The 57,671-nt window shown below is 47.3% G+C and carries 54 protein-coding genes, 3 pseudogenes and 1 riboswitch (1 of these 58 running past the window's edge); of the genes and pseudogenes, 47 read left to right on the forward strand and 10 right to left on the reverse strand.

Translation table 11 applies throughout. From position 1 onward, the window contains the following. Nucleotides 1-260 precede the first annotated feature (260 nt). From WMO62_RS11470 to WMO62_RS11490, 5 genes are read left to right on the forward strand one after another with little or no spacing between them, the layout of a single operon-like run. Nucleotides 261-971, forward strand: a complete 711-nt coding sequence (locus WMO62_RS11470) for a lantibiotic protection ABC transporter ATP-binding protein (RefSeq protein WP_337402693.1) — start codon at nucleotides 261-263, stop codon at nucleotides 969-971. Between the two features lie 50 nt (nucleotides 972-1,021). After that, nucleotides 1,022-1,753, forward strand: a complete 732-nt coding sequence (locus WMO62_RS11475) for a lantibiotic immunity ABC transporter MutE/EpiE family permease subunit (protein WP_349144730.1) — start codon at nucleotides 1,022-1,024, stop codon at nucleotides 1,751-1,753. Nucleotides 1,754-1,755: 2 nt separating this feature from the next. Next, nucleotides 1,756-2,499, forward strand: coding sequence for a lantibiotic immunity ABC transporter MutG family permease subunit (locus WMO62_RS11480; protein WP_262575042.1), 744 nt, complete (start codon nucleotides 1,756-1,758; stop codon nucleotides 2,497-2,499). Between the two features lie 40 nt (nucleotides 2,500-2,539). After that, nucleotides 2,540-3,202 carry a response regulator transcription factor gene (locus tag WMO62_RS11485; protein ID WP_262575041.1) on the forward strand — a complete coding sequence of 221 codons (663 nt, stop codon included), beginning with the start codon at nucleotides 2,540-2,542 and terminating at the stop codon, nucleotides 3,200-3,202. Next, nucleotides 3,190-4,590: a sensor histidine kinase gene (locus WMO62_RS11490; protein WP_349144731.1), complete on the forward strand. Its 1,401-nt coding sequence runs from the start codon at nucleotides 3,190-3,192 to the stop codon at nucleotides 4,588-4,590. The genes WMO62_RS11485 and WMO62_RS11490 overlap by 13 nt, the downstream gene beginning before the upstream one ends. A 716-nt stretch (nucleotides 4,591-5,306) precedes the next feature. Here the strand turns inward: WMO62_RS11490 and WMO62_RS11495 are convergent. The 3 genes from WMO62_RS11495 to WMO62_RS11505 all read right to left on the reverse strand — a co-directional run bounded on the left by WMO62_RS11495 (nucleotide 5,307) and on the right by WMO62_RS11505 (nucleotide 8,086). Beyond that, nucleotides 5,307-5,978, reverse strand: coding sequence for a HesA/MoeB/ThiF family protein (locus tag WMO62_RS11495; protein ID WP_349144732.1), 672 nt, complete (start codon nucleotides 5,976-5,978; stop codon nucleotides 5,307-5,309). Nucleotides 5,979-5,981: 3 nt separating this feature from the next. Beyond that, nucleotides 5,982-6,203 carry a MoaD/ThiS family protein gene (locus WMO62_RS11500; RefSeq protein ID WP_118586105.1) on the reverse strand — a complete coding sequence of 74 codons (222 nt, stop codon included), beginning with the start codon at nucleotides 6,201-6,203 and terminating at the stop codon, nucleotides 5,982-5,984. Between the two features lie 65 nt (nucleotides 6,204-6,268). Next, a complete protein-coding gene (locus tag WMO62_RS11505) occupies nucleotides 6,269-8,086 on the reverse strand; it encodes an aldehyde ferredoxin oxidoreductase family protein (RefSeq protein WP_349144733.1) in 1,818 nt (605 codons plus the stop codon). 274 nt (nucleotides 8,087-8,360) lie between these two features. On the opposite strand from WMO62_RS11505, the gene WMO62_RS11510 reads away from it, so the two are divergent. The 8 genes from WMO62_RS11510 to WMO62_RS11545 are packed head-to-tail and all read left to right on the forward strand — an operon-like array spanning nucleotide 8,361 to nucleotide 16,528. Next, nucleotides 8,361-9,296, forward strand: a complete 936-nt coding sequence (locus tag WMO62_RS11510; protein ID WP_349144734.1) for a helix-turn-helix transcriptional regulator — start codon at nucleotides 8,361-8,363, stop codon at nucleotides 9,294-9,296. Beyond that, entirely contained in the window at nucleotides 9,256-10,518 is a 1,263-nt protein-coding gene (locus WMO62_RS11515) for a molybdopterin molybdotransferase MoeA (RefSeq protein ID WP_349144735.1), read from the forward strand. Before WMO62_RS11510 ends, WMO62_RS11515 begins: the two co-directional genes overlap by 41 nt. A 4-nt stretch (nucleotides 10,519-10,522) precedes the next feature. Beyond that, nucleotides 10,523-12,433: a molybdopterin biosynthesis protein gene (locus WMO62_RS11520; protein WP_349144736.1), complete on the forward strand. Its 1,911-nt coding sequence runs from the start codon at nucleotides 10,523-10,525 to the stop codon at nucleotides 12,431-12,433. Beyond that, nucleotides 12,430-13,758 carry an NAD(P)/FAD-dependent oxidoreductase gene (locus tag WMO62_RS11525; RefSeq protein WP_349144737.1) on the forward strand — a complete coding sequence of 443 codons (1,329 nt, stop codon included), beginning with the start codon at nucleotides 12,430-12,432 and terminating at the stop codon, nucleotides 13,756-13,758. The genes WMO62_RS11520 and WMO62_RS11525 overlap by 4 nt, the downstream gene beginning before the upstream one ends. Continuing rightward, nucleotides 13,745-14,599, forward strand: coding sequence for an NAD(P)/FAD-dependent oxidoreductase (locus tag WMO62_RS11530; protein WP_349144738.1), 855 nt, complete (start codon nucleotides 13,745-13,747; stop codon nucleotides 14,597-14,599). The genes WMO62_RS11525 and WMO62_RS11530 overlap by 14 nt, the downstream gene beginning before the upstream one ends. Then, nucleotides 14,596-15,549, forward strand: a complete 954-nt coding sequence (gene moaA / locus WMO62_RS11535; RefSeq protein ID WP_349144739.1) for a GTP 3',8-cyclase MoaA — start codon at nucleotides 14,596-14,598, stop codon at nucleotides 15,547-15,549. Before WMO62_RS11530 ends, moaA begins: the two co-directional genes overlap by 4 nt. Nucleotides 15,550-15,551: 2 nt before the next feature. Beyond that, nucleotides 15,552-16,055 (forward strand): cyclic pyranopterin monophosphate synthase MoaC, encoded by a 504-nt coding sequence (gene moaC, locus WMO62_RS11540; RefSeq protein WP_349144740.1) that lies wholly within the window; start codon nucleotides 15,552-15,554, stop codon nucleotides 16,053-16,055. After that, the gene (locus WMO62_RS11545; RefSeq protein ID WP_158439157.1) at nucleotides 16,034-16,528 is read left to right on the forward strand and encodes a MogA/MoaB family molybdenum cofactor biosynthesis protein; all 495 of its coding nucleotides are present in this window, start codon (nucleotides 16,034-16,036) and stop codon (nucleotides 16,526-16,528) included. Before moaC ends, WMO62_RS11545 begins: the two co-directional genes overlap by 22 nt. 90 nt (nucleotides 16,529-16,618) lie before the next feature. Here the strand turns inward: WMO62_RS11545 and WMO62_RS11550 are convergent, their stop codons facing one another. Then, entirely contained in the window at nucleotides 16,619-17,014 is a 396-nt protein-coding gene (locus WMO62_RS11550; RefSeq protein ID WP_349144741.1) for a molybdenum cofactor biosynthesis protein MoaE, read from the reverse strand. A 19-nt stretch (nucleotides 17,015-17,033) separates the two neighbouring features. Further along, nucleotides 17,034-17,285, reverse strand: a complete 252-nt coding sequence (locus WMO62_RS11555) for a hypothetical protein (protein WP_349144742.1) — start codon at nucleotides 17,283-17,285, stop codon at nucleotides 17,034-17,036. A 312-nt stretch (nucleotides 17,286-17,597) separates the two neighbouring features. Here WMO62_RS11555 and WMO62_RS11560 point away from each other — a divergent pair, with 312 nt between their 5' ends. The 6 genes from WMO62_RS11560 to WMO62_RS11585 all read left to right on the forward strand — a co-directional run bounded on the left by WMO62_RS11560 (nucleotide 17,598) and on the right by WMO62_RS11585 (nucleotide 23,867). Beyond that, nucleotides 17,598-18,653, forward strand: coding sequence for an ABC transporter substrate-binding protein (locus WMO62_RS11560; RefSeq protein WP_349144743.1), 1,056 nt, complete (start codon nucleotides 17,598-17,600; stop codon nucleotides 18,651-18,653). Nucleotides 18,654-18,792: 139 nt separating this feature from the next. Beyond that, a complete protein-coding gene (locus tag WMO62_RS11565) occupies nucleotides 18,793-19,479 on the forward strand; it encodes an ABC transporter permease (RefSeq protein WP_349144744.1) in 687 nt (228 codons plus the stop codon). Beyond that, nucleotides 19,476-20,123 carry an ATP-binding cassette domain-containing protein gene (locus tag WMO62_RS11570; RefSeq protein WP_118771658.1) on the forward strand — a complete coding sequence of 216 codons (648 nt, stop codon included), beginning with the start codon at nucleotides 19,476-19,478 and terminating at the stop codon, nucleotides 20,121-20,123. Before WMO62_RS11565 ends, WMO62_RS11570 begins: the two co-directional genes overlap by 4 nt. An 85-nt stretch (nucleotides 20,124-20,208) precedes the next feature. After that, nucleotides 20,209-20,421, forward strand: a complete 213-nt coding sequence (locus tag WMO62_RS11575) for a recombinase zinc ribbon domain-containing protein (protein ID WP_349144746.1) — start codon at nucleotides 20,209-20,211, stop codon at nucleotides 20,419-20,421. 250 nt (nucleotides 20,422-20,671) lie between these two features. After that, a riboswitch (cyclic di-GMP riboswitch) is annotated at nucleotides 20,672-20,747 on the forward strand. An 89-nt stretch (nucleotides 20,748-20,836) separates the two neighbouring features. Next, a complete protein-coding gene (locus WMO62_RS11580; protein WP_349144747.1) occupies nucleotides 20,837-21,670 on the forward strand; it encodes a substrate-binding periplasmic protein in 834 nt (277 codons plus the stop codon). Next, nucleotides 21,660-23,867: an ATP-binding response regulator gene (locus tag WMO62_RS11585; RefSeq protein ID WP_349144748.1), complete on the forward strand. Its 2,208-nt coding sequence runs from the start codon at nucleotides 21,660-21,662 to the stop codon at nucleotides 23,865-23,867. The genes WMO62_RS11580 and WMO62_RS11585 overlap by 11 nt, the downstream gene beginning before the upstream one ends. Nucleotides 23,868-23,879: 12 nt before the next feature. On the opposite strand, the gene WMO62_RS11590 is transcribed toward WMO62_RS11585, so the two are convergent. Further along, entirely contained in the window at nucleotides 23,880-24,743 is an 864-nt protein-coding gene (locus WMO62_RS11590) for a deoxyribonuclease IV (protein ID WP_147601602.1), read from the reverse strand. Between the two features lie 152 nt (nucleotides 24,744-24,895). Between WMO62_RS11590 and WMO62_RS11595 the strand changes: the two genes are divergently transcribed. From WMO62_RS11595 to htpG, 8 genes are all read left to right on the forward strand, one after another. Next, nucleotides 24,896-25,531 (forward strand): trimeric intracellular cation channel family protein, encoded by a 636-nt coding sequence (locus WMO62_RS11595; protein WP_117499755.1) that lies wholly within the window; start codon nucleotides 24,896-24,898, stop codon nucleotides 25,529-25,531. A 22-nt stretch (nucleotides 25,532-25,553) separates the two neighbouring features. Beyond that, complete coding sequence (gene argS / locus WMO62_RS11600; RefSeq protein WP_349144749.1) at nucleotides 25,554-27,320, forward strand: arginine--tRNA ligase; 1,767 nt, start codon at nucleotides 25,554-25,556, stop codon at nucleotides 27,318-27,320. A gap of 1 nt (nucleotide 27,321) precedes the next feature. Further along, entirely contained in the window at nucleotides 27,322-27,999 is a 678-nt protein-coding gene (locus tag WMO62_RS11605) for a CPBP family intramembrane glutamic endopeptidase (protein ID WP_349144751.1), read from the forward strand. A gap of 322 nt (nucleotides 28,000-28,321) precedes the next feature. Beyond that, nucleotides 28,322-32,875, forward strand: a complete 4,554-nt coding sequence (gltB, locus tag WMO62_RS11610; protein ID WP_117499758.1) for a glutamate synthase large subunit — start codon at nucleotides 28,322-28,324, stop codon at nucleotides 32,873-32,875. A gap of 13 nt (nucleotides 32,876-32,888) precedes the next feature. Further along, nucleotides 32,889-34,373, forward strand: coding sequence for a glutamate synthase subunit beta (locus WMO62_RS11615; RefSeq protein WP_349144752.1), 1,485 nt, complete (start codon nucleotides 32,889-32,891; stop codon nucleotides 34,371-34,373). Nucleotides 34,374-34,505: 132 nt separating this feature from the next. Continuing rightward, nucleotides 34,506-35,735, forward strand: coding sequence for an AI-2E family transporter (locus WMO62_RS11620; protein ID WP_349144753.1), 1,230 nt, complete (start codon nucleotides 34,506-34,508; stop codon nucleotides 35,733-35,735). 53 nt (nucleotides 35,736-35,788) lie between these two features. Next, nucleotides 35,789-36,682 (forward strand): serine O-acetyltransferase EpsC, encoded by an 894-nt coding sequence (gene epsC / locus WMO62_RS11625; RefSeq protein ID WP_117499761.1) that lies wholly within the window; start codon nucleotides 35,789-35,791, stop codon nucleotides 36,680-36,682. Nucleotides 36,683-36,841: 159 nt separating this feature from the next. Next, nucleotides 36,842-38,917 carry a molecular chaperone HtpG gene (gene htpG / locus WMO62_RS11630; RefSeq protein WP_349144754.1) on the forward strand — a complete coding sequence of 692 codons (2,076 nt, stop codon included), beginning with the start codon at nucleotides 36,842-36,844 and terminating at the stop codon, nucleotides 38,915-38,917. Between the two features lie 218 nt (nucleotides 38,918-39,135). Here htpG and WMO62_RS11635 read toward each other — a convergent pair whose 3' ends face one another. After that, entirely contained in the window at nucleotides 39,136-39,633 is a 498-nt protein-coding gene (locus WMO62_RS11635; protein ID WP_349144755.1) for a DUF5721 family protein, read from the reverse strand. Nucleotides 39,634-39,815: 182 nt separating this feature from the next. On the opposite strand from WMO62_RS11635, the gene WMO62_RS11640 reads away from it, so the two are divergent. Genes WMO62_RS11640 through WMO62_RS11655 form a run of 4 tightly spaced genes read left to right on the forward strand, consistent with a single transcriptional unit; the run spans nucleotide 39,816 to nucleotide 43,522 of the window. Then, entirely contained in the window at nucleotides 39,816-40,844 is a 1,029-nt protein-coding gene (locus WMO62_RS11640) for a molybdopterin-binding protein (protein ID WP_349144756.1), read from the forward strand. A gap of 15 nt (nucleotides 40,845-40,859) precedes the next feature. Further along, nucleotides 40,860-41,699 (forward strand): molybdate ABC transporter substrate-binding protein, encoded by an 840-nt coding sequence (gene modA, locus WMO62_RS11645; RefSeq protein WP_349144757.1) that lies wholly within the window; start codon nucleotides 40,860-40,862, stop codon nucleotides 41,697-41,699. A gap of 18 nt (nucleotides 41,700-41,717) precedes the next feature. Continuing rightward, nucleotides 41,718-42,401: a molybdate ABC transporter permease subunit gene (modB, locus tag WMO62_RS11650; RefSeq protein ID WP_118627147.1), complete on the forward strand. Its 684-nt coding sequence runs from the start codon at nucleotides 41,718-41,720 to the stop codon at nucleotides 42,399-42,401. A 5-nt stretch (nucleotides 42,402-42,406) separates the two neighbouring features. Beyond that, nucleotides 42,407-43,522: a sulfate/molybdate ABC transporter ATP-binding protein gene (locus WMO62_RS11655; RefSeq protein WP_349144758.1), complete on the forward strand. Its 1,116-nt coding sequence runs from the start codon at nucleotides 42,407-42,409 to the stop codon at nucleotides 43,520-43,522. Between the two features lie 150 nt (nucleotides 43,523-43,672). Here WMO62_RS11655 and WMO62_RS11660 read toward each other — a convergent pair. Both WMO62_RS11660 and WMO62_RS11665 read right to left on the reverse strand, forming a co-directional pair. Beyond that, nucleotides 43,673-43,768: pseudogene (locus WMO62_RS11660) on the reverse strand (GTP 3',8-cyclase MoaA); the annotation flags it as partial. After that, a complete protein-coding gene (locus WMO62_RS11665) occupies nucleotides 43,749-43,940 on the reverse strand; it encodes a cyclic pyranopterin monophosphate synthase MoaC (protein WP_349144759.1) in 192 nt (63 codons plus the stop codon). The gene WMO62_RS11665 and the pseudogene WMO62_RS11660, both read right to left, overlap by 20 nt. A gap of 137 nt (nucleotides 43,941-44,077) precedes the next feature. Here WMO62_RS11665 and WMO62_RS15920 point away from each other — a divergent pair. The 8 genes and pseudogenes from WMO62_RS15920 to WMO62_RS11700 all read left to right on the forward strand — a co-directional run. Continuing rightward, nucleotides 44,078-44,343 (forward strand): annotated as a pseudogene (locus WMO62_RS15920) (MOSC domain-containing protein); the annotation flags it as partial. Next, nucleotides 44,331-44,501: pseudogene (locus WMO62_RS15925) on the forward strand (MogA/MoaB family molybdenum cofactor biosynthesis protein); the annotation flags it as partial. The pseudogenes WMO62_RS15920 and WMO62_RS15925, both read left to right, overlap by 13 nt. A gap of 195 nt (nucleotides 44,502-44,696) precedes the next feature. Then, the gene (locus WMO62_RS11675; RefSeq protein ID WP_147601615.1) at nucleotides 44,697-45,671 is read left to right on the forward strand and encodes a helix-turn-helix domain-containing protein; all 975 of its coding nucleotides are present in this window, start codon (nucleotides 44,697-44,699) and stop codon (nucleotides 45,669-45,671) included. A gap of 153 nt (nucleotides 45,672-45,824) precedes the next feature. Then, on the forward strand, nucleotides 45,825-47,171 hold the full coding sequence (gene mgtE / locus WMO62_RS11680) for a magnesium transporter (protein ID WP_118440772.1): 1,347 nt from the start codon (nucleotides 45,825-45,827) through the stop codon (nucleotides 47,169-47,171). 46 nt (nucleotides 47,172-47,217) lie between these two features. After that, nucleotides 47,218-48,222: a tryptophan--tRNA ligase gene (trpS, locus tag WMO62_RS11685; protein ID WP_349144760.1), complete on the forward strand. Its 1,005-nt coding sequence runs from the start codon at nucleotides 47,218-47,220 to the stop codon at nucleotides 48,220-48,222. A 22-nt stretch (nucleotides 48,223-48,244) separates the two neighbouring features. After that, a complete protein-coding gene (locus WMO62_RS11690) occupies nucleotides 48,245-48,745 on the forward strand; it encodes a flavin reductase family protein (protein ID WP_349144761.1) in 501 nt (166 codons plus the stop codon). Beyond that, the gene (locus WMO62_RS11695; RefSeq protein ID WP_349144762.1) at nucleotides 48,745-49,614 is read left to right on the forward strand and encodes an RluA family pseudouridine synthase; all 870 of its coding nucleotides are present in this window, start codon (nucleotides 48,745-48,747) and stop codon (nucleotides 49,612-49,614) included. The genes WMO62_RS11690 and WMO62_RS11695 overlap by 1 nt, the downstream gene beginning before the upstream one ends. 67 nt (nucleotides 49,615-49,681) lie before the next feature. Continuing rightward, a complete protein-coding gene (locus WMO62_RS11700; protein WP_349144763.1) occupies nucleotides 49,682-50,050 on the forward strand; it encodes a VOC family protein in 369 nt (122 codons plus the stop codon). A gap of 16 nt (nucleotides 50,051-50,066) precedes the next feature. Here the strand turns inward: WMO62_RS11700 and WMO62_RS11705 are convergent, their stop codons facing one another. After that, nucleotides 50,067-50,705 carry an epoxyqueuosine reductase QueH gene (locus WMO62_RS11705; protein WP_349144764.1) on the reverse strand — a complete coding sequence of 213 codons (639 nt, stop codon included), beginning with the start codon at nucleotides 50,703-50,705 and terminating at the stop codon, nucleotides 50,067-50,069. Between the two features lie 203 nt (nucleotides 50,706-50,908). Between WMO62_RS11705 and WMO62_RS11710 the strand changes: the two genes are divergently transcribed. The 8 genes in view from WMO62_RS11710 to WMO62_RS11745 are tightly spaced (at most 14 nt apart) and all read left to right on the forward strand, a layout consistent with a single transcriptional unit that may run on beyond the window. Then, nucleotides 50,909-52,354 (forward strand): uracil-xanthine permease family protein, encoded by a 1,446-nt coding sequence (locus WMO62_RS11710; protein ID WP_349144765.1) that lies wholly within the window; start codon nucleotides 50,909-50,911, stop codon nucleotides 52,352-52,354. Further along, nucleotides 52,344-52,958 carry a selenium cofactor biosynthesis protein YqeC gene (gene yqeC / locus WMO62_RS11715; RefSeq protein ID WP_349144766.1) on the forward strand — a complete coding sequence of 205 codons (615 nt, stop codon included), beginning with the start codon at nucleotides 52,344-52,346 and terminating at the stop codon, nucleotides 52,956-52,958. Before WMO62_RS11710 ends, yqeC begins: the two co-directional genes overlap by 11 nt. A 10-nt stretch (nucleotides 52,959-52,968) precedes the next feature. Beyond that, the gene (gene yqeB, locus WMO62_RS11720) at nucleotides 52,969-53,811 is read left to right on the forward strand and encodes a selenium-dependent molybdenum cofactor biosynthesis protein YqeB (protein WP_349144767.1); all 843 of its coding nucleotides are present in this window, start codon (nucleotides 52,969-52,971) and stop codon (nucleotides 53,809-53,811) included. Beyond that, nucleotides 53,804-54,844 carry an XdhC family protein gene (locus WMO62_RS11725; protein ID WP_349144768.1) on the forward strand — a complete coding sequence of 347 codons (1,041 nt, stop codon included), beginning with the start codon at nucleotides 53,804-53,806 and terminating at the stop codon, nucleotides 54,842-54,844. The genes yqeB and WMO62_RS11725 overlap by 8 nt, the downstream gene beginning before the upstream one ends. Nucleotides 54,845-54,858: 14 nt before the next feature. After that, nucleotides 54,859-56,007, forward strand: a complete 1,149-nt coding sequence (locus tag WMO62_RS11730) for an aminotransferase class V-fold PLP-dependent enzyme (RefSeq protein ID WP_349144769.1) — start codon at nucleotides 54,859-54,861, stop codon at nucleotides 56,005-56,007. A gap of 9 nt (nucleotides 56,008-56,016) precedes the next feature. Then, nucleotides 56,017-57,045, forward strand: a complete 1,029-nt coding sequence (gene selD, locus WMO62_RS11735; protein WP_349144770.1) for a selenide, water dikinase SelD — start codon at nucleotides 56,017-56,019, stop codon at nucleotides 57,043-57,045. 11 nt (nucleotides 57,046-57,056) lie between these two features. Beyond that, the gene (gene yedF / locus WMO62_RS11740; RefSeq protein ID WP_349144771.1) at nucleotides 57,057-57,668 is read left to right on the forward strand and encodes a sulfurtransferase-like selenium metabolism protein YedF; all 612 of its coding nucleotides are present in this window, start codon (nucleotides 57,057-57,059) and stop codon (nucleotides 57,666-57,668) included. A 1-nt stretch (nucleotide 57,669) separates the two neighbouring features. Further along, nucleotides 57,670-57,671 carry a 2-nt sliver of a putative Se/S carrier protein gene (locus tag WMO62_RS11745; protein ID WP_349144772.1) on the forward strand. The gene runs 238 nt beyond the window's last position, so only 2 of the gene's 240 nt are visible here; its start codon straddles the right edge of the window (only 2 of its three bases are visible, at nucleotides 57,670-57,671); its stop codon lies beyond the right edge, outside the window.

The following is a 57,671-nucleotide window of genomic DNA, read 5'->3' on the forward strand; positions in this document are numbered from 1 at the left end:
TGACATCATTATATCAGAAAAGCGGTTCTAACAATAGCAAAACCCCGCAAAAGCGGGGCTTTGTCTACAGTCTGAGAGGCATTCTTTTATAGAGTGCCTCTAATTTTTTGCGACAAATTATTTATGGATATATGAAAGCTTTTCTAATAATCTTCATCAAATCTTTATTTTTTCTTTGTAATCTGTTTTCAGATTGAAAAATATCTATGGCAACAAAATAAAAAACAAATTTATATATAGGTAAAGGAAAGGGAAAAATAATGGAAATGATGCTTAAAACTAACGAACTTTGTAAGACATTTAAAGATCAGAAGGCGGTAAATAAAGTATCGCTGAATATACCAAAGGGTTGTGTATATGGCCTCCTTGGACCAAACGGAGCAGGAAAGTCGACAACACTAAAGATGATAACCGGAATCATGAAGCCTACAGATGGTGAGATAATCTATGACGGAAAGCCATGGAGCAGAGCAATTCTTGAAGAGATTGGAGCACTCATCGAAAATCCTCCAATCTATGAAAATCTTACAGCAAGAGAGAATCTTGAAGTAAGAGCTATTCTTCTTGGGGTGGCAAAGAGCCGAATCGATGAAGTTTTAAAAACAGTTTCACTTACAAATACAGGAAAAAAGAAGGCTGGTCAGTTTTCGCTGGGAATGAAGCAAAGACTTGGAATCGCACTTGCACTTCTTGCAAATCCCAAGCTCCTTATTCTGGATGAGCCTACAAACGGACTTGACCCAATCGGAATTGAAGAGCTTAGAGAACTTATAAAAACCTTCCCTGAGCAGGGAATTACCGTGATTTTGTCAAGCCATATTCTCTCAGAGGTTCAGATGTGTGCTGATTATATCGGAATAATCTCAGACGGAGTACTTGGATATGAAGGTAAGCTTCTTCCGGGACAGAATCTTGAAGAGCTCTTTATGGATGTTGTTAAGAAAAATCGTAAGCTTCAGAATATCGAATAAAGAACGTAAATTACTAACTATCTGACAGATTAGATGAAAGGACTAAAGCAATGACTAATATAATAAGAGCGGAATTTTTAAAATCAAAGAGAACTATGAGTAGTAAACTCATAGTTGTATTTCCAATAATTACATTTGTAATGGCATTTGTGCTTACGTTAGGAATGACCAATGCCTACGCAGAGAGCGCATGGAACTGGTGGTATGTACTTCTTCTTCCTGGTATGATTGCTATCGTAAGCTACCTTTCTGTAATTAGAGAAAAGAAAAACGGATACTACAACATCAAGACTCTTCCAATGGAAAAAAGAAAACTGATGTTTGGGAAAATTGCTTATCTTGGAATCCTTGTTCTTGTATCAAATGTAGTACTTTTTGCAGGAGCTACCGTGGGGGGAGCTATTTTAACAACAAGTATTCCTGTAATTGGAGCAGCTATAACGGTTGTCGTTCTAACTATCACAGAGCTTTGGCAGATACCACTGTTCTTATTCTTAGGTGAAAAATTTGGAATGGTAGTAGAACTTATGGTTTGTCTGTTTATAAATGTGCTTGGAATTATCGTAGCACCTTCAGAAAAATGGTTTATACTGGTCTCTGCGATATCCATGAGAGTTGTTACGCCGCTTTTGCATGTACTTCCAAATGGATTGAGAGCGCAGGCAGGGGAACCACTTCTTAGTTCCTTCGTAATTCTTCCTGGAATTCTCATTGCACTCGCCCATTTTATGCTTTTAACTTATCTATACCTTAACTGGTTTGAAAAAAGAGAGGTGAAATAATAATGTTTACCAGATGTCTTCGCGCAGATTTTTATAAGATGAAAAGAAGTTCCGTAATAATTGCTCATATTATAATCCCGATTGTGGTAAGTGCAGTGTTTCTTGCTTATTATGCGATTTCCGGATGGAATGAAACAGATAAGATAACTGCTTTTTATGAGACTCTTGGATCTGCATTTCCTGTATTGATTGGAATATTCATTGCTAGTACAATGGAGCAGGAGCAAAATGCCGGGGCATTCCAAAATCTTCTTACTTTAAGAAGTAGGACAGCAGCGCTCTTTTCTAAGGTAGTGACATTACTTGTGTTTGGTCTCTTTGCCTTGTTGTTTACGGCGGTTATATTCGGATTTGGCTTTAACATGATACATGGACATAGTATCGCTTCAATGGGGCTTTTTGTTAGAGCAGTCCTTGTGATGTGGCTTTCCGCAATCCCACTTTATCTGATATTTGAGATTTTTGCATTTGTTTTTGGAAAAGCTTTTGCAATAGGTGCAGGTTTGATTTCGGGACTTATCAGTGCACTTTTCCTTACTGATATTGGAATGTATGTCTGGAAGATTGTACCACTTTCATGGACAGCCAGAATTCCTGAAACATTCCTTGCATACGAGCTTGCGGATAGGGGAGCACTTTCTGAAATAAAGTCGCATGCACCGATTTACCTGGTAGTTGTTGCTGTATGCTTTGCAGGATATTTTGCTTTTGCTACAAACTATGAGGGTAGTAAAATATCTGAATAATCAGCTTCAAATATAATGAAATAGAGGATGAAAAAAGAATATGGCAAACATACTTGCGGTTGACGACGAAAAAGCCATTTTAAACATGATTGAGAGTATTCTTGTTAAAGACTCTCACACCGTTACAAAAATTGATGAACCTACGAAAATTGAGATGGATAAGCTCTCACACTTCGACCTAATATTACTGGACGTGATGATGCCTGGAATTGACGGTTTTGAGCTTTGCTCGAAGATAAGAAATGTGGTTGATTGTCCGATTTTATTTATCACTGCAAAGACGGATGAGGGAAGTCTTGTAAATGGACTTGCCCTTGGTGCAGATGATTATATCTGTAAGCCCTTCGGAGTAATGGAGCTTCGTGCAAGGATTGGAGCACACCTTCGAAGAGAAAAACGTGAGCATGTGGCAAGACTTGCTCTTGGCAGAATATGCTTTATGCTTGAAGCACGAAAGATGATGATTGATGAAAAGGAAATAAGTCTTACAAAGGCAGAGTATGACATATGCGAGTTTTTGGCAAAGAACCGCGGACAGATTTTTTCAAAGGAACAGATATTGGAAAAGGTGTTAGGTTACGACAGTGAGAGTAGCGATAGCACAATCATTACACATATCAAAAATATTAGAACAAAGCTTTCAAGCTTCGAGTATATGCCAATTAAGACAGTTTGGGGGATTGGATATAAATGGGAAGAGTAAAGAGTAAGAATAAAAAAAACAAGAGAGGTACGCTGGGTCTTGGAAGTATGTTTGAGGCCTATATTTTTTTAATGGGATTTGCACTCGTTATATGGGTTATCATTTCTTATTTTGCTTTTAACGTGCTTATCAATATTGGTGCTATATACCCGGCTAACTACGCGGAATATAGAATAAATGAAGTCTTTGAACAGATTGAAACAGCAAACGAAGTGACAGAGGATATAATTCCTGATATATGTCATTATGTTGTTTTTTCAGAGGATGGGGAAGTAATCTCTGGCAATCTTGGCGAAAAGGATGTGGAAACAGCACGGAAGGTATTAGCAAATAAGAATTATAGCGATGGCAAATATTATAAAGTTATTCCCAGGACGGATGAATATGTTGTCTTGCAGTATAGACTTAAGCCTCAGTATAAATCTTTGTGGATGAATGAACATATGCCAAACCCGGAAATACTTTTGATGTTGTTCGTTCTTTTCTGCTGTATCGGAATTATGCAGATTTTTGCAAAGAGATTCGGATATAGAATCAGAAAGAAGATGGCTCCCATGAGGGGGGCTTTAGTGCAGATTGGCGACAGAAATTTGGATTTTGAAATCAATTATTCAGGTGTTCGTGAGATTGATGAATGTTTGGTGGCGCTTGATGATATGCGATATGCGCTTAAGACTTCACTTCAGAAGCAGTGGGAGACCGAGCAGGAAAAGAACAGGCAGATGTCAGCGCTTGCCCATGACATCAAGACGCCTCTTACGGTGGTACGTGGCAATTCCGAGCTTTTATTAGAGACAGAGCTTACGGATGAACAGAAGAATTATGCGGACTATATTTCAGGAAGCGTACTTCAGATTCAGAATTATGTGCAGACTCTCATAGAAGTTACGAAGTCTCAGGAGGGGATTTCGCAGGCACCTGTTAACGTGAATGTCTATGATGTTCTGGCTGATATCAAAAAGCAGACCTTGGGACTATCGGAAGTTTATCAGCATCAGATTAACTGGAAGGAAGAATTGGAAAGTGAAAATAGCGACTCTGTTATAAGCGTCGTGTACGATCATGTTGTCAGGGCTGTCATGAATGTTGTGAGAAATGCTGCTGAGCACACGCCCAAGGGCAGTGTGATAAATATTACAGTTACTTACAGCGACGGAGAACTTGCCTTTACCGTTGAGGATTCCGGAAGTGGCTTTACGCCTGAAGGGCTTGCCCATGGCACAGAGCAATTTTTCATGGATGATTCTAGCAGAACCGGCGGCTCTCATTATGGCATAGGATTGTTCTTTGCGAAAAAAGTAGCTGAGGAGCACGGAGGAAAGATTGTTCTTGCTAATTCCAATGAGACTAGTGGAGCCAAGGTTGAGATAAGCTTTACTAGTCAATAGTGTTGATAGCATTACTTTTTCTTCTTGCCACGTCCATTTCCCTTAACTGGTTTGCAGAGGTCTGAGTAGCGTTGCAAAATGTCTGTAAAGGTCTTGAACTCGTATGGATCCATTTTGGTAAAATTGATTTTGAAAAGTTTGCTGTACATAGGGAGTATCCTAAAGTTTGTGTAAACCTCCAAACGAAAGCAAAGCACGATAGAATGTACGCGGTATGCTTCTGTGCGTAGGATTTTGCGGAACAGTACATTTTCACGCTAAGCAGCAAAATGCGAAAGAGCTATCTGCAAACAGCACATTGCTTCACCCGCTGAAAATCGCTGTAATCAGAAAAAGCCCAGCACCACTTTGATATGTACCCTTCTTACTGTTGTCCAGTAAAGAGGGTACATATCAAAGTGGTGCTGGGCTTCTTTATTGTCATGTTTCGGTGCTTTTTTTGAGGATAAAACCGCCTGTGTGCTGTTTGCTTTTCTTTGCTATAATGATACGCTGCCCTCTGCTCATCACGGCAACTGTACGTTTTCGGGATAGAAAATGGACACTTTTCTTTGTATAGGGAGAAAACCGGAGAGGAAAAAAGGGTGAGGTGGGTTTCATAACACTCTGTCGTTCTATTTTCCAATCAGTACGTTACAGAGATATCTGTATGCAGAAGTGTTAGATGAACGCTGCAACCAACCATAGAATCCTGGAAGCAGTGTTCTGTCTGGCGCTTATGTCATGGGGATGACCTCGAATTCCTGATTCAGTAAGTCAAAAAAATACAGTGTTCCGGTTCTGACGGGGCGGTCGGTGAGAAACTTTACGCACAGGGAAACCTGCATAGAGGCGCACAGGGCGGGAGTGAAGCTCAGAACGCTCTTATTTTTGAGTGCAGCCCCGTCGGGGTACAGTAAGTCTATCAAATGATCGCCGGGGCAGGAGATTGCGGCCTGGGCGACCCAGCCGTTGACGGCACCGTAGATCAGGGGAATTCCAGCACGTTCACAGGCATTCGCGAGGATTTGCCGTGACTGGATATTGTCCAGACCGTCCAGAACCGCATCACAGTCTGTAAGAAGGGCGGCTGCGTTTTCTTCCGTAAGAAATTCCCCCACGGCATGAACCGCAACATTGGGATTCACACGCCGGACTCTTTCCGCGGCGGTCTGTGCTTTCCCAACGCCCAGCAAGGAAACTTCGGACAACAGCTGACGGTTCAGATTGGAGGGCTCAAATGCATCACCGTCCACTACCCGCAGAGAGCCTATGCCAATGCGGGCAAGCATATCGATGAGATGCCCGCCCAGACCGCCGCAGCCAACCACCAGAACACGTTTGCGCTGAAGCAGCTCGCATTCCGCTTCGCTCAGGGCGGGGACATTGCGCGCATATCTGGGATCCATCGTTCAGCCACCTCCCACCGGGGGAAACAGAGCCACGATGTCCCCGTCCTTCACTTCCGATTCCGGCTTGTGATGAAAACCGTTAATGAGCAGAATAGACACTTCTTCTTGGGGAATGTTCATCCGGTCAAGGATATCTCCGGCACAGGCGATACCCTCCGGCGATAGCAGCGTGACTTTATCCCTGCCTTGGCGCAAGGTTGCAAAAACGCGAACTTCAATCATGAAAATTCTCCTTTGCAAAAGAAATCGGGGAGGGGACTTGCCCCCTCCCCATTAATTATATTGTATCATTTGCCAACACACTCGTCCAGCCCCAGTTTCTTCAGGGTTTCATCGGTGGGGAATGCGTTGACCCAGCCACGAGCTTCGTAGTATTCGGGCAGAGTCAGAGGCAGCTTGGAGGTCATACCGGTGGATGGGCCGTTTACAACGGGCTCTTCCAGCAGCCGCTTGGGCAGACGATCGTCCTCAGGCTTCATACCGGCAGCCTTGTTGAACATTCTCTCGATGTTGTAGATACGGTCACCAATCTCCAGAACCTGTTCGATGGTCCAGTTGGTGCCGGTGGCGGCGTTCAACAGGTCGGTGTACTCCTTGGCGCCCATGGCGAAGGAGGTAAACAGACAGTGACCCATGGAGTCGATGACAGCTGTCAGATCCTGGAAGGTCTTGGCCCAAGCTGCCTTTTCGTTGGTAACGGTACGATCCAGCTGCTGGGGCAGACCCAGAACTTCGGGAGAGATCATGTAGCCACGGACATGGCAGCCGCCACGGTTAGAGGTGGCGTAGGTAATGCCGATGCCCTGAATGGCACGGGCGTCGTAAGCAGGCATTTCCTGCTTCTTAACGCTCATGGAGTATTCGGGATGGCCATAGTGCTCACACAGGCGGGCGGAGCCGGAGCTCATCAGCCAGTCAAGCTCGGTTTCAGGATTGCCCATACGCTTGGTCCACTCCACCAATGCCCTGGTGGAACCCCATTCCAGAGGTACACCGGCGCACTCTTCCTCCTTGATGTAGCCTCTCTGGTACAGCTCCATGGCAGCGGCGATGGTGCAGGGGACGGAAATAGCATCCAGACCATACTCATTGCAGAGCATATTGCACTCATCGATGACGTTCAGATCATTGTTGCCGCAGTTGCCGCCATAAGCCCACAGGGGCTCGTATTCAGGACCGCCGACGACCTTGCCATTGACATTGACCACGCGGCCGCAGGCGATGGGGCAGCGATGGCAGGCACTGGGCTTGACCAGGTATTTCTCAGCCAGAGTTTCGCCGGAGATATCGTCACCCTTGTCGTAATAGCTTTCCTGCCAGTTCTTGGTGGGGAAAGCACCGATGTTGTTGACAATGTTCACGAGAACAGCGGTACCCAGTTGCCGCAGGCCGGAACCGGTAACGGGGTTGGCCTTCAGAACATCCATAGCGTTTTTGGCTGCCACCTTCAGGGCATCCAGGTCTGCAATGTTGTCCAGTTTTTTGCGGGTTGCCTTGACCACGATGGCTTTCAGCTTCTTGCTGCCCATGACAGCACCGACACCGGAACGACCGGCGGCACGGTCCTTATCGTTCATAATGGCAGCAAGCAGCACCTTCTTCTCACCGGCGGGGCCGATGTTCAGAACGGAAACGTCAGCACCGTGCTTTGCCTTGAGCTGCTCGTCAATGGCTTCGCTCATGACACCTACATATTCCCGGGCATCCAGCAGCTCAATCTTATCGTCGTCAATGTTGATGTAGGTCCAGTCGGGAGCTTCACCTTCCACAATGATGGCATCCCAACCGGCGTACTTCAGCTTGGCACCCCAGATACCGCCGGAGTTGGAGCAGGCAATCATGCCGGTAAGGGGTGACTTTGTGCAGACCATGTAGCGGCCTGTGGAAGGGGCGGCAGCGCCGGTCATAGGACCGGTGATGTAGATCAGCTTGTTTTCCGGGGACAGGGGATCGACAGTGGCAATGCCCTCGTCATAGAGCATCTTGGTGCCAAGACCACGGCCGCCAATGAACTTGTGGGCAAGTTCCAGATCCAGAGGTTCCACTTTAATCTTGCCGGTGGTCAGATTGATGCGGGCAATTTTTTCGTAGTATGCGTCAGCCATATGCAATACCTCCATAAAAATTTGAAATTGAGCTTACAATTTGTATATGTTTATTATAGTGGAAATAACAGGGGTATCAAGAGCGGATGTGCATTTTTGTGTGAAATCGCATGAAACTGTATCATTTTATGCGAAAATATTTTAGTACTTCGAAGAGATGACGTACAAAATGGCGTGGAATCGCACAAAATACTTGAAATATTGCACCAAGCAATTGTGCAATTTGGAAAGATGAAGTATAATCAATAGAAAACGATTGCAAGGAGGCGGCAGTATGGCGCAGAATCAGTCCCTGTCTACCCAGGAGGTTGCAGACATTCTCCATGTCAGCAAGTCCACCATTTATGACCTGATTCGCAAGGGAGAAATCCATTCCTATAAAATCGGGCGAAAGGTTCGTTTTACGCAGGAGGATGTGGATGCCTATATTGCCCGCTCCCGGCATGAGCATTCCACTGCCTCGGTGCAGCGCATCGATACCCACTCCACGTTGCTGACACCTGCTGAGAAAAAGGCACCGGAGATGATCATCTCCGGGCAGGATGTTGTGCTGGACATTTTGGCAAATTATCTTCATCAGGAGGATATCAACGCCGGTCGTACATATCTGTCTAGCTTTGAAGGTCTGCTGGCACTGTATCAGGGAAAGGTGGACGCTGCGGCCTGCCATCTGTATGATGGAAAAGAGTGTAATGCCTCCTTTGTGCGAAGCCTGATGCCCGGGGTGTCCGCAGTGCTGGTGAACCTGTCCTACCGCACCCAGGGCTTTTATGTTCGCAAAAGCAATCCCAAGCACATAACTGGGTGGGAGGATCTGCGCCGGGCTGACATCTCCATCCTCAACCGCCGGGTTGGTTCCTCATCCAGGATCCTGCTGGATACCCAGCTAAAAAAACTGGGAATCCCCTCCGGACAGCTAAAGGGCTACGACAAGATTATGAGTTCTCACCTTACGATGGCATCTGCCATTGCCGCAGGGGATGCGGATCTTGCCATTGGCACGGAGCGGATAACGCATCAGCTGGAGGGGCTTGACTTCATCCCACTGCTGGAGGAACGGTTCGATCTTGTTTTGCAGAAGGAATCGCTGGAAAATCCGGCTGTAGTCAAAATGCTTGCAATCCTGTCCTCACCTGTGTTCCGCAGGGAGGTGACCCACTTCTCCGGCAATGACTACCGGGACCTGGGTAAGATCATTATGGAGGTCTAGTATGCTGTATGTAAAAACACCGGAAGAAGTTCTTGCGCTGATAGAATCGGAGTTTTCCCCGCTTGAACAGGCAGAATTTGTAACTCTGTCTGAGGCTGTGGGCAGAGTTCTGGCGGAGGATATTGTGGCGCGGGAATATGTGCCGGATTTTGACCGCTCCACAGTGGATGGCTTTGCGGTTCGCGCCAGTGACACCTTTGGCTGCAGCGATGCCATCCCGGCGATCCTGCCCCTGCAGGCCACGGTGCTGATGGGCGAAGGCGCCGACTATCTGCTGAATGAGGGGGAATGTGTAGCCGTTCCCACCGGCGGCGCAGTGCCCAGGGGTACTGACGGTGTGGTGATGGTGGAATACACGGAGGACTACGGCGACGGCACCATCGGTGTTGCCAAACCTGCGGCGCCGGGCATGAATCTGATTTTCCGGGGGGATGATGTGTATCCCGGAAAGGTGATTCTGCACAAAGGCCGCTCCCTGTCTTCTGCCGACATTGGTGCGCTGGCTGCCATTGGCCGGGTGCAGGTGCCGGTGGTGAAAAAAGTGACCGTGGGCGTCATTTCTACCGGTGACGAGCTGGTTCCTCCGGAGGCGCAGCCCGGCCCCGGACAGGTGCGGGACGTGAACAGTCCCATGCTGGAGGCAATGCTCTCCACATTTGGGTGCCATGTTGTCAACTATGGGATTGTGGTGGATGATGAGGCACTGCTTTCTCAAAAGGTCAATCAGGCCATTGCGGAATGTGATGCCGTGCTGCTGTCCGGAGGCAGCAGTGTCGGAGTGAAGGATGCCGCCTGCCGCATCATTGAATCCGCGGGCCAGCTTCTGCTTCACGGCATTGCCATTAAGCCCGGAAAACCAACCATTCTGGGAAAAGCCGGGAAAAAGCCCATTGTGGGTCTGCCCGGGCATCCGGTGGCTGCCTACTTTATCACAAAACTTTTTGTACAGCCCCTGCTGGGACGGCTGATGGATCGGGACATGACTGCCTATACCGTTACTGCCAGGGTTACAGAGAGCATCAGTGCCAACCATGGCAGAGCCCAGTATCACTGCTGCCGGCTGACAGGAACAGGCGGCGAGCTTTATGCCCAACCCATTCGGGGAAAATCCGGCCTTATCACCACTCTGGCAGGGACCGACGGCTATTTCTGCATCAGTCGGGATTGTGAAGGCTTACCCCAGGGAGCGGAAATTCAGGTAACGATTACTTCAGGAGTGTAATTTTATGGGATTTGAATATTTGACCAATGTGCCGCTTGCGCAGGCACGGAAGGAATATCTGGAGCGGCTGGTAAGCGGCGGTTTTGGGTCAAAGACAGAAACCATTCCTGTCTTTGAAAGCTGCGGTAGGGTGACGGCAAAGGCAGTCTATGCCCACATCTGCGCCCCGCACTATGCCGCCAGTGCCATGGATGGTGTGGCGGTTTCCGCAAAAGAAACCTTCGGCGCGACGGAAACGACCCCTGTTACTCTAAAGCCGGACCAGTTTCTTGTGCTGGACACCGGCGACCCGATTCCGGAGGACAAAGATGCAGTCATCATGGTGGAGGACATTGTGAAGAATGGAGATGGTTCCATCACCATTCACGCAGCCGCAGCCCCGTGGCAGCATATCCGCCAGATCGGCGAGGATGTATGCGCCGGGGAAATGATTTTGCCCAGCCATATGACCGTTTCCCCGGCTGCCATTGGTGCGATGATTGCCGGCGGTGTGCTGGAAATTGAAGTGATTCGCAAACCTGTGGTGGGCATCATCCCCACAGGGGACGAGATTATCCCGCCCTGTACAGACCCGAAGCCCGGGGATATTCTGGAATTCAATGGCTCCATTTTTTCCGCAATGGTGCGTTCCTGGGGCGCAGAGGCGGTGGTCTATCCCATTGTTCCGGATAAATTTGACCAGATCAAAGAAATGGTTGCCAAAGCGGCAGACGAGTGTGATATGGTAATTCTCAATGCCGGTTCTTCTGCCGGACGGGAGGATTTCTCGGCTCGGGTCATCCGGGAACTGGGTGAGGTGCTGTACCATGGCATCGCCATCAAGCCCGGCAAGCCTGCCATTCTGGGCTGCCGGGGAGAGAAGGTCATTCTTGGAGTGCCCGGTTATCCGGTGTCCGGCATCATCGTCATTGAGCAGCTGCTGAAGCCCCTGATTGACCACTGGCTGAAAGCACCGGCAGCCACTGACACATATGTGAACGCAACCCTTACCCGACCTGTTGTCAGCGGTCTGAAATATCAGGAGTTTGTCCGTGTTCGCATGGGCTGCGTAGGCGGCAGGCTGATGGCCAGCCCCCTGAGCCGGGGCAGCGGCGTGGTTTCTTCTTTTATGAAGGCCGATGGCATTCTGGAAGTCCCCCAGGGACTGGAGGGCTACGAGGCGGGAGAGGAAGTGAGTGTACGCCTGCTGAGCCCCTTAGAAAAGCTGCACAATACGCTGGTGGTTATTATCGGCAGCCATGATCCGCTGCTAGACGAGCTGGCAGATATGCTCCATTTGGAGGACTCTGCCTTGTACATCAGCTCCTCTCATGTGGGTTCCATGGGCGGTATAATGGCAATCCGCCGTGGTGAGGCGCACATGGCTGGCTGCCACCTGCTGGATACGGCTGACGGCAGCTATAACAAGGCATTTATTCGCAAGTATTTCCCCAAAGGCGGTGTGAAGCTGGTTTCCTGTGTCGGTCGTCAGCAGGGATTGATGGTGGCAAAGGGAAATCCCCACCAGATCCGGAAATTCGCGGATATTGCAAAGGATGGTGTGCGTTATGTAAATCGCCAGAAGGGATCCGGCACCCGGATCCTTGCGGACTATTTGTGTATGCGGGAGAATGTGGATACTGCTTCTGTCTACGGCTACGATCGGGAAGAACTGACCCACACTTCTGTTGCTGCCCAGATCGCCAGCGGCAGTGCTGATGTCGGTATGGGCATCTACTCCGCGGCAGAGCTCTATGATCTGGACTTTATCCCCATCTGTATTGAGGAGTATGACCTCATTGTCCCTGACCATGCTTGGGATACCCCTATGGTTCAGGCGCTTTTGCACATCCTGAAGAGCGATGCGTTCCGGGGAAAAATCCTGTCCCTCGGCGGCTATACCGTGGATAACCCCGGACAGATTATCCCCCTATGAAAAGCGTAGATGTTGCGGTTATTGGGGGAGGGATTCTGGGCTGCTTTGCGGCCCGGAATCTGATGCGCTGGAATTTGTCTGTCGTGCTGATTGAAAAGGAATTGGATATCTGCACAGGCATTACCCGGGCAAACTCTGCCATCGTCTATGCGGGATATGACAACAAAACCGGTTCCCGGAAGGCGGAATTGACGGTTCGTGGAAATGCCTCTTTTGATGATTTGTGCCGTGAACTGGAAGTTCCCTTTTCCCGCTGCGGCTCCTTGCTGGTGACCTATGACAAGGAGAGCCTGGCCAAGCTCCGGAGAAAATGGGAGCAGGGTATCCGCAATGGCGTGCCGGGTCTGGAGCTTCTGACCGGGGGAGAGGCAGAGGCAATGGAGCCTATGCTGGCACCGGGTGTGGCAGGCGCGCTCTATGCCCCGACCACCGGAACGGTGAACCCCTGGCAATTGGGCATTGCCGCCTTTGAAAACGCTGCTGCCAATGGGATGGAACCCATGCTGGGAACCACTGTGGTGGGAATCCGGAAAACCAAGTTTGGCTATCTGGTGGAAACAGATCGCAGCGAACTGCGCTGCAGGGCTGTCATCAACTGTGCAGGACTTTCCGCGGATCGGATACAGGAGCTGTGCTTTCCCTCCGACACGCATCTTCTGATAGATGGAGCAGAATACCTGGTCCTGGACAAACAGGCGCGGAAGCCGAAGCGGGTCATCTTTCAGCAGGCACAGTCCTGCGGAAAAGGCATCACCGCTATCCCGTGTGTGGAAGGAAATCTGCTGCTCAGCGGGGTACGCAAGCCCGTTGGAGAACCCTTTGCCACAACAAAAGAGGGAATATCGGAGTTGAAGACAAGTGCGGTATCGCTGTTTCCGAATCTGAATATGCAGCAGGTAATCCGCTCATTCGCCGCCGCACGGCCAAATCCTCAGCGGAATGACGGTGAGAGCATTCACGATTTCTCCATTGCGTACCCGGCTCCTGGATTTTTCAGTCTGATCGGAATCAAAACCCCGGGGCTGACCTGTGCCAACGAACTGGGCAGGTACCTTGCGGAGAAAACGGCGGCGTTTCTGGATGCACACCCGAATCCACGCTTCACGCCCCACAGGCAGGCCATTGCCAAAACAAATGACCCCGAAATCATTTGCCTGTGCGAAGGCATCAGCCGCGGAGAGATTCTGGAAGCAATCCGAAGGGGAGCTTCCACGGTGGATGGGGTCAAGCGGAGAGTGGGAAGCGGTATGGGTGTCTGCCAGGGCAGCCGATGCAGCTTTGCCATCGAGCAGATACTCCGGGAGGTCAGGCATGGGGCACTTTGATATCCTGATTATCGGCGGTGGTGCAGCGGGAATTGCTGCAGCCAGAGCCGCAGCGGATGCCGGATGCAAAAGCATTGCGCTGGTGGAGAGAAAACAAAAGCTGGGCGGCATTCTCCTGCAATGCAGCCATCCCGGTTTTGGCGCCGGGCTTACCGGAGGGGAATACGCCGCTGCGCTTGTGCAGGATTTCCCGGAAACGGTTACTCTGTTTTTTGGGACAACGGTGCTTTTGGTAGAACCCAATAAAACGGCGCATCTGTCCGGTGACCGGCAGATCTCGTTTTCTCAGCTGATTCTGGCAACGGGCAGCCGGGAGATTCCACTGGGGGCGCTGCCGATTGCGGGAACCCGTCCAAAGGGTGTTTATACAGCCGGTCAGATGCAGGAGATGATGAACCTCCATGGCTTTGTTCCCCAAGGTCCGGTGGTCATTTTGGGCAGTGGTGACATTGGCCTTATCATGGCATCCCAGATTGCGGCAATGGGGATTTCTGTTACTCTGGTGGAGCAGAAGGAAAACTGCGGCGGCTTGACGAGAAACCGGCGCTGCCTGAAAGATAATTCCATCCGCCTTATTTGCAGCCAGACCATTGACGCCGTTGAGGGCTCTCCCGCACTCACAGGCTGCTGCCTGTCCGGCGGAGAGAAGATAGCCTGCAGAACGTTTCTGATTGCCGCGGGACTTGTCCCGGAGCGTGGGCTGCTGGCGGAATTGGGAATGCCATCCTGGCTTCAGATGTGCGGCAACTGCAACACGGTGTACCCCATGGCAGAGGGCGTGACAGCCGACGGAAGAAAAGCGGGCATTGCCGCATTTCAAAAGATACGAGGTAAACTATGATTGATACATTTGGACGCAGCATCACCTATTTGCGCGTTTCTGTGACGGATTTGTGCAATCTTCGCTGCCGGTACTGTATGCCGGAGGATGGTGTCTGCAAGAAAGAGCATGCCGACATGCTCACGGAAGATGAGCTTATTCAGGCCGTGGAAGCAGCCGCGGCTCTGGGCATTACCAAGTTGCGCATTACAGGTGGAGAACCACTTGTTAAAAAGAATATCGTGTCTATCTGCCGCAGAGCATCCAGAGTTCCTGGAATTCGGGAGGTCTGCCTGACAACAAATGGCATCCTGCTCCCGGAGTTGGCAAGGCCCCTCAAGGAGGCGGGGGTCAGCCGGTTAAACCTGAGCCTGGATACCCTGGATCCTCAGAAGTATGCCCACATTACCCGCAACGGCAGTCTGGATGACTTCTGGAAGGGGTTTCATGCGGCCTTGGATGCTGACTTTCAGAAGATCAAACTCAATGCCGTGCTCATTGGCGGATTTAACGATGATGAGATCCTTCCGCTGGCAGAGCTTACCCGGAAGTATCCTGTGGATGTGCGTTTTATTGAAATGATGCCCATGTGCGACAGCTCCGGCTTTGGCCCGGAAGCGTATATTCCATTTACAAGGGTTTTGGAGGCTCTGCCGGAAGCGGTACCGGCTGCCAAAGATGGCGGTATTGCCAAACTCTTCCACCTGCCTTGCGCACTGGGCAATATTGGCCTTATTAGCCCGGTGAGCGCCCATTTTTGCGGGGAGTGCAACCGCATCCGACTGACTGCAGACGGAAAAGTGAAGCCCTGTCTGCATTCCAATGCGGAGTATCCCCTGAAAGGGCTGGATTTCGATGGCATGAAAGCACAGCTGGAAGCAGCGATTTTGGGAAAACCCCAATGGCATGGGAATCTGGATGCTGCGCACAAATCGGGCGCCGGTCGGAATATGAATCAAATCGGAGGTTGAGTATGGCAGACTTTACACATTTTAATGACCAGGGACGGGCCAAAATGGTAGATGTGGGGGGAAAGCCCATTTCTCAGCGCGTGGCCGTTGCGGCAGGCCGGGTGTTGGTGAATGAACACACATTCGCGCTCATTCAAAGCGGCGGCATGAAAAAAGGAGATGTGCTGACCGTTGCCCAGATTGCGGGGGTCATGGGTGCCAAGCGCACACCGGATATCATTCCCATGTGTCACCCCATTTTGATGGATGGCATCAACCTGGAGCTTTCTCTGGATGAGCACAGATCCAGCGTAGAAATCAAGGCCACCGTTTCCTGTGACGGAAGAACCGGCGTGGAAATGGAGGCACTTACCGCTGTCAGCACCGCCGCTCTGACAGTGTACGATATGTGCAAAGCGGTGCAAAAGGATATGGCGATCACGGACATCCGCCTGCTTTCCAAAACCGGCGGAATCCACGGCGATTACAAACGGGAGGACGAATCATGGCGTATACAGCAGCAGTGATTACCATCAGCGATAAGGGATATCGGGGCGAGCGGGAGGACACCAGCGGCCCCAACCTGGTGAAGATTCTGACGGAGAAGGGGTTCGACGTGACCTATACTGCCATCGTTCCCGATGAGGCGGAGATGATCCAATCGGAGCTTTTGAAGTGTGCAGATGAAAAGAAGATTGCCCTGGTGCTCACCACCGGCGGCACCGGCTTCTCACCCCGGGATATTACCCCGGAAGCCGCTATGGAGGTAATCCAGCGTCCGACTCCCGGTATCCCGGAGGCTATGCGGGCAGAATCCATGAAGATCACACCCAAAGGCTGCCTGAGCCGCAGTGTTGCGGGCATTCGGGCACGCACCCTGATCATTACCCTGCCAGGCAGCCAAAAGGCATCGGCAGAGAATATTCTGGCGGTCATCGACCCGGTGGCCCATGGCCTGGATATGCTCTACAGCGAGGGCAGTGCGGACTGTGCAAAATGAAAGAAAATCCCATTTCCGAGCAGGAAATGGGATTTTTTATACATCGAAACGGTTACATGAAATTCCGCACATTTTTCCGGATTTCTCGTATCAGTAAAGCTCTGTTTCCGTGACACACTCGTTTTTGATGCGACCCACCAGATATTGCAGAGCATCCACCACATGAGGGCGGATATCGCCGCCGATGAGCACATACATGATGTCGTCACCAACGCTCAGTTCCCCTTCGTTCAGCCAGACCTTGATGTAGAAAATACCGTCCAACTTATAGGTTTCTGCGATGATGGCATCCACAGCTTCCTGATTGTAGGAAAACTGCATCCCCACAACGGGCCTGGTATCGGCGGCACCCTGGCGTACTTTTGCCTTGGCACTTTCCCGGACAATGCCGTTATGGGTCAGATACATGCCAATCTTAGGGGCGCTTTCGTGGGCCTTGGCCTCTTTCAGCCAAGAATCCATGGAAGGACTTGTTTTCTTGCTCATATTATAAAACCTCCAATTCTTATCCGCCTGCGGATAGAAATCGTAATTGAAACTGCCTGTAAATCAGAAGCGCGGAATCATCTGAACCTTCAAAGATGACTCTGGTCTGAGGCAGTGCCAAACCGGCGATCCTGTGTGGTGGAAGGACGGTCACGGTAATCCGGCAATCACGGAACCGGTAACCATCCGCAGTGGCATGAACCTCCCTATGATGAAGGAAAAAGGTTTCTATACGCTCTGGTTCCAAAGCCCACACTTCTTCTTTGAACATGCGATCCCCTCCTGTTTGATCTTATCATACTATGGAGAATAGTGAAAGAACTGTTTTGAATCATTTCATATAATTTCGTATCATTTCGCATAGTCTCTGAAAAGGGCGGCTTGTATTATTTGTTCAAATATGATATAGTATCAGAAATTGATTGGTCAGTTTTCGTGAAATTGACTGATTTCCAAAGTTTGCAAAGCGGTGGACGAGCCTCTTTCCAGACGCCATGATCGGGTGCAGCTTTCGGCTGTGCTTTTGGTGTTGCGGAAACTGGCTGGTCTTCTTTATATTTCTTTATATTTAGGAGGTAAGACAATGAAAAAGATTCTGTCCATGCTGCTGGTTTTTGCCATGATGTTTGGTCTTCTTGCCTGCGGCGCAAGCAAGCCTGCTGAGACGCAGGCTTCCACTGAGGCTCCCACTGAGGCTCCCGCCACAACGGCTGTCCCGACGGAAGCCGCCGCTGAGGTTCCCACCCAGGCCGGTCTTGTGGTGGATACCTGCATTCTGAAGGAAGCCGACGACAAGATGCTCAACACCTACACCGTTATCGCCGTAAATCCCGAGGCGCCTTTTGTGGATGCTGACGGCAACTCTGTCACTGACGTTGCGGTGAATACCGCCGGTGCGGATGCCCTCATCCAGTGGTTCCTGACCCAAGAAACGTTGGACCTGGCCGCAAACTATGGCTTTAAAGAGTACGGTGAGTCTCTGTTCTACGTCAAGGACGGTGCCCCTGTTTATACAGGTGAGATTGCGCCCACTACCGAAGAGACAAAGGTCATCCGCCTTTCCACTACCACTTCTGTGAAAGACTCTGGTTTGCTGGGCTATCTGCTGCCCATCTTCGAGAGCACCTATGGCTACACTGTGGAAGTCCAGTCTGCCGGTACCGGCAAGGCAATCTCTGCCGCCAAGTTCGGCAATGCCGACCTGATTCTGGTCCATGCCAAGAGCCAGGAAGAAGCCTTTGTTGAAGAGGGCTTCGCCCGCACTGTAGATGGCTTCGAAGCAGAGCGCATTTCCTTCCTGTATAACTATTTCGTCCTGTGCGGACCTTCTGCGGATCCTGCCGGTGTTAAGGAGGCTGCTTCCGTTCTGGATGCGTTTGCAGCCATTGCGGAGGGCGAGTATCCCTTCATCTCCCGTGGCGACGGTTCCGGCACCCACACCAAGGAGCTGTCCCTGTGGCCTGAGACTCTGGGTATCACGAAGGAGGCAGAGTCCTTCGCTCCCTACACGAAGTGGTACACCTCTGCAAACACCGGTATGGGCGCATGTCTGGTGATGGCAGAGCAGATGCATGCTTACATCCTGACCGATAAGGCAACCTTCCTGACTTTCGTTGCCAACGATGGCATCATAAACTGAGGAAACTCTGGGTTCATTTTCTGCGGCTGACGCTATATGTACAGTTTCCAAAAACTTGCTTTTTTGAAAAAATCTGCGTAAACTGTATCCCGTGGGGAATTTCCCCACGGGATTTTACAAAAAGAAAGGAGGCTGCACCGTGGAAACGGCCCTTCAAAAGGCGATTTCTCTTATCCTGTCTTCCGATGCAGAACTTCTGAACATTTTGAAAGTCACAGCGCAAATGAGCCTCAAAAGCTCTTTGCTTGCACTGTTGCTGGGTGTTCCGCTGGGAATCTGTCTGGGCAATAGCAAATTCCCCGGGAGAGGGCTTCTGATTATCCTCAACCGAACGCTTATGGGGATGCCCCCTGTGGTATGCGGCCTACTGTTTTACATCCTTTTCTCCGGGGTCGGCCCTCTGCGACACATGAAGCTGCTGTTCACGGTTAAAATCATGATTCTTGCCCAGGTGGCGCTGATCACCCCCATTGTTGTGGGGGCTATGGAGACTTATGTGGCGGGAGTGTCTCCGGCGATTCGGGAAACAGCCAGGGGCTTGGGGCTGGGAAGACGAAGGACGTTTTTGTTGCTGTGCAATGAGTGCCAGTACTGTATCATCTCTTCCTATCTGCTGGCGTTTTCCAGATCTATTGCAGAGGTCGGGGCAGTGTCCATGGTGGGCGGTGCCATTGCCTGGAAAACGAATGTGATGACCACAGCCATTATGCAGTACACCAATCAGGGAAATTTCTCTCTGGGCATTGCCCTGGGCATGATTCTGCTGGCGGTTTCCCTGCTGGTGAATGTTGTGATATCTCTGTTGCAAAGGAGGCTCAGTCAATGATAATTCCAGCCTTTTCCAAAACCTATGGGCAGAAAAAAGTGCTGGATTTTCCGGGAATGGAATTGCAGCCTGGAAACATATATGCGATTCTCGGAGCAAACGGAAGCGGAAAATCCACATTTTCAAAGATTCTGGCAGATGTCCTTCCGGCAGACCGGAAAATCCGCTTGGAACCAAGCATTGGCTATCTTCCCCAGAAGCCCTATGCCTTTCGTATGTCTGTCAGAAAAAACATCCTGCTGGGCGGCAGGGATATCCAGAAAGCGGAGTCCCTCGCGAAAGCACTGTCTCTGACAGAACTGGAACATAAACGGGCGGATCGTCTCTCCGGCGGTGAGACGGCACGCATGGCGATGGCAAGATTGATGATGGGAACATACGATGTGGTGATTCTCGATGAACCAACGGCTGCCATGGATATGGAAACCACCGCTGCCGCGGAAACTTTGATTCAGTCCTATGTGCGCCAGACCAATTGTATTTTGATTTTGGTCACCCACTCCCTGCAGCAGGCAAGGCGAATCGCTGATGAAGCGATGTTTTTTCAAAAAGGGGAAGTACTGGAGTATGGTCCTGCAGAAAGTCTGCTGTATTCCCCCACACGTGTGGAATTGAAGAGATTCCTGGAGTTCTACGGAAACTGATGACACTCCGAAAACAGCTGTCTTCGTTGCGAAAGTACCCGGCAAAGATAACAAGTATCGACTTGTGAAGCAGGACGAGTATATTTTGAGTGAGGTTATTTCCCATGAGGCATTTGTTTCCAAAGAGGATTTTGACAAGGTGCAGGAGATCAAAGCCATTCGTGGGAAAAAGGGTAATCACAGCATTGGTCAGTATAACGCGCATCTGTTGTCCGGTATCGTAAAATGTCCGCAATGCGGCGCACCTATGTACATCGGTATGACCAAGTGGACAAATCAGAGCGGCGCGACCTTGTGAAATACCTGATTTCCGAGGTTGAGTTGTTCCCGTGTGAGGAGCAAAAGACGCAGAAACGCTTTGTAAAGGCGATTGCGTACAAGTTTCCTATTGAGCAAAAGGTGCTCACGCAATTTGATGAATGCGGGGCATCTGTCGAGACGGTGTGCCTGCTATCAAAAGCTGTCGACTGATACAAAACATGTTTACTAAATGATGAAAAATTATTGAACAACCAGGAAAACGGCGTTAGAATTTATGAAATTTTAAAATAAATATTCAGCAAAACAATCGAAAGGTTGCGACGCAAAGCTATAGAGCCTGTAAAATGGCGGCTGGTTGCACACTTAAAGGTAATGGGAGCGCTATAGATTTATCGACTATGGTGCTCCTTTTGGTTTTTTCTGTCTATGGCTTTTCGCCGGAAATCACAAACATGAAGAGAAGAACAAATAAAATCAAAAAGATGATGACAGCCGGGCTTGTGTGCACGACTATGATACTGACTGTGGGGTGCGCAGAACAGACAGTTGTAAAGGAACAGAAAGCGGAATCCCTGCCGGTCATTGTTGTGGGAAGTGATAATTATCCACCGTTTAACTATTTGAATGCGGATGGGGATCCCACGGGAATTGATGTGGAACTGGCAAAGGAAGCATTTTACAGAATGGGATATGAGGCGGAATTCAAGCTGATCAACTGGGAGGATAAAAAGGAATTGTTGGAGTCCGGGGAGATCGACTGCATCTGGGGCAGCTTTTCCATGGACGGGCGCGAAGAGGAATATCAGTGGGCAGGACCATATATGACGAGCTATCAGGTGATCGCAGTGAGGACGGACAGTGATATTTATTCTCTGCAGGATCTGGAAGGAAAGACAGTGGCTGTGCAGTCAACCACAAAACCGGAAGAACTATTTCGGAAACATGAAGATACCAGGATCCCGCAGCTTGGAAAGGTGTTGTCTTTACGGAATCGGGATCTGATCTACACATTTTTAAGCAAAGGATATGCAGATGCAGTGGCGGCACATGATACGGCGGTAAAGCAGTTTATGAAGGACTATGATATGGAGTATCGGATCCTGGAGGAACCGCTTCTGGTGGTGGGACTTGGTGTGGCATTTGATAAAAAGGATGACCGTGGACTGGCGCAGAAGCTGACAGAGACTTTCGAAGAAATGCGTGAGGATGGCACGATGAAGGAAATTGTCGGAACATATATGGAAGATACAGACTGTTATCTGGAGGTACGAACGGATGAAACTTAAAAAATCATCTGGATATTTATCATACAGGATCTGGGCGTTGGAAATTGTATCAGGAATCATACTTCTTTGTCTGGCATTCTGGATCAGCATTCATGCAGATATTTCCAATGCTGCGCAACGCCTTTCCAGCACGGTAAATTATGTGAAGGAACAGTGTAATAATGATCAGAAAATGGAGCTGGCATCAGAGACCAAGAGCCTGATGCGAATCATGGAAAGTGCAGAGTATATTAATCGGAATCTCGCCAGTGATATGGAAAAGAGTGGGTTTGAGGAACCGGATCAGACACTGCTGGAAAATTATGCAAAAGAAAGTTATGTAACAGGCATTCTGCTGCTGAGCCCACAGGGAGCAGTGGAGCAGGAGTATCATACGGATGAACGGAATGTCTGGGATCTATACGAAAATATTGATGCGGAAGCACTTCTGGATGTATGGAATTTCCCAGAGAAGACGTATGCATCCAGAGTTGACTGCGAGGATGGTTCCCACATTGACCTGGCAGCAGTAGGAAGAACGGACAGGTCAGGAATCCTTGTTGCCTTTTACCATACAACCAAGGAGTACTGCCGTATTTTTGTCAATTCTATGGAGCAACTTCTGACTGGATACTCTGTGAAACACGATGGAACGATAGTGATCAGCAATGGTGAAGAGATCGTGGCGTCCAATGACAGCAGACTTGTGGGGGTCAACATGGATGACAACGAGATTCTGCGGACCATCAGAAGACATGCAGAAGGATCGAAGCTTGTTCATGTCAGAGATGGCGGTGACACCGGGGGCAGAAGCTTTGGACTGATGGAACAGAGCCGGAATTATTATATTTATGCCTACATGCCTGAGCGTGGAGTATTCAACAAGACGCCTCAGAATATGCTGTTTGTAGCTTTGACATATCTGCTTGTTCTGATCATTATCAACATGGTAAGATGGCAGACAGAGAAGAAATATCAGAAGCAGAAACTTCAGATCCAGCAGGAATATGCGCAGAGATTGAAAAATAAGAATCTTCAGCTGGAAGAATCTGTCAAAAGAGAGACAAAAGCCAATTCAGCCAAGACAGATTTTCTGGCCAGAATGACTCATGATATCCGTACACCGCTGAATGGAATCATTGGTCTGTTGAAAATGGAAGAGATTCATCCGGACGATCTGGAACTGCTCCATGCAAACAGAGAGAAAATGCTGGTGTCTGCGGATCATCTGCTGTCGTTGATCAATGATATGCTGCAGATGAGTAAGCTGGAAAATAACGAAATAGTTCTGGCGCAAGATGCCATGGATCTGAAGGCCTTGTTGATGGATGTGGTTACGATTGTAGAACAACGGGCAGCGGATGCAGGAATTACACTGGAATATGACAAAGCATCAGACAAGATCCTGTATCCTTATGTATACGGAAGTCCGCTTCATGTGAGACAGATTTTCCTGAATATCTACGGAAATTGTATTAAATATAATCGGATAGGTGGAAAAGTCATTACACATCTGGATTATCTTGGAACAGCAGATGGAATGGTGCATTACAGATGGGTGATTTCTGATACGGGAATTGGAATGAGTGAGAATTTTCTGGAGCATATTTATGAACCATTTGTCCAGGAACATTCTGATGCAAGAAGTGTCTACCATGGAACAGGTCTGGGGATGGCAATTGTGAAGAGACTGATAGATGAGATGAATGGAAGCATTCGAGTGACCAGCCAGGAAGGAAAAGGATCTACATTCGTGGTTGTTCTTCCGTTCAAGATCGCAGAAAAAGAAAAGGTTGTGCAGCCAGAAGCTGCTACGGGAGAAGCCTCGATCAGAGGTCTCCATCTTCTCCTTGCGGAAGATAATGAACTGAATGCAGAGATTGTGGCAAGGCTGTTAAATGATGAAGGAGCAACGGTTCAGGTGGTTCGTGACGGGCAGCAGGCTATAGATGCATTTGCATCCCGTCCCCAGGGAACTTATGATGCAATCCTGATGGATATTATGATGCCGAAGATAGATGGATATACGGCCACAAGAGTTATTCGTTCTACAAACCGGCAGGATGCAAAGGCCATTCCAATCATTGCCATGACAGCCCATGTTTTTGATGAGGACGTGAAGCAGTGTCTGGAGGCAGGTATGAATGCACACCTGCCAAAGCCACTGCAGATGGAGAAGGTTGTCTCCACCATTGCAAGATTGTGTAAGAGAAAATAGTAGATGAAAGTATCAGGAGTCTCCGCGTAACAGGGCAATCTCCTCCTTGTAGGGAGCCCGGGTGTTTTTCTTGTCGCCATCAATGGGAATCCATGGGGTCTCAAGGATCTTCGGTACATCAGAAAAATCCGGATGATGTACTATATAGGATAGTGCATCAAATCCGATGTACCCTTTTCCGAGGTTTTCATGTCGATCCTTGTGGGCTCCACATGGATTTTTGCTGTCATTGATGTGGAAGACAGCAATCTGATCTTTGCCGAGAATGTGGTCAAAGGTATCAATTACACTGTCAAAGTTGTTGATAATGTCATATCCGGCATCGTGAGTGTGGCAGGTATCAAAGCAGACCCGGAGACGGTCTTTTTTCACCACACCATCATAGATCTGAGCCAGTTCTTCAAAAGTGCGTCCGATCTCAGTGCCTTTTCCGGCCATGGTTTCAAGCGCGACCAGACAGCGGGTATCATCGGTAAGCACTTCATTCAGTCCTTTGACAACAGACGCAATACCGGCTTCCACACCGGCCCCTACGTGCGCACCGGGATGAAGAACCATGATATTACTTCGGCAGGCATCGGCACGGGTCAGCTCCAGCCGGAGAAAATCAGTGGCAAGCTGGTAAGTGTCCGGGTTTATAGTATTTCCAAGATTGATGATATAGGGTGCATGGATGACAAATTCATGGATATCATTTGCCTCCATGAGCTTCCAGGCAGCGTCAATATTTAATTCACTGATATCCTTGCGGCGGGTATTCTGGGGTGCGCCGGTATAGATCATAAAGGTGTTTGCTCTATAGGACAGTGCTTCCTCCACGGATCCCAGCATCATTTTTTTGCCGCTCATTCCCACATGGGAACCAAGTTTTAACATAGGTGTCCTCCTCTTAGTGTTCGTATATGTAATGTCTCTATTTTACACAAGCGTGACCAGTCCTGCAAGCCTGAAACATGTATGGTACAGGTTCATCCGGCTTGACAAATATCACCATTTTCCCTATACTTAATTAAGTTTCGAGGTGTACAATGAATATACAATTAATAGCAGAGATAATGGGAACCGTCGCATTTGCCATCTCTGGAGCCATGCTTGCCATTGAACGGAAAATGGATCTATTTGGTATCGTGTTTCTGGGGATCGTAACGGCAGCCGGAGGCGGTTTTATCAGGGATATGACACTGGGGATCGTGCCGCCTGCCATGTTTTCCAGTCCAATGGTCCTGCCGCTGGCAATTCTGTCATCGCTGGCAGTGTGTGCGCTGGTTGCCTGGCTCTATAAGGGATCTGATGAGGAGCTTCATGGAGAACGGTTTCAGTGGATCCTGAACTTTACAGATGCCATCGGCCTTGGGCTGTTTACGGTGGCAGGAGCCAATACGGCCATTGACAGTGGATATGGGGACTATCATGCTTTTGTGATCTTTCTGGGAATGCTCACGGGTGTGGGCGGCGGAATGTTCAGGGATGTGCTGGCAGGGATCATGCCTGCGGTGCTCAGAAAGCATGTATATGCCTGTGCATCCTTAGTGGGCGCGATCTGTTATCTGGGACTTTTATGTGCAATGCCAAGAGGATATGCCATGTTTACAGGAGCTATGATCGTGGTTGTGATCCGTCTGCTGGCAAGTCATTATAAATGGAATATACCAAGAGTGATGTAAACAAATAAGGAGGACAAAGTAGATGAAGAAAATGCTGGATCTGTTATCCGCAGAGGTTGCAAAAGCTTTTGCTGAAGCAGGTTATGATGAGAAATATGCCCGTGTCAGTCTGTCCAATCGACCGGATCTGTGCGAGTATCAGTGCAATGGTGCCATGGTGGCAGCCAAAGAGTACCACAAGGCACCGATTATGATCGCCAATGCAGTTGTGGAAGCTATGCAGGGATCTGAGGTGTTTGGAGAAGTCCAGGCGGTGAATCCGGGATTCATCAATATGAAAGTGAACAACGAGTACCTGAGCCAGTATCTGAATGGTATGGAGAAGGATGAACGGATGGGCTGTGAAAAAGCAGAGAATCCGAAGACCATTATGATCGATTACGGCGGACCTAATGTGGCAAAGCCGCTGCATGTAGGACATCTTCGGTCTGCGATCATTGGTGAGAGTGTGAAGAGGATTGCCCGCTTTGCAGGACATAAAGTGATCGGCGACGTGCATCTGGGAGACTGGGGTCTGCAGATGGGACTGATCATTACCGAGCTTCGCGAGAGAAAACCGGAGCTGGTATATTTTGATGAGGCATATGAGGGAGAGTATCCGGCAGAAGCACCGTTTACCATCTCTGAACTGGAGGAAATATATCCGACAGCCAGTGGAAAATCCAAGCAGGATGAAGCGTATAAAGAGGCTGCCATGCAGGCAACTTATGAGCTGCAGCATGGAAGAAGAGGCTATCAGGCTCTTCTGAAGCATATTTTAAATGTGTCTGTCACAGACCTGAAGCGTAATTATGCAAACCTGAAAGTGGACTTTGATCTGTGGAAGGGCGAGTCTGATGCACAGCCATATATTCCGGATATGGTACAGAAGATGAAAGATGGCGGATATGCTTATGTGAGTGATAATGCGCTGGTCGTTGATGTGAAGGAAGATACAGACACCAAGGAAGTACCGCCTTGCATGCTGCTCAAATCTGATGGAGCTTCTCTGTATACGACCACGGATCTGGCTACGATTGTAGAGCGTATGAAGCTCTATAACCCGGATGAGATCATCTATGTGGTAGATAAACGTCAGGAAATGCATTTTATCCAGGTATTCCGCTGTGCAAGAAAATGCGGACTGGTAACGGATAAGACAAAACTTAAATTCTTAGGTTTTGGTACCATGAATGGAAAAGACGGTAAACCGTTCAAGACCAGAGATGGTGGCGTCATGCGTCTGGAATATCTGTTAAAGGATATCAACGAGGAGATGCTCAAGAAGATCCAGGAAAGTCGTCCTATGGAGGAGAAAGAAGCAGAGGAGACCGCGAAGATCGTAGGTCTGTCTGCAGTCAAATACGGAGATTTGTCCAATCAGGCTTCCAAGGATTATATTTTTGATGTGGAGCGTTTCACTTCTTCAGAAGGAAATACTGGTCCTTACATCCTGTATACGATTGTAAGAATCAAATCCATCCTGAGAAAATATGAGGAGTCCGGCAAGAAGGCGGGCGAAGGAAAGATCGGAGCAGGCAGAAGCGACAGTGAGAAAGCACTGCAGCTGGAGCTGTCCAAATTCAACAGCGTGATGGAAACGGCATTTGAAGAGTGCGCACCTCATAAGATCTGTGCTTATATTTATGATCTTGCCAATGCTTTCAATAAGTTCTATCATGAGACCAAGATCCTTGCAACAGATGATATGGAAGCACAATCTTCATGGATCAGCCTTCTTCTGCTGACCAGACGGGTACTGGAGACCTGCATTGATATGCTTGGATTTGAAGCACCGGAGAAGATGTAAGATGAACGTTGATCGTACAAAACTGAATGTATATTATCTGTGGCGTGCGATATATCCCATGCCCCTGTATCAGGTGATACAGGGGCTGGTTTTATATATCGGTCTCTTCCCTGATGATCCATTGCTTCGCCTGGGTGTTGGTGGGATTCTGTCGATACTGGTATTTGGCTGGATCTACCGGGAGGATGTGAAGGAGCGATGCGGGCATGAGCGGGGGCAGAAGAAAGAGGCACCACAGTTTGGGGCAGGTGCATGGATGCTTGTTATGCTGGGAGGCATTTGTGTGGCGTTGGTGGGCAATAAACTGATAAGCCTGTCTGGGCTTGCAGAATGGTCAGATTCTTATGCGCAGACAAGTGAAACGCTGAACTCCGGAACCTTTGTACAGAAACTGATCTGTACGGGTCTGATCGCACCGGTAGCAGAGGAACTGCTCATACGGGGACTGGTGTTTACGCGGCTTCGGGATCTGATGAAACCGTGGACTGCAATTCTTTGGAGTGCCATTTTCTTTGGAGTTTTTCATGGCAATCTGGTACAGGGAGTCTATGCAGCATTTTGCGGCCTTTATCTTGGATGGGTCATGGAACGCTTTGCTACGTTGAAAGCACCGATCATGGCTCATATGGCTGCTAACATGGCGATTATCGTTCTGACTGCCCTGTCATTTCAATTCTGAAAACAACAGCTAATAAGAAAACAACAAATAATTTATGTTAAAAATTCATGATAATTTAGAAAATAAAAAGAACTGAGTAAAATCAGTTCTTTTTTGACTAAAAAATTTATGGAATTTCTGGAAAAGATATTTTAAATTGTGCGGATATAATTATATACAGTTGAAAACATCTATAATTAAGAAATAATATTAGATAAAAAAATATAATTTTCAAATAATCAGACGATTACAAGAAAAAATAGATTTACAACAGAAACGAATGGGTGTACACTTTATAAAAATCGCAAACAAAACAAGAGATACAAAGAGAAAGGTATAGCTTATGAAGGAACAAAGAAGTCAGGAATGTCCAGAACAGCAGGGAATGTATGATCCGAGCTTTGAACACGATAACTGTGGTATCGGAGCAGTGGTCAACATCAAAGGAATCAAGTCACATAAGACCGTGGAAGATGCCTTAAGCATCGTGGAGAACCTGGAACATCGTGCAGGTAAGGATGCAGAAGGTAAGACCGGAGACGGTGTAGGTATCATGGTTCAGATCTCCCACAAATTCTTCTCCAAAGAATGTGCAAAGCTTGGAATTGAGCTTGGTGGAGAGAGAGAATATGGTATTGGAATGTTTTTCCTGCCGCAGGATGAACTGAAACGCAATCAGGCAAAGAAGATGTTTGAGATCATCGTGGAGAAGGAAGGCATGAACTTCCTTGGCTGGAGAGAAGTGACCACCAATCCGAAGGTGCTGGGAAGCAAAGCACTGGAGAAGATGCCAAGCATCATGCAGGCATTTATCCAGAAGCCGGAGGATGTGGAAAAGGGACTGGATTTTGACCGGAAGCTCTATATTGCAAGACGAGTATTTGAGCAGTCCATCGAAGATACTTATGTGGTATCCTGTTCCAGCCGTACTTTGATCTACAAAGGTATGTTCCTGGTAGGACAGCTTCGTTCCTTCTTCCAGGATCTGCAGAGTCCGGATTATGAGAGTGCCATTGCACTGGTCCACTCCCGTTTCTCCACCAACACAATGCCAAGCTGGGAGCGTGCACATCCGTATCGCTTCCTGGTACATAATGGTGAGATCAACACCATCAAAGGTAATGCAGATAAGATGCTGGCCCGTGAGGAGACCGTAGAATCTGAGCATCTGAAGGGAGAATTCCACAAGATCCTTCCGGTTATCAGTGCTTCCGGTTCTGACTCCGCTATGCTGGATAATACGCTGGAGTTCCTGGTTATGAGTGGTATGGATCTGGCGTTGGCAGTGATGATCCTGATACCGGAGCCGTGGCTGAATAACCGTACCATGTCTCAGAAGAAAAAGGATTTCTATCAGTATTACGCAACCATGATGGAGCCGTGGGACGGTCCGGCTTCCATCCTGTTCACAGATGGAGATGTGATGGGAGCAGTTCTCGACAGAAACGGACTTCGTCCTTCCAGATACTATGTAACTACCGATGATCAGCTGATCCTGTCATCTGAGGTAGGTGTGCTGGATATTGATCCGTCCAGAATTGTAGAAAAAGAGCGTCTTCATCCGGGTAAAATGCTGCTGGTTGATACCAAACAGGGAAAAATTATTGATGATGATGAACTGAAAGAATATTATGCAAACCGTCAGCCTTATGGTGAGTGGCTGGATCACAACCTTGTAAATCTGTCCGACCTGAAGATCCCGAACCAGCGGATCGAGGAGTATACTCCGGAAGAACGTGCAAGACTGCAGAAAGCATTCGGCTACAATTATGAAGATGTGAGAAATTCCATTATGAGCATGGCATCTAATGGAAGTGAGGCAACTTCTGCTATGGGTATTGATGTACCTCTGGCTGTATTGTCTGAGCATCATCAGCCGCTGTTCAATTATTTTAAGCAGCTGTTTGCACAGGTAACCAACCCGCCTATCGATGCGATCCGTGAGAAGATCGTGACCTCTACCACCATTTATGTTGGAAAGGCTGGCAATCTTCTGGAAGCAAAACAGGAGAACTGCTGTGTGATGAGGATCAACAATCCGATCCTGACAGAGACAGATCTTCTGAAGATTAAAAATATGAAAAAGCCGGGCTTTAAGGTAGAAGTCCTGCCAATTATCTATTATAAAAATACCAGTCTGGAAAAAGCGATTGACCGACTGTTCGTGGAAGCTGACCGTGCATACCGTGATGGCGTGAACATTCTGATCCTGTCTGACCGCGGTGTGGATGAGAACCATGTGGCAATCCCGTCTCTGCTGGCGGTATCCGCTCTTCAGCAGCATCTGGTACGGACCAAGAAGAGAACATCCGTGTCCATCATTCTGGAGTCCGGTGAACCAAGAGAGGTACATCATTTTGCAACCCTGCTGGGCTATGGTGCCTGCGCAGTCAACCCGTATCTGGCACATGAGAGTATTCATGAACTGATCGACAAGAAGATTTTGAATAAAGATTATTATGCAGCGGTGGCTGACTACGATCAGGCAGTCATCAACGGTATTGTAAAGATCGCTTCCAAGATGGGTATTTCCACGATCCAGTCTTATCTGGGTTCCAAGATCTTTGAAGCCATCGGTATCAATAAAGAAGTAGTTGACCGGTATTTCACCAACACCGTCAGCCGGATCGGTGGTATCGGTCTTAAAGAGATCGGTGAGCAGGTAGAGCTGATGCACTCCTCTGCATTCGATCCTCTGGGACTGACCACCAGCACTGCGCTGAACAGTCTGGGTCTTCACAAGGAGAGAAGCGGTGGGGAGGAACACCTTTATAATCCAAGAACCATTTCCCTTCTGCAGCAGTCAACCAGAGAAGGCAACTATAATCTGTTCAAGCAGTATACCTCTTTAGTAGATGGTGAGAACAATCATGGACAGCTCAGAACCCTTCTGGATTTCAAATATCCGAAGAAGGGAATTCCTCTGGAGGAAGTAGAGAGCGTAGAGTCCATCGTGACCCGTTTTAAGACCGGTGCCATGTCCTATGGATCTATTTCTCAGGAAGCCCATGAGTGTCTGGCTATTGCCATGAACCAGCTCCATGGTAAATCCAATACTGGTGAGGGCGGTGAGAGTATTGAACGTCTGACTGTCGGATCGGATGGATTGAATAAATGCTCTGCGATCAAGCAGGTGGCAAGTGGACGTTTTGGTGTTACTTCCAGATATCTGGTAAGTGCACAGGAGATTCAGATCAAGATGGCTCAGGGTGCAAAACCAGGAGAGGGCGGACATCTGCCGGGTGGAAAAGTCTATCCGTGGATCGCAAAGACCCGTCTGTCCACACCAGGTGTGAGCCTGATCTCTCCGCCGCCTCATCATGATATTTACTCCATCGAGGATCTGGCACAGCTGATCTACGACCTGAAAAATGCAAACCCGAAGGCACGTATCTCTGTAAAACTGGTATCTGAAGCTGGTGTTGGTACGGTAGCAGCTGGTGTAGCAAAAGCAGGTGCACAGGTTATCCTGATCTCTGGTTATGATGGAGGTACCGGTGCAGCTCCGGCAAGCTCCATTCACAATGCGGGACTTCCGTGGGAGCTTGGCCTTACCGAGACTCATCAGACTCTGCTGATGAATGGTCTGAGAAATAAAGTTCGCATCGAGACAGATGGTAAACTTATGAGTGGTCGTGACGTAGCTATCGCAGCCATGCTGGGAGCAGAGGAATTTGGTTTTGCAACTGCTCCGCTGGTAACCATGGGATGTGTCATGATGCGTGTCTGCAACCTGGATACCTGTCCGGTGGGCGTTGCAACTCAGAATCCGGAGCTTCGTAAGAGATTCCGTGGAAAACCGGAATATGTAGTAAATTTCATGAAATTTATTGCAGAAGAGCTGCGTGAATACATGGCAAAACTGGGAATCCGTACCATTGATGAACTGGTAGGCCGTTCTGATATGCTTTGCGTCAAAGAGGGCAGAACCGGAAGACAGGCAACCATTGACTTTAGCCGGATTCTTGATAACCCGTTTGCAGGAAAAGGTCAGAAAGTGATCTTTGATCCCAAACAGGTATATAACTTTGAACTGGAAAAGACTCTGGATGAGAAGGTCCTTATTAAAGAATTCAAATCTGCGCTGGAAAAAGGCCAGAAGAGAAGTATTGAGCTGGATGTAAGAAATACCAATCGTGCGTTTGGTACCATGTTTGGTTCTGAGATCACCAGCCATTATCCGGAAGGACTGCCGGAGGATACATTTACTGTAAAATGTACCGGTGCCGGAGGACAGAGTTTTGGCGCATTTATCCCGAAAGGACTGACACTGGAGCTCGTAGGAGATTCCAATGACTACTTCGGAAAAGGACTTTCCGGTGGTAAACTGATCGTGTATCCTCCGAAGGGAATTACCTATAAGGAAGATGAGAATATCATCATCGGTAATGTGGCACTGTATGGAGCTACCAGTGGTAAAGCCTATATTAACGGTGTGGCAGGTGAGCGTTTCTGCGTCAGAAACTCCGGAGCACATGCAGTGGTAGAAGGTACCGGCGATCATGGATGTGAGTACATGACCGGTGGATGCGTGGTCATCCTTGGAAAAGTCGGCAAAAACTTTGCAGCCGGTATGAGCGGCGGTGTGGCTTATGTGCTGGATGAAGATTGTGACTTGTACATGAAGGTGAATAAATCCATGATAACGCTGGAAGAAGTCACCAATAAATATGATGTGCAGGAACTCAAAGATATGATCCAGGAGCATGTGGCTTACACCAACTCTGAAAAAGGTAACCTGATCCTCGATAACTTTGAACAGTATCTGCCGAAATTCAAGAAGATCATTCCAAATGATTACAAGAAGATGTTAAGTCTGATCGTTCAGATGGAAGAAAAAGGTATGAATACCGAGCAGGCACAGATCGAAGCATTCTACGCGATCAAGAGAGGTTAGGAGGTACAGGCAAATGGGAAAACCAACAGGCTTTTTGGAATATGAGCGCAAAAATGCAAAAGCAGAAGCGCCGTTAGAGAGAATCAAACATTTTAATGAATTTCATACACCGCTGTCCCACGAGGAACAACAGAAACAGGGAGCCAGATGTATGGCATGTGGTGTTCCGTTCTGCCAGGCAGGACAGATGCTGGGCGGTATGATGTCCGGCTGTCCGCTGCAGAACCTGGTGCCTGAATGGAATGATCTGGTATATCTGGGCAACTGGGAGGAAGCATATTACCGTCTGTCCAGTACCAGCAACTTCCCGGAGTTCACCGGTCGTGTGTGTCCGGGACTCTGCGAGGCTGCCTGTACCTGTAATCTGAATGGTGATCCGGTAGGAACCAAAAGTAATGAGCTGGCTATTATTGAAAATGCATATAAGATGGGCTATGCCCATGCAAGACCACCGAAGGTCCGTAGCGGGAAGAAAGTAGCAGTCATCGGAAGCGGACCTTCCGGTCTGGCAACAGCCGATCAGTTGAACCGCAGAGGGCATTCTGTCACTGTTTACGAGCGCCGCGACCGTGTGGGCGGACTGCTCATGTACGGAATTCCCAACATGAAGCTGGAAAAGCATATTGTTGAGAGAAAGATCAACATCATGAAGGAAGAAGGCGTGACCTTTGTGACCAACTGCAATGTAGGTGTGGATGTGAAGGCAGAGCAGCTTCTGAAAGAGTATGACAGAGTGGTTCTGTGCTGCGGAGCTGCCAATCCAAGAGATATCAAAGCTCCGGGTCGTGATGCCAAGGGTATCTATTTTGCGGTGGACTTCCTGACGGCTACCACCAAGAGTCTTCTGGATTCCAATTTTACAGATAAGAAATTCATTCCGGCAGAAGGGAAGAATGTACTTGTCATTGGCGGTGGTGATACCGGAAATGACTGTGTAGGTACTTCAATCCGTCTGGGCTGCAAATCTGTGACACAGCTGGAGATGATGCCGAAGCTTCCGGATACCAGAGCAGAGAACAATCCGTGGCCTATCTGGCCGAGAGTCTGCAAGACCGATTATGGTCAGCAGGAGGCTATTGCCAAATTTGGTCATGATCCGCGGATCTATCAGACCACTGTTCAGGAATTTATCAAGGACAAGAATGGTAATGTGAAGCAGGCGAAGATCGTCAAGCTTGAGAGCAAAAAGGACGAGAAGACCGGACGTATGATGATGGTGCCAGTTGAAGGAAGCGAGTTCCTTCTGGATGTGGATCTGGTGCTGATCGCCGCAGGTTTTCTGGGAAGTCAGGAATATGTGACGAAGGCATTCGGTGTTAATGTGGATGGAAGAACCAATGTAGCCACCGATCCGGGCAAACATGCCACCAATGTGAAAAATGTCTTCACCGCAGGCGATATGCATATGGGTCAGTCACTGGTCGTTCGTGCGATCCGTGAAGGAAGAGACGTCGCAAGAGAAGTGGATGAGTCATTGATGGGATATACAAATCTGTAAAAAGCTGTAAAGAAACTGTAAAGACAAATTCATACTGTGAAAATGACTTTCAAAATTGCCGGGACTGTACTATAATAAATAATAGTACGGTTCCGGCATTTGTTTTGCAGGACTGGAGAAAGGTGGTCATATATGGACGAAAAATGGAAAGATTATTTCTATAAAGGTGCCGCAGTATTTTTAACGGTTGCCATGTGTATATTGTTTTTTTTCGTGGTATTCCGATTTGATGATCTGCGAAAATATGTTGGGATAGTGATCAAAATCCTGATGCCGTTTATCTACGGAGGGGTAATTGCCTATCTTCTATCGCCGGTGTGCGGTTGGTTTGAACGGCATCTGGCAGATCTGGCAGCTCTGGATAAAAAACCGGAGAAGACAGCAGAAAAATACCGGAAATTTTTTAAAGGGATTTCCATTCTTTTGAGCCTGCTGTTGTTCTGTCTGATTATCTATGCATTAGTAGCTATGCTGGTTCCTCAGGTGATCAACAGTATTCTGCTCCTGGTAGAAGCCATGCCTGGATACATACAGACGGTCAGCGACTGGATCGAAAAGCTTGTGCAGGACAATCCGGTTATGTTAAGCTATGTGGAGCAGTATTCTGCAGACATTATGGAGAGTGTGCAGAATTTTGCAAAGGAGCATCTGTTGCCGAATATTAACAATATCATCAGCGGTGTGTCTGCCAGCCTGTGGACCATGGTGACTATGGTGAAAAATCTTGGTATTGGTCTGATCGTAGCGGTGTATTTATTAAATAGTCGAAAGATATTCCGCAGACAGACAAAGCTGGTGATTCACGCATTGCTTCCATATAAAGAGTATCCGCCTAAAAAGAACGGAAAACCAGTAGAACAGAGGGCAGACTGGATGATCCGGGAACTTCATATTCTGAATGTATATCTGGGTGGATTTATTAAAGGAAAATTACTGGATTCCCTGATCATTGGTTTGATCTGTATGGTGTTCACAGCCTGTACCAATATGCCTTATGCGGTACTGATCAGTGTGGTGATAGGAGTGACGAACATCATTCCTTTCTTCGGACCGTTTATCGGAGCAATCCCCAGTGCGATCCTGATTCTGATGGTCAGCCCGATCCAATGTGTGTATTTTGTTATTTTTGTTATTATCCTTCAGCAGTTTGACGGGAATATTCTGGGACCGAAGATCCTTGGAAACACTACGAATTTGAGCAGTTTCTGGGTATTGTTTGCGATTTTGCTATTCGGCGGAGTATTTGGGATCGTTGGAATGGTCATTGGGGTACCGGTATTTGCATTTATTTACCAGCTGATCCGGGAGTGGGTCCTTGACCGACTGGAAGAACAAAAGCTGCAGACACAGAAAAAAGAGTAAGCAGCCGCAGGCGCTGATTCATATACTAAAAAAAAGAACAACAGGAGGCTGTTATGAAAAACATTATTGAACATGAAATCAGTCAGATTACAAAAAGCATTCTGGATGATTATGGAACTGGAAGAAACATTGATAAAATGGATCTTTTCAACCAGCCAAGCAAAGAGGAAATCATCGCTATTGTGGAGGATCTGTTAAAGATCGTCTATCCAGGATATTACAGAGATCGCTCTTATAAAATATATAACATTAAAAGCAACTCTACAGTGACGATCGAAGATGTGGCTTATCATCTGAATAAACAGATCCTGCTGGCATTGAAATACACAGCAAAAGAAGAAAATGATGTAGAAAAATTAACCGAACAGGCAGAAAAAGATACGGTTACATTCCTGAAGAAGATTCCAGATGTCCGTGCTATGCTGGAGACCGATCTGGAGGCAGCTTTTCAGGGAGACCCGGCTGCAAAATACAGAGATGAGATCATTCTGTCTTATCCGGGTATGTTTGCGATTACCGTCAATCGTCTGGCTCATGAGCTGTTCCTGCTGGAAGTGCCTCTGATCCCGCGTATCATGACCGAATATGCCCATAGCATCACAGGTATTGACATCCATCCGGGAGCAACCATTGGAAAATATTTCTTTATCGACCATGGTACTGGTGTGGTAGTTGGAGAGACAACGGTCATCGGTGATCGCGTAAAAATCTATCAGGGTGTGACTCTTGGTGCACTGTCCACAAGAGGAGGACAGAAGCTGCGGGATGTTCGGCGCCATCCGACCATTGAGGATGATGTGACGATTTATTCCGGGGCATCCATTCTTGGTGGTGAAACCGTTGTCGGAAAGAATTCCGTCATCGGCAGTAACGTGTTTATCACCAGTTCGATTCCTGCAGATACCAAAGTCAGCATGAAAGACCAGGATCTGCGCTGGGGACAGTAATTATAAAAATATTGTAAATTATTAGCACTCACTCACAATGAGTGCTAAAATTTTCTTGACATTTACATAAGTTGGGATTATAGTACTGTTAACGCATAGATAGAACAGTCATTTATAAGGTGAATGGCTGTATTTTGAGAAAGAAAGGCAGTGTATAGCATGAGCGAAAGACATGGATCACTTTCCATTAACAGTGACAATATTTTCCCGATTATTAAGAAATGGTTGTATTCAGACCATGATATTTTCTTCCGTGAGCTGATCTCCAACGGATGTGATGCAATCACAAAGCTGAAGAAGCTGGATATGATGGGAGAGTACACTCTGCCTGAGAAATATAAAGCCCAGGTACAGGTACTTGTGAATCCGGATGAAAAGACTTTGAAATTTATTGATAACGGTCTTGGTATGACGGCAGATGAGGTTGAAGAATATATCAATCAGATCGCATTTTCCGGCGCAACTGATTTCCTTGCACAGTATAAGGATAAGACGAACGAGGATCAGATCATCGGACATTTTGGTCTGGGATTCTATTCTGCATTTATGGTAGCAGATGAGGTTCATATTGATACGCTTTCCTATAAAGAGGGAGCTGAACCGGTACACTGGGAGTGTGACGGTGGAACTGAGTATTCCATGGAGACCGGTAAGCGGACAGAAGTAGGTACAGAGATCACCCTGTTCCTGAACGAGGACAGTCTGGAATTTGCTAATGAATACCGCGCCCGCGAAGTCATCAGCAAGTATTGTTCTTTCATGCCAGTGGAGATTTTCCTTGCAAAGGAAAATGCACCGCAGGAGTACGAGACCATCGACGAGAGTGAACTGACAGAGGATGATGTAGTTGTTGAGCATATCCATGTGGATGCCAAGACGGAAGAGATAGAGAATGAGGACGGAACCAAGGAGACCAAAGAGATCTCTCCGGCCAAGGAGCAGGTAAAGATCAACAAGAGACCGGTATCTTTAAGTGATCCGCATCCGCTGTGGACAAAACATCCGAACGAGTGCAGTGATGAAGATTATAAAGAATTTTACCGGAAAGTATTTATGGATTATAAGGAGCCTTTGTTCTGGATCCATCTGAATATGGACTATCCGTTTAACCTGAAAGGTATCCTGTACTTCCCGAAGATCAATATGGAGTATGAGTCTATTGAAGGAACGATCAAGCTTTATAACAATCAGGTGTTTATTGCTGACAATATCAAGGAAGTAATTCCGGAGTTCCTGATGCTGCTCAAAGGTGTCATTGACTGTCCGGATCTTCCACTGAATGTATCCAGAAGTGCATTGCAGAATGATGGATTTGTAAAGAAGATCTCTGATTACATCACCAAGAAAGTAGCAGACAAATTAAGCGGTATGTGCAAGACTGACCGTGAGAATTATGAGAAATACTGGGATGATATCAGTCCGTTCATAAAATTTGGCTGCATCAAGGATGAGAAGTTCTGTGAGCGTATGATGGAGTATGTGCTGTTCAAGGATCTGGATGGTAAATATACTACTATGAACGAGTACCTGGAAGCACAGAAACCGGCTGACGGAGAAGCAGAAGCTGACAAGGCAGAAGAAAAGACGGAAGAGAAGGCAGATGAAAAGGCCGACGGTGAAGAGAAAGAAGCTCCGAAGACAACGATCTACTATGTGACCGACGTGGTACAGCAGAGCCAGTATATCAATATGTTCCGTGAGCAGAAGATGAACGCAGTTGTTCTGAAGGATAACATTGATAATCCGTTTATCAGCCATCTGGAAGCTAAGAATGAGAAGGTTAAATTCCAGCGTATTGATGCAGATGTAACAGATTCCATGAAGGAAGAGGTATCTGAAGAAGAACTGAAGGGTGAGACCGATGCACTGACAGCCCTGTTCAGAAAAGCATTGAACAATGACAAGCTGGAGGTTAAGGTAGAGAAGCTGAAGAATGTAAATGTTTCTTCTATGGTCACACTCTCCGAAGAAAATCGCCGGATGCAGGATATGATGAAGATGTACAATATGTACGGAATGGATCCGTCTATGTTCGGAACCACGACTACACTGGTACTCAATGCCAATAATGCACTGGTAAAATACCTGTTCGAGAATCCGGAAGGAGAGCACAGCAATATGATCTGTGAGCAGCTCTACGATCTGGCAATGATCAGTCATCAGCCGCTTTCACCGGAAGCAATGACCAAGTTTGTGAACAGAAGTAATGAAATCATGATGCTGCTGACAAAGTAGATTTGAACAAATGTAATTGAGCAGCCGTACATGAGAAAGAGCAGTGGAATCAGTATGCTGCGCTGTATACATTGAAGAAGACAGCCATGCATGATTTGTACGAATTAGGCGGACATTTATGTCCGAATAAGGCGTACAAATCTTGTATGGCTGTTCTTATTCACTGCATACGAGCTCATACGATTCCGCTGCTTTTCCTTGTGTGCGGTTAGTTGATTTTACATCAGCTCGAATGGAATTTCCTGCTGATGGAGGAATTTTTGAATCATGCTGTCCCAGGCCTGGTCGAGGGTTTTATCCATGGTGAACACGGTGAGTGAGGTTCCGGTGGTGCATTGGAGTGTCCTTCCATCGTAGCGGATATTCAGCAGCAGGCCGCGGATCTGCTCAGGCGGGATGGCTACACCGGTCTGATGGAGCAGCTTTTCTGTATTGGAAGCAGACAGCTGGAAGATAAAACGAAATGCCAAAGGGGTTCGTTTTCCTTTGATCAGCTCAAAACAGAAGGGACGGATCTCCTCCCAGTAAGCCAGCGAACGGTCATCGATCTGTTCCTGCTCTTCGCCGGTATAATAAGCTTTCTGAAGCTGCCCATCCATATGAAAGGTACAAAAAGTAGTAATACTTCCTTCCAGAAGAAGGAACCGGTCAAAGGATTCACTTAATAGTAATTTTTTCATGAAATGCCGGATATCGGCAATCTGAAGTGCGATCATGGAAAATCTCCTCTGAAATCATAGAATTTTGGTGTAACAACTGTTGGGATCAAAATCCCTGTAATCTTATTGTAGTGGGATATGTCCGAAAAAGCAAGTACGGAAAAAAAGAGTGAAAGTTTATAATAGCTATGATAAACTAGGAGACAGATATGACAGCGCAAAAGAAGAGGAGAAGCAATATGAAATGTATAAACACAGTTGATGCCGTGGGACATGTTCTTTGTCATGATATTACAAGAATTGTGAAGGACGTGACAAAGGATACCGCATTTCGGAAGGGGCATATTGTTACAGAGGAAGATATTCCGGTGCTGTTATCGCTGGGAAAGGATCATCTCTATGTCTGGGAGAAGGATGAGAGCATGCTTCATGAAAATGAAGCAGCACAGATTCTCTGTGAGATATGTGAAAATGCAAACATGCATCCAACAGAAGTAAAAGAAGGGAAGATTGAGCTGATTGCTGACTGCGATGGATTGTTTCGGGTGGATGTAGCGCGTCTGGATGCGATCAACGAGATCGATGAGATCATGATCGCCACCAGACATTCGCATACAGCTGTGAAAAAAGGCGATCGGCTTCTGGGAACCCGTGTGATTCCGCTTGTTATTGCGAAGGATAAGATGGAGCAGGTCAGAACTGTGGCAGGAACAGAGCCGCTGGTGTCTCTGACTCCGTTCAGATCTATGAAAGCAGGTATTGTTACAACAGGCAATGAGGTCTATTATGGAAGGATCGAAGATACATTTACACCAGTGATCGTGGAGAAACTGTCAGCATATGGGATTAAAGTCTGCGGACATATTCTGTGTGATGATAATATGGACAAGATCACAGAGGCTATCTTAAAGCTGAAAGAGGACGGTGCGGATATGATCCTCTGTACCGGTGGTATGAGTGTAGATCCGGATGACAGGACACCGGGAGCAATCAAAAATACAGGAGCAAGGATCGTGTCTTATGGGGCGCCGGTTCTGCCGGGGGCCATGTTTTTGCTGGCTTATTTTGAGGATGGAACACCAGTGATGGGATTGCCGGGCTGCGTGATGTATGCGAAAGCGACCGTGTTTGATCTGGTTCTGCCCAGCGTTGCAGCAGGAGTGGAAGTGACCAAAAAGCAGCTGTCACACATGGGAAACGGTGGATTTTGCCTTGGGTGTAAGCCCTGCCATTATCCGAACTGCGGGTTTGGAAACTGTTTATCATGAAAGATGAGAACCAGAATGATGAAATTGAGAAAAGTATTTGCGTGTGTGACTATGTGTTTCATGGTTTTGCCTTTGGCTGGATGCGGAACATCTCAAGCAACAGAGACGAAGGAAAATGCTGAGGCAGCAGAGGCGACTTTAAATGTATTTGCAGCAGCATCCATGATAGAGACACTGACCGAGATTCAGGAAATGTATAAAGAAGTGGCGCCGAATGTGACACTGGTATTTAATTTTGATTCTTCGGGAACTTTGAAGACGCAGATTCAGGAAGGTGCAGACTGTGATGTATTTATATCCGCAGCTCAGAAACAGATGAATCAGCTGGATAAGGATGCAGATCCGGAAGTGAACACAGAAGGTCTTGATTATGTGCTTGAAGGAACCCGTATAAATCTGCTGGAGAATAAGGTTGTACTGGCTGTTCCGGACGGAAATCCGAAAGGGATAGAGAGCTTTGCGGATTTTGGAACCGACAAGCTTTCTCTTCTGGCATTGGGCAATGAGGACGTACCGGTAGGACAGTATTCAGAAGAGATCCTCACCAATCTTGGAATGCTGGATCAGCTTGAACAGGAGAATAAGATCACATATGGATCCAATGTGAAGGAAGTTACGACACAGGTATCCGAAGCAGCAGCGGATGCCGGTATTATCTATGCCACGGATGCATATTCAGCAGGCCTTCCGGTGGTGGCTCAGGCAGACGATACCATGTGCAAGCAGGTGATCTATCCGGCAGCAGTTCTGAATATTTCTGAAAATCAGGATGCAGCAGAAGCCTTCCTTGATTATCTGAAAACAGATGACTGCATGAAGGTGTTTGAAGAGGTTGGATTTACAGCTGTAAAATAAAGAAAGCAGGAGGGGCTTATGGATTGGTTCCCGTTATATAATTCTCTTCGGATCGCATTGGTTTCCAGCATATTTGTGTTTTTTACGGGGATCTTTGCAGCTTATTATATTGCAAAGCTTCCGCCTGCAGTGAAGGGAATTCTGGATGTGGTGCTGACTCTTCCGCTGGTTCTTCCACCTACGGTTGTCGGATATTTTCTGCTGATGATCCTGGGGCCGCGTAGATTGCTGGGAGCCTGGTTTCTTCAGATCTTTGATACAAAGCTTGTGATGACCTGGTATGCAGGCATCTTTGCAGCATCGATCGTCGCATTTCCGTTGATGTACCGGACTGCCCGAGGAGCCTTTGAAAACTTTGATCAGACTCTGGCATATGCAGGTCAGACTCTTGGATTGTCGAATACTTATATTTTCTGGCACATTCGCATGCCGGCCTGCAGACAGGGAATCCTGGCAGGTGCGGTCCTGGCATTTGCACGGGCACTGGGAGAGTATGGAGCAACCAGTATGGTAGCTGGTTACACACCGGGAAAGACGGCGACGATCTCAACAACCGTCTATCAACTGTGGAGAACTAATAATGATACGTTGGCATTTCGATGGGTACTGGTAAATGTGGCGATCTCGGCAGTTGTTCTTTTGCTGGTCAATCTTCTGGAGAAAAAAGAATGTTCTTCTGGTAAATCGACAAGTGGGAAGTAGAAACGATGGCATTACGGGTAGATATTTGTAAAAAACTGAATCATTTTACGTTGAAGACACAATTTGAAGCATCAGAAGGTGTGACAGGTATACTGGGAGCTTCGGGATGTGGTAAGAGTATGACACTCCGGTGCATTGCAGGGATCGAAAAGCCGGATGAAGGATATATTGAACTGAATGGGAAGGTATTTTATGATTCCAAGAATAAAATAAATCTTCGTCCACAGGAACGTCATGTGGGATTGCTGTTTCAGAATTATGCCCTGTTTCCGAATATGACGGTGGAGCAGAATCTGATGGCTGGACTGCTGTCCGGAGAAAAGGACAGAACAAAAGCCAGAACAAAAGTCCGGGAAATGCTTGCCAGATTTGAACTGACCGGGTTTGAGAAGCACCGGCCTTCACAGCTGTCAGGCGGTCAGCAGCAGAGAGTTGCTCTGGCGCGTATCTTCTTGTCTGAGCCGGACATACTGATGCTGGATGAACCGTTCTCGGCACTGGATGAATATCTCAGATGGAATCTGGAACAGGAGCTTCTGGAGGTGCTGCGGCAATTCTCAGGTCCGGCATTGTTTGTGTCGCACAGCAGGGACGAGATCTATCGCATCTGTGATAAAGCATGTGTGATGGATCAAGGCACTTCCAGTCCGGTCATTTCGGTCAGACAGTTATTTGAAGCGCCGGAGTCGAAAGCGGCAGCTGTGTTGTCTGGGTGTAAGAATTTTGCAAGAGCGCATTTTGCAGAAGCGGATGTGAAAAAAATGGTCTATGTAAGAGACTGGGGAGAGTATCTGACCTGTACAGAGACGAAGGCAGGAGAAATCTGTTATGTAGGTGTGCGTAGTCACTATATATATCCGGTCAGTGAGACTGAGGCGAAGACACATCCGGACAATACATTTCGGTGTCGGATCGAAAAAGTGATCGATGATGTATTTTCAACGGTGATCATGGTGATGCCGGAGCATGCAGAGCAGTCGGAAGAAAGCTGCAGAAATCATTTTAACAGGATCCGTGTGGAGACAACAAAAGAATTCTGGAGGACGTTTTGTGAAAAAGAACATCCACAGGAGAGCCTGTGGCTGCATGTGGATCCTGCGGATGTGATGGTATTGAGATAATTGTATTGTATCAGCCGCCAATGCGTGACATTTCGGCGTCTTCTGTGATGGAGGAAAGAGTTTCAAAGCAATGGGCGGCAGGTTTTTGAAAATAGCCTGAGCCAGCAATTTCTGAGCTTCTTTCGTGTCACCGCTTCTGAGTGCGTCTTTGACCAAGATACGTTCCTGATAACACAGGCAGGGCTTGAGATCGCCTGTAGCAGTCAGCCGGATCCGGTTGCAGCTATTACAGAATTTTCCATGAATAGCACTGTGAAGTCCCTGGCGGCGGAGGGCTTCCTGCTTTTAACTGATCAAAACATTCCTGATTCATGGAGATGCGTCCTTCGGCGATGGCTTCTCTTGCGGTTTCTGCTTTTTTACTTATGTCTACCATAATGGCATCTCCATGCTGATTAAAATGTGTAAATTCACCCATGCTTGATTCTCCTGCAAGTATTTTGTTTTATTATACCCAGCGTCAGAAAACCTGTCAAATTTGGAAATCAGTTGCTTAAAAGTGCCAGATGGAGTACCATAAGAATCAATATGGAGATCTGACAGGAGGCATAGGTCATGGGAAAAATTATGGCTGTGAATATCAGCGAAGAGAGAGGAACGCAGAAGAAAAATGTGCATTCTGCCAGATTGATCGAAGACTGGGGAATTGAACATGATGCGCATGCCGGAAAATGGCATCGACAGGTCAGCCTGCTCTCTTATGAGAAAATAGAAGAATTCAGAAAAAAGGAGCACCGGTGGATGAAGGTGCTTTTGGTGAAAATCTGATCATTCAGGGAATTGATCTGAGACATCTTCCGGTGGGAACAAGGCTTGCATGCTGAGCCGTGCAGCCGCTGGTATCCGGAAACATACGTTGATCATTAATCTTCCGGGAAGTCCAAAAGCAGTAAAAGAATCTCTGGAGTATATTTTACCGTCTCTGGAGCATGGGCTTGAGATTCTGACGGGAATTGCATCCAATTGTGCAGTCAGATAAGAGAATATGGATCAACCATCAGAAGAAGCTATTGTATTTGTGCAACTGCTCTAAATCTGAAATTTATGGGAAATTTAGGTTAGTAATTCTGCTAAATGAGAACCTTAAAAGAAACCGGCCTTTTTGTTATACTACAACCGTATATGTTTATACTGATTAAAAGTCTCATAGAACAGACTTGGGGGTGACATCATTGTGGATGAGCAGATAATCAGAACTTTACAAGAACAGGCCATAGAAGAGCGTCAGTATATTCAGGAAAAGTATGGACAGGATGAAGATGTTGTTCAGGTGGTCAACAGACGGGATTATTTAACCGGTCGTCAGAGTGCAGCGGTCAGACTGTATGACAATGAAAGAAATGTTCCACTGCACCGACATGGTTATATTGAACTGATGTATGCGTATAAGGGTACATTTACACATAGATTTGGTGAGGAGAAAGTGCTCCTGGAAGAGGGAGACCTTCTTGTGATGAACCAGTATGTGGAGCACTGTGTGGTGGAGTCCGGTGAAGAGAATATTGGAATCAATATCATTGCGGTACCGGAATTTTTTGAAAAGCCATTTCAGATGCTGAAAAAACAGAATAAGATCATGGATTTTCTGGTGGAGATGCTCAGGCGGAATACCAGAAAGCCGCAGTATCTGATCTTTCATATCAAAGGTCGGCATGCCCTGGAAAACCTCATGGAAAATCTGATAGAATCCATTATGGAAGGCAACGGAGCCAGCGAGGAGATCAGCCAGTATACTATGGGGCTGCTCTTTTTATATTTGGCGGAACAGATGGACCGGGAGGAGCATGATCCTGTGGAGAATTATAAGGATGAGATCATTCAGGAGACTCTGAAATACATAGAGATCCAGTACCGGACTGCAAGACTCGGCAAGATTGCTGAGGACTACCATCTGGCATTGCCATCACTGAGTAAGCTGATCAAGGAAGGTACGGGAAGTACATTCCAGGAACTTCTGATGAAGCGCAGATTTGAAAAAGCAGCAGTGCTTTTGCTGGAGACAAACCTTCCGGTGGAAGAAATCGCCTTGAATGTGGGCTATGAGAATCAGAGTTATTTTCATCGTCAGTTTAAGATGCGTTACGGGGTAACACCCAGACGGTACCGGCTGATCCATAGAAGAAAGATGCGTCAGCAGGGGAAGATTTAACAGAATATGATTGATAAGACCAGACGAGAACCGATGAGGATTGTCTGGTCTTTTTGGTAGGTTGACAAAGCCTGATAATATAGATAAAATGAAGAATAAAAGAGCCGGAATTCGTGTTCGGCTCTTTCTTTTCCGAATGAGAGGATGGGATCTATGGAACAATATGATGCAGAAGAATTGATGCAATATATACAAGAGCGAAAATTCCGACTGCTGCGGGCCCGTCTTTCTGAGATGAATGAAGCGGATATTGCAGAATTTCTGGGAGAACTGGAGGATAATCCGAAGGTCATGGTATTCCGTATGCTGCCCAAGGAGCTGGCGGCAGATGTGTTTGCATTTCTGGAACCGGATGTGCAGGAACACATTATTAACAGCATCACAGATGCGGAGCTTGCCAAGATCATTGAAGACCTGTTCGTAGATGATGCCGTGGACATGCTGGAGGAGCTTCCGGCTACTGTTGTAAAGCGAGTTATGCGTACCGCAGGCCCGGAGACCAGATCACTGATCAACCAGTTCTTGAAATATCCGGAGAACAGTGCTGGAAGTATTATGACGGCAGAGTATATCGGTCTGAAAAAATACATGAATGTGGAGCAGGCCTTTGCCTATATTCGTGCTCATGGTGTGGATAAGGAGACCATTTATACCTGTTTTGTCACGGATGCCCAGCGAAGGCTGGAAGGCGTGGTGACGATCAAGGATCTTCTGATGAATCCTTATGATATGAAGATTCAGGACATTATGGATGAAAATGTGATCAAGGCGGTGACTACAGAAGATCAGGAAGAAGTTGTGGATCTGTTCAACAAGTATGACCTGATGTGTCTGCCGGTAGTGGATCACGAGGATCGTCTGGTAGGAATCGTTACAGTCGATGACGTGGTGGATGTCATGGAAGAGGAGGCTACCGAGGATATTGAGAAGATGGCAGCTATGCTCCCCAGTGACAAGCCTTATCTGAAGACAGGTATCCTTGAACTGGCGAGGAACCGGATCGTCTGGCTGACGGTACTGATGCTCAGTTCCATGATCACAGGAAGTATTCTGACCCATTATGAGACTGCATTTGCAGCATTACCGCTGCTTGTAAGCTTTGTACCTATGCTGACAGGTACGGGAGGAAATGCAGGAAGTCAATCCAGTACTACGGTGATCCGTGCCATGACGATCGGAGATGTGGAGCCGAAAGATATTCTGAAAATTGTCTGGAAAGAGATCCGCGTGGCAGTGGTGGTTGGCATTATCCTGGCATCACTGAATTTTATAAGGCTGATGGTTCAATATCCGGGAGAGACGATGGTGTGTATCACGGTTGTGGTGAGTCTGGTCGTGACCATTATTCTGGCGAAGACCATTGGATGTACATTGCCGATCCTGGCACAGATCCTTCATCTGGATCCGGCGATCATGGCAGCTCCGTTGATCTCAACCATCGTAGATGCGTGCAGTCTGATCGTATATTTTCAGATTGCCTGCAGATTACTGGCTATCTGATGAATTTACAAATACACAGTTGTGAAATAGAAGGAGATATGAAATTATGTTAAATGGAAAGAAAGTGCTGTTCAGCGGCATGCAGGCAACAGGAAATCTGACTCTTGGCAATTATCTTGGAGCACTGAAAAACTGGGTGGGACTCTGTGACGAGTATGAGTGCTTCTACAGTGTAGTGGATATGCATTCCATCACGGTCAGACAGGATCCGGCAACTCTTCGGAAACGTGCCCGGACACTGCTGATGATCTACATTGCGGCAGGTATTGATCCGGAGAAGAACTGTCTGTATTACCAGTCCCATGTATCCGGTCACGCAGAGCTGGCATGGATCCTGAACTGCTTTACATATATGGGAGAGCTGAACCGTATGACGCAGTTTAAAGATAAGTCTGCAAAACATGCAGACAATATCAACGCAGGTCTCTTTACATATCCAGTACTGATGGCTGCTGATATTCTGTTGTATCAGGCGGATGTGGTTCCGGTCGGTATTGATCAGATGCAGCATCTGGAGCTGACCAGAGATATTGCACAGCGTTTTAATGGTATCTATGGAGATGTATTTACGATTCCGGAGGCATATGTCGGTAAAGTAGGAGCCAAGATCATGAGCCTTCAGGATCCGAGCCGAAAGATGTCCAAGTCAGATGAGAATCCGAACGCATCGATCTATCTGATGGATGATCCGGATACCATTATCCGTAAATGCAAACGAGCAGTGACTGATTCTGAAGGGCAGATCCTGTACCGGGAAGAACAGCCGGGTATCCGTAACCTGATCGATATTTACAGTGCATGTACGGGCAAGACTCCGGAAGAAGTTGTCAAAGAATTTGATGGAAAAGGTTATGGTGACTTCAAACTGGCAGTCGGTGAGTCTGTTGTCAGTGTTCTGAAACCATTACAGGACCGTTTCGCAGATCTGGAGAAGAACAAAGATTACATTGACCGGATCATCAAGGAAAATGCGGAAAAGGCCGGATATGTAGCCAATAAGACACTGCGTAAGGTACAGAAAAAAGTAGGTTTCCCGGAGCGTATCCGCTGATCATACGAGAGGAGAGACAAACATGAAAAAAGAGATCAAACCAGAAGAGTTTACAAAGAATCCATTTCATATGATCGGGAAGGAATGGATGCTGGTAACTGCTGAAAAGGATGGAAAAGTCAATACCATGACGGCTTCCTGGGGCGGTGTTGGCATCATGTGGGGAAAACCGGTGGCCTATGTGTTCATCAGACCGCAGAGATATACCAAGGAATTTATTGATGGGACAGATACGTTCTCCCTGTCCATTCTGGGTGAGGAGCACAGAAAGACATTGTCTTATCTGGGAACCGTATCAGGTCGGGATGAGGATAAGATCAGTAAATCAGGACTTCATGTGAAACATGAAGGTGTAACTCCGTATTTTGAAGAGGCAAACACAGTCATGGTATGTAGAAAGCTGTTTGCGCAGCCACTGGATCCGGCGGGATTTATTGATAAAGAGTGTGATACGAAATGGTATCCGCAAAAGGATTATCACACCATGTATGTGGTGGAAATTGAGAAGGTACTTGTGGATTAATGGAACGTCATTTGACCTGGACGGTGGATAAGTCCCAGGAAGGAAAACGACTCATTGACTGGTTAAGAGAAAAGGGCTGTTCCAAGCAGGTTCTGTCTGTGATAAAGAATCATGAGGGCAGCCTTTTGAACAATGGAGAGAAACCTTATTTCAGAGATCCGCTGCAGGCAGGAGACGTGGTGGAACTGACATTGCCGCAAGAGCAGGATACCAGTACCATTGTGCCGGTCCGGCAGGAATTTTCTATTATATATGAAGATGAAGATCTGATGGTCATCAACAAGCCGGGCAATCTGCCGGTGCATCCGTCTGTTAATCATTTTGAAAATACTCTGGCTAATGGGGTGAGCTGGTTGTGCCGGCAGAGGAATGATTATTTTCCATTCCGGTGTGTAAATCGGCTGGATGGCGGGACTACGGGACTGTTGATCCTTGCGAAAAATGTGTTCAGTTCAGCGATTCTCTATGAGCAGATGAAGGAGCGGAAGATCCACCGTACCTATCTGGCGGTGGTATCCGGTGAACTTAAGGAAAGCGGAACCATTGATCTGCCTATCGCTCGGAAGGCAGAATCAGTGATCGAGCGCTGCGTTGACAAAGCACATGGAGAATGGGCAGTGACTCATTACGAAGTGCTGGAAGCAAGAGCGGATCAGACACTGGTAAAATGTCAGCTGAAGACAGGAAGAACTCATCAGATCCGGGTGCATATGCAGGCAATCGGTCATCCTCTTGTGGGGGATTTTCTCTACAATCCGGATGCATCGAAAGGAGGCAGACCATTATTGCATTCTTGGAAGCTGGCATTTTCCCATCCGGTGAGTGGAGAAGCTGTGGATTTCACGGCTCCAATTCCGGAAGATATGTGAAAAACAGAAATGCAAAGCATTTTGGAGGCTAACTCTGAATAGTTAAAAATATGAATGTGAGGTATATATGAAATTTCAGATGATTCATGAAAATTACAATGTAGCAGATCTGGCAAAGTCAGAGGCATTTTACGAGAAAGCACTGGGATTGAAAGAATGCCGTAGAAAAGAAGCAGAAGATGGCTCTTTTATCATTGCTTATCTGAAAAATGAGGAAAGTGATTTTGAACTGGAACTGACCTGGATGAGAGATATGGACAGACCCTACGATCTGGGTGACTGTGAATTCCATCTGGCATTCCGTGTAGATGATTATGAAGCAGCATATGCCCACCACAAAGAGATGGGCTGTATCTGCTTTGAAAATCCGTCCATGGGAATCTACTTTATTCAGGATCCAGACGGATACTGGCTGGAGATCGTTCCGACTAAATAGGAGATCCGTCTGAAGTTCAGACGGACTGTTCCGGGTGACGCTCCCGATAGGAGAAGATGCATCCACAATAGTCCTGACGGTACAGATCGTACTCTTTGGACAATTCTGTGGAACGTTTGTAGCCGTTACGTTTTTTAAAATCATTGGGAAGCCAGCGAACACCGTACTGTTCTGCTAATTCTTCCCCGATTTCATTGAGTTTTTCCGCATTCTTCAGCGGACTGATCGACAGGGTTGTGGCAACATAGTCACAGCCCTTTTCTTTTGCCGTGCGGACTGCTTCTGTAAGTCTGAGGCGGTAGCAGGCAAAGCACCGTTTGCCGCCCTCTGGGATCTCTTCCATTCCTTTTGCACAGTGATAAAAATCGGCTGGAATATAATCACCCTCCAGAAAATCCACTGGATAACGGGTGGGAAGTTCCCGGATCAGTCGCATCTGTTCCTGCACCCGGTTGTGATATTCACTCTCCGGATAGATATTAGGATTGTAATAAAGAACTGTGATCCTGAAATACCTGGACAGGTATTCCAGTACATAACTGCTGCAAGGGGCGCAACAGCTATGGAGCAGCAATGTAGGCGCGGTTTCTTCTTTATCTGTACAGAGCTGATCCAGCACCTGATCCAGCTCCTTTTGGTAATTACGTTTATTCATAAAATAGTGATTCCTTTAAGATACAGTTTCCATGATTCATGACGATTGTAGCATAAGTGATGAATTACTACAATATATAAGTGCAGCTAATAAAAATTCAGTAGAAAAAATAGACAGTAGCAGGATTGACCAGGGAAGTGGAAATCCGTAAAATATTAGTCGGTTTGATTATCAATATACAAAAGTTTTGGAGGCTTTATTTTATGAAAAAAATTTCAACTCCTTATGAATTTGAGGGAAGAATCCCGCTTACGCAGGCGATTCCGCTGGGATTGCAGCATGTAATGGCGATGTTTATCGGAAATCTGACTCCGCTGATCATCGTGATGGGACTCTGCGGACTGACAGCAGATGCCGGTTATGGAGCACTTCGCACAGCACTTTTACAGAATGCTATGATCATGGCAGGTATTGTGACACTGGTTCAGATGTTTTCCATTGGACCGGTAGGAGGTAAAGTGCCGATCGTTATGGGAACATCGTCTGGTTTCCTTGGCGTCCTGAATAATACGGTTGCTGCCTGCGGCGGTGGTATCCTTGCTTACAGTGCGATCATGGGAGCCTGTATTGTAGGCGGTATTTTTGAAGGTGTTCTCGGAATGTTCCTGAAACCGCTTCGTAGATTTTTTCCGGCTATTGTGACCGGTTCGGTGGTAATTGCTATCGGCCTTTCTCTTCTGGGAGTGGGAATCAACTATTTCTGTGGCGGAAGCGGTAAAGCAGATTATGGCTCTTTGCCGAATCTGTTCCTTGGATTCGTTGTTCTGATCGTGATTATTTTACTGAAGCATTTTGCTCCACAGGACAGTGTACTTTCTTCCGCAGCTATTTTGTTTGGTATTCTGGCAGGCTATGTGGTGGCTGTGATCATGACGCTGGTTCTTCCTACAGTAGGAATCAATGCAGATGGAGCAGAATATACCTATTCCTGGGTCGTTAATTTTGAACAGATCAAAAATGCAGCATGGATCGCTGTCCCAAGTTTTATCGGATTCGGCGCACTGGCTGATATGAAGATTGTATTCCAGGCAAATGCGATCATTCCAATCGGAATTATGTTCATTGTCACTGCAATTGAGACAGTTGGCGATATCTCGGCCTGTATCGAAGGCGGTATGAATCGGGAAGCAACAGATTCTGAACTGTCCGGCGGCGTGATCTGTGATGGACTTGGTTCTTCCTTTGCAGCACTGTTTGGTGTGCTGCCGAACACTTCCTTTTCACAGAATGTAGGCCTGGTATCCATGACGAAGGTAGTGAACCGGTTTGCAATCTCTATGGGTGCGATCTTCCTGATACTCTGTGGATTCTGTCCGAAGATCGGTGCGGTCATGTCTGTGATGCCACAGTCCGTGCTGGGTGGTGCGGCAGTTATGATGTTTGCATCAATCCTGATCTCTGGTATTCAGCTGATCACGAAGGAGCCAATTGGAAGTCGTGAGATCACGATCATCTCTGTGGCTATCGGACTTGGATACGGTCTTGGTGCAACCAGTGGAGCAACTGCTCAGCTGCCGTATTATATACAGCTGATCTTTGGCGGATCCGGAATCGTACCGTGTTCTCTGGCAGCAATCCTTCTGAATATAATTTTGCCGAAGAGATCGAGTCCGGTTCGTAAAATGTGGGATATTGAAGATGAAAAATAAAATCATTGCAGTCATTGGAGCGGGTGGCAAGACCACCCTGATCCATCGACTGGCAGAAGAATATCGCAGGAAGGGCGCGTCTGTGCTGGTGAGTACCACTACCCATATGCTGGTGGAACCGGATACAGATCTCTCCTGCGATTCTTTTGCTATTATGGAAAAAATAAAAAAGACAGGATACTGTATGGCAGGAGCTGTCTGCTCGGAAAATTCTGCAAAAATGCAATCATTGCCGGAACAGATGCTTCATGACTTGATGAAGCAGGTGGATTATGCTTTAATAGAAGCAGATGGAGCGAAACATTATGCGCTGAAGTATCCGTCAGAACAGGAACCGGTGATTCCCGAGGGGACGACCGATGTGATTCTGGTGCTTGGATCATGGGATCTGGGAAAGCCATGTAAGGATGTGGTCTTTCGGTTTGAACATATGACATCTGCACTTGGAATCTCCGGAGATATGAAAGCAGATAAACAGATGCTTCAGTGGATTTGGCAGGCATATGAGGAAAAGCTGAAGAACATGGATTACCAGGGGCATTTTCATGTTCTGCTGTCTGAAAAGACAGATCAGGGACTTATGTTTCACACACTGGAGGAATGAAAGAGGCTATATGAATAAAGAGATACTTATTATCTGCCGTGGCGGAGGAGATCTGGCGACTGGAATCGTACATCGTCTATTTCGGGCGGGGTATCAGGTGCTGATCCTGGAGACAGCAGAACCGGCAGCGATCCGGCGACAGGTCTCTTTCTGCGAAGCTGTCTATGAGGGAACGGCAACCGTGGAAGGAGTCACTGCTGAGAGAATCTACACAGCCAAAAAGCAGGCGGTGGAAGAAGTGCTTCAAAGAGGACGTATACCGCTTCTGGTGGATCCGGATGGACGATCAATAGAAGTCTTAAAGCCGGATGTTGTGGTGGATGCGATCATTGCCAAGAAGAATCTGGGGACATATAAAGAGATGGCACCGCTGGTCATTGGAATCGGACCGGGATTTGTGGCTGGAAAAGATGTGCATCTGGTGGTGGAATCCATGCGTGGACATAATCTGGCACGGATTCTGGAGACTGGATCTGCGCTTGCAAATACTGGAATTCCCGGTAATATTGGAGGCTACACAAAAGAGAGGGTCATTCATGCAGCGGCAGAAGGATATATGAAGAACCTTCATCAGATCGGGGATGTGGTGCGAAAAGGGGAAAAGATTGCAAGAATCTATGAACAGATGTCTCCGGAGGGTGTATTTTCCGGAAGATTTGTATCGGTAGAGGCGACAATTCCGGGAGTGCTCCGGGGACTGATCCGTGAGGGATATCATTTTCAGAAAGGATTTAAGATCGCAGACATTGATCCAAGAGAAAGCGAGCTTGCCAATTGTTTTACGATTTCGGATAAAGCCAGCAGTATCGGCGGAAGTGTGCTGGAAGCGGTCTGCAGATATGTAAATGGATAAGATGGAACAGATATATGCCTGTGTAAGAGATCGGGACCGGTCTAAGAATGCATTGCTTGCCACGGTGACAGAGGGAGCAGCTGCAGGTGAAAAAGCATATGTGGAAGATGGTACGATCCAGATACAGAAGGGAACTTTTTTTACAGGGGAAAATGAAAAAAACCTGCAGGGAAAAGGGCTCATGAAGATCAACGGTCAGGAAGTATTTCTTCAACCACTGGGAAATCAGTCAAAGCTTATTATCTGCGGAGGCGGACATGTGTCACAGGCATTGGTTAAGATGGCTGGACTTCTGGATTTTGAGATCACAGTATTGGAAGATCGGCCACTGTTTGCAGAGACTGCCAAAAGAGAGGGCGCGGATCAGGTATTCTGTGGAGATTACAGAGAACTGCTGCGGCAGATTCCGGACAGCAGTGACAATTATTTTGTCTGCATGACCAGAGGTCATCGGTTTGACAGAGACTGCCTGCTGGAGATCCTGAAAAAGCCGCATGCTTATGTGGGCATGATGGGTTCCAGAAAACGGTCGTTTCTGATGAAAAAGGATTTGGTGCAGGAAGGTTTTTCAGAAGAACTGGCAGAATCGCTCCATGCACCCATCGGATTGTCCATCGGAGCACAGACTCCGGCAGAGATCGCATTGTCTGTGATCAGTGAGATTGTAAAGGTGAGAAGTGAGCAGTCAAAGGAGACCGCACTGGATGAACAGGTGCTGGAGATATTAAGCCGAACGCCGGAGCCGGGAGAGCAGAGAGTGCTATGTACGATCATAGAAAAACATGGAAGCGCACCTCGAAGCGCAGGTACGCAGATGGTGGTGACTTCCATGAACCAGATTACGGGAACCATCGGCGGAGGCTGTGCAGAGGCTGAAGTGATCACAGCCTGCAGAGAACATTTTTATAAGCTGCGGGAGCAGATCCCTCATGCGGCTTGTGAAAAGAGGCAGATACGGATGAGCACAGACAATGCGGAAGAAGAAGGTATGGTCTGTGGCGGAACCATTGTTGTATTATTGGAAGAAATATAGAACAGGGGAACGGTATGATTTATCTGGATAATGCAGCAACAACGATGCAGAAGCCGGAAGCAGTCGCAGAGGCGGTTGTTGCTGCCATGGGCAGTATGGGTAATTCTGGCAGGGGGGCTGGAAGTGCAGCACTTCAGGCATCAAGGATCATTTATAATGCGAGGATTCATCTGACCAGGCTGTTTGGCGGAACAGATCCTTCCCGACTTATTTTTACCGGAAATTCTACAGAAAGTCTCAATCTGGCGATTCATGGTCTGTTTGTTCCGGGAGACCATGTGATCACCACCGAATTGGAGCACAATTCCGTTCTGCGGCCTTTGTATGCACAGCAGGAAGAAGGTGTTGCATTGACTGTTGCAGTAAGCGGAAGAAATGGCACGGTGGATTTTTCGGAAATTGAAAAAGCGATCCGTCCGGGAACAAAAGCAATTGTCTGCACACATGCGTCTAATCTGACTGGAAATGTAACAGATCTGGAACGGATGGGAAAGCTTGCAAAAGCTTATGGATTGCTGCTGGTGGTGGATGCATCACAGACGGCAGGAGTGCTGGACATAGATGTAGAGAAGATGCAGATCGATGTACTTTGTTTTACAGGACATAAGAGCCTGATGGGACCGCAGGGAACCGGAGGACTGTATGTAAGACAAGGCATTTCTGTTCAACCATGGAAAAGTGGCGGAACCGGAGTGTACAGTTTTCTTAAAAAGCAGCCGGAAGAATATCCGGAACATCTGGAAGCCGGAACGCTTAACGGACATGGAATTGCAGGACTTCTGGCAGCAGTACAGGAGATAGAGCGGATCGGACAGCGGCAGATCTATGAAAAAGAACACCGGTTGATGACACTTTTTTATGAAGCGGTCAGACAGATCTCAGGAGTGAAAATCTACGGAGATTTTTTGGAAGAAAATGTTCGATGTCCTATTGTAGCACTGAACATTGGAAATGAGGATTCGTCCCAGATCAGTGACTGGCTGCAGGAGGAATATGGAATTATAACCAGAGCAGGAGCACACTGTGCACCGCTGATGCATGCATATTTTCATACGGAAAAACAGGGGATGGTAAGATTCAGTTTTTCTTATTATAATACAGAAGAAGAGGTATCTGCGGCAGTCGAAGCGGTCCGCAGAATCGCAGAAGAAGTACAGGTATAAGGAGAGAGAATGACAGAAGAAATCACATTTTGCAGGGGAGGCGGCTGTACTGCCAAGCTTGGACCGGATCTTTTGAGCCATGTGCTTTCAAAGATTCCAAAAGGAGAAAAAGACCCTGATCTTCTGATCGGATATGACAGTAAAGATGATGCGGCGGTCTATCGAATCTCAGATGATACAGCAGTAGTACAGACACTGGATTTTTTCCCACCCATGCTGGATGATCCGTATTTGTTTGGACAGATTGCGGCAGCTAATGCACTCAGCGATATTTATGCCATGGGCGGTGTAGTAAAGACCGCATTGAATATTGTCTGTTTTCCGGAAAAGATGGATCTTAATATTCTTGGAAAGATCCTGCAGGGTGGAGCAGAAAAAGTAATAGAAGCAGGAGGTATGCTGGCAGGAGGACACTCGATTATGGATGCGGATGTGAAATATGGGCTTTCCGTGACAGGTGTGGTGCATCCGGATCATATTTATGGGAATAATCAAGGGCAACCGTCAGATATGCTGATCCTGACAAAAAAATTAGGGGTTGGTCTGGTGTGCAATGCCAACCGGGTAAATCTGGCACCGGAAGGTGCTATGAAGGAAGCAATCGATTCTATGACTCTTCTGAACAGAAAAGCAGCGGAAATCAGTCATCATTATGAGATCCATGCTTGCACAGATGTGACAGGATTTGGCTTCCTGGGACATTTAAGTGAGATGATTAATGAACAGATATCGGCGGAGATTGATTCTATCTCGATTCCGGTTATCAGTGGAGCAATCCATTGCGCAGAAGAATTTCTTCTGACAGCTGCAGCGCAGCGTAATCGGAACCATGTGAAGGAACGGGTGGAATTCGCTTCAAAGATACCTTTTTCGATGGAAGAGTTATTATTTGATCCGCAGACATCTGGGGGACTGTTGTTTGCGGTGAGAGAAGATCAGGCGGGAGAATTCCTGAAGGAATTAAAAGGAGCAGGACTTCCGGCAGCTATTGTGGGAAGACTGACATCAAAAAAAGAAAAAGATATTTATGTGAAATAGGAGGGTATAAGATGATCACAGTCAATGCAATCGGGGATGCTTGTCCCATACCTGTTGTAAAGACCAGGAAAGCCATGGAGACGATAAAAGGATCTGAAGTGGTGGAAACACTTGTGGATAATGAGATCGCTGTGGAAAACCTGAAAAAGATGGCCGGACAGATGGGATATCAGGTGAAGGATCAGAAGCTGGAAGAAGGAAAATACAGCGTACAGATCATGGTTACGGAAGCGGAAAAAACAGAAAACATACAGGCGGATATCTGCGACTGCAGCCCCACAGCGGCATCTGATAAAGTGGTGGTAATCCGCAGTAACGTTATGGGAGAAGGCGATCCGGAGCTTGGAAAAGTGCTGATCAAAGGGTTTATTTATGCATTGTCTCAGCAGGAAGAGCTTCCGAAGACCATACTCTTTTATAATGGAGGTGCCTGTCTGACCTGTGAAGGATCTGCATCTCTTGATGATCTTAAAGAGCTGGAACATCGCGGCGTAAAGATCCTGACTTGTGGTACTTGTCTGAATTTTTACGGATTATCTGAAAAGCTGAAAGTTGGAGAAGTGACGAATATGTATGATATCGCTGCGACCATGTCCAAAGCTTCTCTGATTGTGAGCCCGTAGAAT

Origin of the sequence: Hominiventricola aquisgranensis, assembly GCF_040096225.1 — a bacterium.
GTDB lineage: Bacteria > Bacillota > Clostridia > Lachnospirales > Lachnospiraceae > Hominiventricola > Hominiventricola aquisgranensis.

Coding starts and splice junctions, on each gene's coding strand:
- WMO62_RS11470 (WP_337402693.1), top strand. CDS start 261: ATGGAAATGATGCTTAAAACTAACGAACTTTGTAAGACATTTAAAGAT.
- WMO62_RS11475 (WP_349144730.1), top strand. CDS start 1,022: ATGACTAATATAATAAGAGCGGAATTTTTAAAATCAAAGAGAACTATG.
- WMO62_RS11480 (WP_262575042.1), top strand. CDS start 1,756: ATGTTTACCAGATGTCTTCGCGCAGATTTTTATAAGATGAAAAGAAGT.
- WMO62_RS11485 (WP_262575041.1), top strand. CDS start 2,540: ATGGCAAACATACTTGCGGTTGACGACGAAAAAGCCATTTTAAACATG.
- WMO62_RS11490 (WP_349144731.1), top strand. CDS start 3,190: ATGGGAAGAGTAAAGAGTAAGAATAAAAAAAACAAGAGAGGTACGCTG.
- WMO62_RS11495 (WP_349144732.1), bottom strand. CDS start 5,978: ATGGATCCCAGATATGCGCGCAATGTCCCCGCCCTGAGCGAAGCGGAA.
- WMO62_RS11500 (WP_118586105.1), bottom strand. CDS start 6,203: ATGATTGAAGTTCGCGTTTTTGCAACCTTGCGCCAAGGCAGGGATAAA.
- WMO62_RS11505 (WP_349144733.1), bottom strand. CDS start 8,086: ATGGCTGACGCATACTACGAAAAAATTGCCCGCATCAATCTGACCACC.
- WMO62_RS11510 (WP_349144734.1), top strand. CDS start 8,361: ATGGCGCAGAATCAGTCCCTGTCTACCCAGGAGGTTGCAGACATTCTC.
- WMO62_RS11515 (WP_349144735.1), top strand. CDS start 9,256: ATGACTACCGGGACCTGGGTAAGATCATTATGGAGGTCTAGTATGCTG.
- WMO62_RS11520 (WP_349144736.1), top strand. CDS start 10,523: ATGGGATTTGAATATTTGACCAATGTGCCGCTTGCGCAGGCACGGAAG.
- WMO62_RS11525 (WP_349144737.1), top strand. CDS start 12,430: ATGAAAAGCGTAGATGTTGCGGTTATTGGGGGAGGGATTCTGGGCTGC.
- WMO62_RS11530 (WP_349144738.1), top strand. CDS start 13,745: ATGGGGCACTTTGATATCCTGATTATCGGCGGTGGTGCAGCGGGAATT.
- moaA (WP_349144739.1), top strand. CDS start 14,596: ATGATTGATACATTTGGACGCAGCATCACCTATTTGCGCGTTTCTGTG.
- moaC (WP_349144740.1), top strand. CDS start 15,552: ATGGCAGACTTTACACATTTTAATGACCAGGGACGGGCCAAAATGGTA.
- WMO62_RS11545 (WP_158439157.1), top strand. CDS start 16,034: ATGGCGTATACAGCAGCAGTGATTACCATCAGCGATAAGGGATATCGG.
- WMO62_RS11550 (WP_349144741.1), bottom strand. CDS start 17,014: ATGAGCAAGAAAACAAGTCCTTCCATGGATTCTTGGCTGAAAGAGGCC.
- WMO62_RS11555 (WP_349144742.1), bottom strand. CDS start 17,285: ATGTTCAAAGAAGAAGTGTGGGCTTTGGAACCAGAGCGTATAGAAACC.
- WMO62_RS11560 (WP_349144743.1), top strand. CDS start 17,598: ATGAAAAAGATTCTGTCCATGCTGCTGGTTTTTGCCATGATGTTTGGT.
- WMO62_RS11570 (WP_118771658.1), top strand. CDS start 19,476: ATGATAATTCCAGCCTTTTCCAAAACCTATGGGCAGAAAAAAGTGCTG.
- WMO62_RS11580 (WP_349144747.1), top strand. CDS start 20,837: ATGAAGAGAAGAACAAATAAAATCAAAAAGATGATGACAGCCGGGCTT.
- WMO62_RS11585 (WP_349144748.1), top strand. CDS start 21,660: ATGAAACTTAAAAAATCATCTGGATATTTATCATACAGGATCTGGGCG.
- WMO62_RS11590 (WP_147601602.1), bottom strand. CDS start 24,743: ATGTTAAAACTTGGTTCCCATGTGGGAATGAGCGGCAAAAAAATGATG.
- WMO62_RS11595 (WP_117499755.1), top strand. CDS start 24,896: ATGAATATACAATTAATAGCAGAGATAATGGGAACCGTCGCATTTGCC.
- argS (WP_349144749.1), top strand. CDS start 25,554: ATGAAGAAAATGCTGGATCTGTTATCCGCAGAGGTTGCAAAAGCTTTT.
- WMO62_RS11605 (WP_349144751.1), top strand. CDS start 27,322: ATGAACGTTGATCGTACAAAACTGAATGTATATTATCTGTGGCGTGCG.
- gltB (WP_117499758.1), top strand. CDS start 28,322: ATGAAGGAACAAAGAAGTCAGGAATGTCCAGAACAGCAGGGAATGTAT.
- WMO62_RS11615 (WP_349144752.1), top strand. CDS start 32,889: ATGGGAAAACCAACAGGCTTTTTGGAATATGAGCGCAAAAATGCAAAA.
- WMO62_RS11620 (WP_349144753.1), top strand. CDS start 34,506: ATGGACGAAAAATGGAAAGATTATTTCTATAAAGGTGCCGCAGTATTT.
- epsC (WP_117499761.1), top strand. CDS start 35,789: ATGAAAAACATTATTGAACATGAAATCAGTCAGATTACAAAAAGCATT.
- htpG (WP_349144754.1), top strand. CDS start 36,842: ATGAGCGAAAGACATGGATCACTTTCCATTAACAGTGACAATATTTTC.
- WMO62_RS11635 (WP_349144755.1), bottom strand. CDS start 39,633: ATGATCGCACTTCAGATTGCCGATATCCGGCATTTCATGAAAAAATTA.
- WMO62_RS11640 (WP_349144756.1), top strand. CDS start 39,816: ATGAAATGTATAAACACAGTTGATGCCGTGGGACATGTTCTTTGTCAT.
- modA (WP_349144757.1), top strand. CDS start 40,860: ATGATGAAATTGAGAAAAGTATTTGCGTGTGTGACTATGTGTTTCATG.
- modB (WP_118627147.1), top strand. CDS start 41,718: ATGGATTGGTTCCCGTTATATAATTCTCTTCGGATCGCATTGGTTTCC.
- WMO62_RS11655 (WP_349144758.1), top strand. CDS start 42,407: ATGGCATTACGGGTAGATATTTGTAAAAAACTGAATCATTTTACGTTG.
- WMO62_RS11665 (WP_349144759.1), bottom strand. CDS start 43,940: ATGGGTGAATTTACACATTTTAATCAGCATGGAGATGCCATTATGGTA.
- mgtE (WP_118440772.1), top strand. CDS start 45,825: ATGGAACAATATGATGCAGAAGAATTGATGCAATATATACAAGAGCGA.
- trpS (WP_349144760.1), top strand. CDS start 47,218: ATGTTAAATGGAAAGAAAGTGCTGTTCAGCGGCATGCAGGCAACAGGA.
- WMO62_RS11690 (WP_349144761.1), top strand. CDS start 48,245: ATGAAAAAAGAGATCAAACCAGAAGAGTTTACAAAGAATCCATTTCAT.
- WMO62_RS11695 (WP_349144762.1), top strand. CDS start 48,745: ATGGAACGTCATTTGACCTGGACGGTGGATAAGTCCCAGGAAGGAAAA.
- WMO62_RS11700 (WP_349144763.1), top strand. CDS start 49,682: ATGAAATTTCAGATGATTCATGAAAATTACAATGTAGCAGATCTGGCA.
- WMO62_RS11705 (WP_349144764.1), bottom strand. CDS start 50,705: ATGAATAAACGTAATTACCAAAAGGAGCTGGATCAGGTGCTGGATCAG.
- WMO62_RS11710 (WP_349144765.1), top strand. CDS start 50,909: ATGAAAAAAATTTCAACTCCTTATGAATTTGAGGGAAGAATCCCGCTT.
- yqeC (WP_349144766.1), top strand. CDS start 52,344: ATGAAAAATAAAATCATTGCAGTCATTGGAGCGGGTGGCAAGACCACC.
- yqeB (WP_349144767.1), top strand. CDS start 52,969: ATGAATAAAGAGATACTTATTATCTGCCGTGGCGGAGGAGATCTGGCG.
- WMO62_RS11725 (WP_349144768.1), top strand. CDS start 53,804: ATGGATAAGATGGAACAGATATATGCCTGTGTAAGAGATCGGGACCGG.
- WMO62_RS11730 (WP_349144769.1), top strand. CDS start 54,859: ATGATTTATCTGGATAATGCAGCAACAACGATGCAGAAGCCGGAAGCA.
- selD (WP_349144770.1), top strand. CDS start 56,017: ATGACAGAAGAAATCACATTTTGCAGGGGAGGCGGCTGTACTGCCAAG.
- yedF (WP_349144771.1), top strand. CDS start 57,057: ATGATCACAGTCAATGCAATCGGGGATGCTTGTCCCATACCTGTTGTA.